Below are 57,306 nucleotides of genomic sequence, written 5' to 3'. Positions count from 1 at the left end.
AACTGACGCTGCGGGTAATGGCCGACCCGGGTAAGGGGTTTTTGGACAGGACGATCGCACTGGTGGAGGGGGCCGAAAGGTCGAAAACGCCCAACGAGATCGCGCTGACAACGCTGCTGGCGCTGCTGACTCTGGTGTTTTTGAGCGTGGTATCGACGATTGGGGCGATCGACAATTACGTGAAAACTCCCGTGGGCGTGGTGACGCTGATTTCGCTGCTGGTGGCGCTGATCCCGACGACGATCGGCATTGCGGGGATGGATCGCGTCGCTCAGTTTAACGTGATAGCTACCTCTGGACGCGCCGTGGAGGCTTGCAGCGACAGCAATACGCTGATTTTGGACAAAACGGGGACGATCGCGCTGGGGAACCGTTTAGCCGAGGAGTTCATTCCGGTAAACGGTCACTCGCTGGAGGAGGTTGCGAGTGTAGCCCTTGCTGCTAGCCTGTTTGACGATACTCCAGAGGGAAAGTCGATCGCAATACGGTTCAGATAAGACCCTCATGGAGACAAAACTCTGTGAAAAACAGATACTGCGATTGCTTCGTTATTCGCTCGCAATGACAAAAAAACATTAACTGAACCGTATTGAAGTCGATCGTCGGTTTGGCTCAGAATTTGGGCGCACAGGTGGATTTCGATCGCCCCAACGCCACGGGGCTTGATTTTTCCGCAAAAACGCGGATGTCTGGCACGGATTTGCCCGATGGGACGGAGGTTCGCAAGGGTGTGGTGGACGCGGTGAAGGGTTTTGTGCGATCGCGCGGCGGCAATGGGCGGCCGGATCTCGATGCAGCTTACGAGCGAGTTTCGCGGGTTGGGCGCACACCTCTAGGCGTTTGTCCAGGCAGCGACACCTACGGCATTATCTATTTGAAAGATGTCATCAAACCGGGAATTCGCGATCGGTTTGACCAACTGCGAAAAATGGGCATCCGCACAATAATGCTGACCGGAGATAACCGAATTACAGCATCAGTAATTGCTGACGAAGCCGACGTTGACGACTTCATTGCCGAAGCAACTCCCGAGGACAAAATAGAATACTCAGCAGTTAGTGCGAGCGCTCAAACACGTAGATTTGCACATCATCGCTACCGAAAAAAGTGGTCTTTCTAATTAGTCATTAGTCCTGAGTCATTAGTCATCAGCCCTTAGTCATTAATTATTAGTTATTAGCCAGATGAATGAAATAAACAATTCCGGGCGATTGTAAGTCACGGAGTTTATGGGGCACCAAGGCAAAGCCCGCCGGAGCAGGCTAGAAGCATAAACAATTTCGTATAATAACTCCAACTTTCGGAGGATACCTGAATCTAGCGGACGACGGATGCGCCAGAAGCTTTTACGTGTCAAAATCGCCCTTGTTAAACCTGATTAAAAGTGCGATCGCTATGGTGGATGATTACATTCTCAACTTGCTAGTTATTGGCATCCTCCTGCTTACCGTTACCTTGGGTTCCGGATGGATTTCGCGATTGCCTGTATCTTATGCCTTAATTTATCTAATTGTCGGTATCGGATTGGGGCCCTACGGCGTGAAGCTGATTGACTTGCGTCCCGAAGCTCAATTTTTAGAAAGGCTTACAGAATTTGTAGTTATTGTTTCTCTGTTCAGTTGCGGCTTAAAAATGAATCGCCCGCTGCAATTTTGGGCTTGGAATTCCACCGTGCGGCTGATCGGTTTTTTAATGCCGATTTCTATTTTTGCAGTGGCCGCTATCGGTCATTGGTTTGTAAAATTAGATTGGGGCCCGGCGATTTTACTGGGAGCAATTCTCGCTCCCACCGATCCAGTTTTAGCCTCAGAAGTTCAGTTAGCTCATCTAGACGATCGCGATGAATTGCGCTTTGGTTTAACATCGGAAGGCGGTTTGAACGATGCTTTAGCTTTTCCCTTTGTTTATTTCGGGATTTATTCGCTAAAAGATAACAACTGGTCGAAGTGGTTTTCGCAGTGGGTAGCAGTTGACTTGATTTGGGCGATCGCCGCAGGTATCGTTATGGGAATTTTAGTAGCTAAAGCCGTCACCTGGATCGATCGCCAACTCCAACACTATCGACCGGCCGATCAATTAATGGAAGATTTCCTTGCTCTCAGCACAATTCTGCTCACCTATTCCCTCACAGAAGTAGTCAACGGCTACGGATTTCTCGCAGTTTTTGTAGCAGGAATTGTGGTGCAGGCGAGTTACCGCAACCCAGAAAAACCGCTTTCCCAACTGCACTTTACCGAGCGCATTGAAAAGTTAATGGAAATAGCAACTATTTTACTATTAGGTTCGCTTTTGCGCCTAGAGCCTATGTTGGCATATGGAGGATACTCCCTCTTAGTAGCTGGATTGTTGCTTTTTTTAATCCGGCCTGTTGGAGCTTGGATTAGTACGATAGGCAGTGCTTTACATCCCGCCAACCGCTTGCTGTGCGGTTGGTTCGGCATTCGTGGTGTCGGTTCTATCTATTACCTTACCTATGCTTTCGGTAAGGGTTTGGAAGGCGAGACAGCCGAAAAAATCGCCTGGATTACCTTTACAACCATCGTAATTTCTGTGATTTTGCACGGCATTACTTCCACCCCGTTAATGAACTGGTACGAGCGGCGAATCAAACCTAAAGTACCGGATTTAATTTAATTCATAGTCCGGGACGCATAAATACCTTTATCAACTGGGTGGGTCACTTTTATTAAAGGTTAACCATGCAGTATCTTCCTAAAAAAAACAGGTTTCTGCGTCCAGGACTAATTGAGTAAGGTGCGTGACTTTGAGTTCTTTAATTCCCAGTGAGATGATTGAGAGTCACGCACCCTACTAAATTTTAATTCTCGATCGCCCCCAAAGCGCACAGGGTTGCTTTCTGTGCCTGAGTTATGCCGTCACTCTTAAGTTGACAACAAAGGCATTGCCACGCATCCTACAGGCGTTAAGGAACCAGAGGAGACTCGAAAGCGCCGATGTCAATAATTCCCCCGCTAACGCGATCAAAAGGAGAGATACCCCGCTGGTCGTAGAAGGGAGGACCGATAAAAGGTCCAGACGTTAAAACAAAAGCTGGGTCGCCACCATTAATAGCGGGACTACCCGGTTGCAGTGCCAGAGTCTGAGTCGAACCGCCGTTATCTGCCAGGGGGTTTAGTAGGGGGTCAATAGGTGCAGCAGCAGTGCCAACTCGATCGCCGAGTGCAGTAAAACCAGTGCTGCCAGTACCGTTGCCAATTAAGTTGTAGCCACCGCTGGCGAAGCTGCCGAAAACGTCAGGGCCAGTGGCGGCACTGTTCTGAGCGATGATAGTATTTTTGACATTCACCGTGCCGCCGTTCCATATACCACCACCACTTCCAGGGGCAGGCAAAATGATGCCAGCAAAGTCGGTGGTGGAGGGGTTTGCTATGTTGCCCGAGAGAGTGCTGTTGGTCAGGGTTACCGTGCCAGCTTTGTTATAGATGCCAGCACCGCTGCCACCTGCGTTGGTTGCTTGATTTCCAGAGAGAGTGCTGTTGGTCACCTCTACTGTGCCGTTATCGTTATAAATGCCACCGCCAAGCAAACCAAACCCAAAAAGACCACCCACTGTGTTACCAGAAAGAGTGCTGTTCGTCACTTTGACTGTGCCACCCTCACGGTTATAAATGCCGCCACCACTGCCACCGCCCGCACTGTTGCCAGAAACAGTGCTGTTTGTCACCTCCACAGTACCGCCTTGGTTAAAGATGGCAGCACCATTTACTGATTGCGGAAACGCTGAGGGAAAACGCACTCCACCGTTGTCAGAGAAAGTGCTGTTTGCTACTTTGACTGTGCCTGGCCCATTGTTAGAGATGCCACCGCCTGAGGTAGCGCGGTTGCCTGAGAAAGTCCCGTTCGTCACATTTACTGTGCCGCTATTGTTGAAGATGCCACCGCCTTTGCCTGGACTGAACAAGGCTTGGTTGTTGGAGAAAGTGCCGTTAGTCACATTTACGGTGCCACCCTCGTTATAGATACCCGCGCCGTCGCCCAATGTAACACCATTTGTGATCGTTAATCCGTTAGTCACATTGACTGTGCCACCGTCGTTATAGATACCGGCGCCGTCCTCAAATTTACGACCATTGGCGATCGTGAATCCGTCAAAAGTCGCACTGACTCCATTGTTTACCTTGAAAATCCGGTAATCTCCGCCCGTATCCCGCCGCACTGTCAGGTTGCTAGAACCAGTGCTATTAGTAATAGTGACATCGCCGCTAATGTCAGGTAATACTCCTGTGAGGTTGATTGTCTGCGGCCCGGCTGGCAGATTGAAAGTAATAGTATCATTCCCAGCAAAAGCGTTAGCATTCAGCAGTGCTTGTCGAAACGAACCTTCTGCCAGACTGTAGTCTGTCAAGCTGTCATTGCTATTGACAACTACAGTATCATTGGCTGCGATCGCGATAGTAGTATTGTTTTGGTTAGCATCAACTTGGTAATTCCCCTCTGCTAGTTTCAGCTTCAGCGTCTCCTGTGCCTCAGCTTGGATATCATCGACAGCGGTGAGGCTGACATCTACAAAATTTTGTCCATCCGGGATGGTGACGCTGACATTTGAACTGTTGACAGAAACGCCGCCACCGCTGAGGGTGTAGTCGCTAGGTTTAGTTGGATTGTTGCTACTACCGTCTATTGCTAGGCTGACTGTTAAGTTGCCGCGACTCTCACCAGTGCGACTGATGCGAAAAGTGGCTGGATTGTTGCCTGTTTCTGCTGCTGCCTCATCTATAGCAGCGATGCTGACCGTTGGCAAAATGTCATCGTTAATAATAGTGAAGCTAGCTGTTTGCTGACTTCCTAAAATTCCCCTGCCTACTGGATTAACTAATTTCAAATTAATCTCTTCGTCTGGTTCAACGACGGTATCCCCCACAAGAGGAATTGATACTGTTTTGGATTCTTCGCCGCTGGCAAAGTTGATAGTAACTGGCAGATTGTTAATGTAGTCTTCGCTAACAGTAGCTGTGGAAGAGGTATCTAGTTCCACTTGGACGCTGACTGCCCCCTCGGTGCTGCCTGTGCGTTGAACTGTGGCGACAACTTGATTGGGACTGCCACTGTTGCCCTCGTTGGCACTGTAGCTAGAGGTGCTGAATGCTAAGAGACTGGGGATTAATAGGTCATCGTTAATAATAGTTAAGCTGGCAGTTTGCTGACTTCCTAAAGTTACCCTACCTACAGGATTAACCAATTTCACTTTAATCTGTTCGTCTGGTTCGACGATGGTATCTCCCACAATGGGAATTGATAGAGTTTTGGAGGATTCGCCGCTGGCAAAGTTGATAGTAACTGGCAGATTGTTAATGTAGTCTTCGCTAACAGTAGCTGTGGAAGACGTATCTAGTTCCACTTGAACGCTGACTGCCCCCTCGGTGCTGCCCGTGCGTTGAACTGTGGCGACTATTTCGGAAGTGCCACTCGGGCCCTCGTCGGCCCTGTAGCTAGAGGTGCTGAATTCTAAGATACTGGGGGTTGATGTTGAGGTAACTGGAGCGAGTGAGGTGGTGAAATTGGCGGCTGTAATACTGCTGCTGTTAATATCTTTTAAAATAGCGAGATATTCGCCTGTCACGTTATCTCGAACGATCGTATCTCTGGCAAAATCGCCTGTTCCTTGAGAGATATTCAAGTCTTGAAATTGCAAGCCTCCATCGAGTCCTATTAAGTCTGTACCCAGGCTAAAGTCGGTAATCAAGTCCGCATTGGCAAGAGTAGAACTGCCGTTATTAACCGAATTATTTTGTACTCGGCTGATGACACAAATGTCGTCACCATCGCCACCGCTTAAAGTATCGGCACCGCTATCTCCAAATAGGACATCATTGCCTTCATTTCCAGATAGCAAATCATTTTCTTTGCCGCCGCGGACAACATCGTTTCCCTGCCCTCCTTCGAGGGTATCATTACCGTTATCCCCAAACACCCAATCCTCGTTTGCGTCGCCTTGAATTAGGTCACTGTCTTTGCCGCCGTAGAGGGTATCATTGGCTTGGTTGCCCAAGATGTAGTCCTTACCTTGGTTGCCAAAGATTCGATCTTCCCCTTCGGCGCCAAACAGGGTATCATCGCCTTGTTTGCCCGAGAGCGAGTTAGTTCCAGGAAAGCCAATTAAAACATCGTTGTTGGGGGTACCTTCGAGTGTAGCCATATTTTTTGATAGATGGTAAGTAATGGTTGTGGCTCTAGCGCGGATCTCGCGGGTTAGGAGCAGCAATCGCGATTTTCATCGCGCGTAGTGCGATATTGCTTCTTAGAATTTATGACGCTGCAAACTTTATTAAGTTTCGCAGTTGGGCTGGCCAAAGAAAGTGCGTAGGCTTTGCAATTAACTACTGTTTTGTTTAGCTATTAAACTGGTTTCACCCCGCCCGTGTAGCTGGTGCGATCGGCTTTACGTCATCCTATCGGTTGGCGATCGATAATAAACAAAATTTATCGTCTCGCGCGGTTGAAAAAAATCCGAGCGAGTTCGTGGCCGCAACGAAATTTCAAGCCTTAGTCCGCCTTCTTCACCACGTTGACAGGGCTGACTGGTTTCACCCCAACTAATAAACCGAGTTCCCGCCACTTCCAATAACAGTCTGCATCGGTAAAACCAATTTCTCTAAACCAGCGCAATTGCGTTTCGACATCCAGCAATTTATTAGACGGATCATCCGGATCGTTGCTAATACCCAGCGCCTCTCGAAATTTCTCGTGTAAAGCGGGAGTTGCGGACGCTACGTGTTCCAAATTGCAAAAAATGCCTCCGGGTTCCAAAAGCTCGAAAATCTCAGCGTAAAGCGAACGTTTGCGATCGTCTGCTACATGATGAATCGCAAAACTAGAAACAACCGCATCAAACTTGCCCAAATCCGGCAGCGATTCGTCAAAATTGTGCTCGATTACCGTGACATTCTGGTCATCAGCAAAGCGAATTCTGGCTTTTTCCAGCATTGTCGGCGAAAAGTCGATCGCCACACATTCCACATTGGGTCGATCGCACTTCAGCAAACCCAGCAACCGCCCGTCTCCCGTGCCCACATCCAGAATTCGCTTAACATTTTTCGGCACTTCCTCCAACAAAACCGCTTCACCTTCAGTGCGGTGAGGAATTCCATCAGCTTTAGCAAGATACCACAAAGCGTGTTCCGCCGAAGTCCAAAGATTCACTTGACTCATAAATTTTCAACTCTCATAAACCTCGCCATTTTTGCGAGTAAAAATCCAACTATTTCCGTTACCTTTCGCCATTAGATCGTCATCGGGATATTCGGCACTATCTCCCAGAGTGCGATCGCCAATTTCCAGATAAACAACATCTCCCTTCGAGCGGTTGACTAAATGATGCCCATCTGCATCCCCCGCCGGAAAACCCGCCGCCATACCCGGTTTCAGCACTTGCTCTCCCGAATTTGTAATCAGAGTAACTTCCCCTTCCAGAACATAGATTAACTCATCTTGCCGGGTGTGCCAATGCCTGAGAGCAGAACAACTTCCCGGCGCAAGTCTCACCAAATTTACCCCAAAATTCTGCAATCCGGCAGCATCGCCCAAGCGTTTTTTAACTCTCCCCGCAACAGCCGATTGGAATTGCTGAGGGTACTTGGAACCCGTAATTTCAGGCACATTTTTAGGATCGATAATCATAAAACATTCCTTTCACCAATTGCCCACTCTTATCCAAAAAAAATCAGCTATTCTAACGGTTTCAAAGTAGTAGGATTTTCCCGAATCGGTTTAATAAAACTGCTATTAGCCCGCACAAAACAATTACCCTTATCCGTTGAAATCGGCAGCCAAGGTTTGCCCTGAGAGTCAGCAATCATAATTTGATTGGCATTATTTCCTGTCACCGCTTGCAAGCGTTCCCCCCGTCTAAACGTAGTCACGACAGGCCACTGCGAAACATTGTGTTTATTTCTTTCAAACAACTCAGCAGGCGCATCCAAACCGTCTACAGAAATTGATCGAAATCTCTGAGCCATCCGGCAATTCAACCCTTTAGAATCCGAGTCCACAACCAACCAATTTACCTGCCTGTTGCCCCGCTGTCGCGCAGGTGGCACCGGATAATCACCTTGCTTGTTAGCAACAGGTATTGCTGAGGCTAAATTAGCCTCCATTCCTAAAATCCAAGCCGCTGCGAGAAAGACAACTCTAATTTCTGCTTTCATTGCTACCAAAAATCCTTTAATTCGAGCTCATCATAATTTTATATTACCTGCCACTTTCCCGTCACTTTCGCATCCCACCTGCGACAGTTCCCGGAACTCATTAAGAATGTGTTATAAATATTGAGATTCATTAAGAAATATTGCTCAAATGCTCGTTTCCCCCTCCGGCGTCAGCAAACTCAAAGAATCTTTAAAAGAAAAAGTATTCTTTGGGAATGAGCCAACTCCCGAACTCATAGCCATCTTAGTGATTTACTTCGTCCAAGGCATTCTCGGACTATCCCGCTTAGCCGTCAGCTTCTTCCTGAAAGACGAACTCGGCATGAGTCCGGCAGAAGTCTCGGCAATGCTGGGCGTCGTCGCCCTGCCTTGGATTATCAAACCCGTGTTCGGCTTCATGTCGGACGGCTTGCCGATATTCGGCTACCGCAGACGCCCTTACATCGTCCTCTCCGGGCTGCTGGGCACCTTAGCATGGGTGAGCCTCGCAACAATTGTACACACACCGCTTGCAGCTACAGGCGCGATCGCCCTGAGTTCTCTCTCCCTCGCCGTCAGCGACGTAATCGCCGACTCCCTGGTAGTCGAAAGGGCCAGAAAAGAATCCGTTACCGACGCCGGTTCCCTGCAATCCTTGTCTTGGGGCGCAGCAGCCCTCGGCGGACTAATTACCGCCTACCTCAGCGGTTCCCTGCTGCAACACTTCAGCACCCACACAATATTTTTAATCACCGCATCTTTCCCGCTAATTGTATCAGCAACAGCTTGGTTAATTGCCGAAGAAAAAACCGACAAAAGAAGCGACTTTGAAACTGTCAAAGACCAAGTAAAACAACTGCGGCAAGCTGTTACCCAAAAAACAATTTGGCTGCCCACCGCCTTTCTCTTCCTCTTGCAAGCCACCCCAAGCTCTGACTCCGCCTTCTTCTTTTTCACCACCAACGAATTAGGCTTTCCACCAGAATTTCTCGGCCGAGTGCGCTTCGTTACCAGCATTGCCGCCCTCGCCGGCGTCTGGGTGTTTCAGCGCTTCCTCAAAACAGTTCCATTTCGAGTAATTTTTGGCTGGTCAACCGTCCTTGCGACTGCTTTGGGCATGACTACTTTATTATTAGTAACTCATGCGAACCGAGCTTTAGGAATTGACGATCAATGGTTCAGCATCGGAGACAGCCTGATCCTGACAGTAATCGGACAAATTGCTTATATGCCGGTGCTGGTACTCTCCGCCCGCTTGTGTCCCCCAGGCGTCGAAGCAACTTTATTTGCGCTGCTGATGTCAATCACGAATTTAGCAGGACTTTTGTCCCACGAAGGCGGTGCACTTTTAACCCACTTGCTAGGAATTACCGATCGCAATTTCGATAACCTCTGGCTGCTAGTGATAATCACAAACCTCTCCACACTTCTGCCCCTACCGTTCTTAAATTGGCTGCCCGCCGAGAGTACAGAAAGCGGCGATCCAAACTATCAAAAGTCTCTTCCCGTATTAGAACCAGAACTGGGCAGTTCCAAACCAGGCGGGCAGCATTTCATGCCCGAATACTTTCCCGACTTAGTACCGACAGTAAGGTCACAAAGCCGCACGGCAGATAGCAAATAAAGGAAGTTCGGCAACGGATTTTGTAACGGATGTAAGGGAGTGAAAGAAGGAAGAAGGAAGACAGCAGAAAGATATTGAACTTGTAGATATTAGAACTACAATTCACTGCGAAAATCTCCCTAGTTTTATTTCCTCTTCTTTCGCCTCCTTTCTTTCTCTCTGCGCCCTCTGCGCCCTCTGCGGTTAAATCAATAAAAGCTTATTCTACACAATGCAAAACATAGAAACTCCTCCAGCCAAAACAGCCGCCCAAAAAGTATCATACGATCGCACAGACTGGCAGCGCGGCTACGAATCCCAACCCAACGAATCCGACTACTGGATTGACGACATAGAAGGCGAAATCCCCCCCGGCTTGCAAGGCACATTCTTTCGCAACGGGCCCGGATTATTGGATGTCAACGGTCAGCGCATCCACCACCCGTTTGACGGTGACGGGATGGTTTGTGCGATCGCAATATCCGAAGGCCGCGCCCATTTCCGCAACCGATTCATACACACAGAAGGCTATCTCGCCGAACAAAAAGCCGGAAAAATCCTCCACCGAGGCGTTTTCGGCACACAGAAGCCAGGGGGCTGGCTAGCCAACATCTTTGATGTCAAAATCAAAAACATTGCCAACACCAACATCATTTATTGGGGCGACAAACTGCTAGCGCTTTGGGAAGCCGCAGCACCCTACAGACTCGACCCCCGCACCTTAGAAACATTCGGCTTAGATACTCTAGACGGCATTTTACAACCCGGTGAAGCCTTCGCCGCCCACCCCAGAATTGAAAAAGGGAAAAATGGCAAAGGAGACAGATTAGTAAACTTTTCTGTCAAGCCGGGTTTGTCGAGTACCATCACGATTTACGAACTCGACGAAAGCGGTAAACTTTTGCAGCGTCACGCCCATGCAATACCGGGTTTTGCCTTCCTGCACGACATGGTAATTACCCCGAATTACTGCATATTCTTCCAAAATCCCGTCAGCTTCAATCCGCTGCTTTTCGTGTTAGGATTTCGGAGTGCATCCCAGTGCATTCAATTTTCGCCAAACAAGCCAACGCAAGCAATTTTAATTCCCCGCAACGGCACTGACGAGGTAAAGATATTAGAAACCGAACCTTGTTTTGTCTTCCACCACTGCAACGCATGGGAAGAAGGAGACGAAGTTTTTGTTGACTCAGTTTGTTACGAATCATTTCCCACTGTAGAGGCGGACGGCGATTTTCGCGAGGTTGATTTTGACAGCGTTCCAGCGGGCGAATTGTGGCGGTTTAAGTTAAATTTGCAAGACAAAACCGTGCAGCATCAAGTTGTTGAAACTCGGTGTTGCGAGTTTCCGACTCTGCATCCCAATAATGTCGGACAACCTTACCGATATCTTTACATCGGTGCTGCTGATGCTCCCACGGGAAATGCTCCTTTGCAAGCTATCCTCAAAATGGATTTCGTGACTGGTGAAAGGCAAATTTGGAGTGCTGCGCCACGCGGTTTTGCGGGGGAACCGGTGTTTGTTCTCCGTCCCGATGCTGTTGCTGAGGATGACGGCTGGCTGCTGCTTTTAATGTATGATGCAGCTCATCATCGATCGACCTTAGTGATTTTAGATGCTCGCGACATCACCAAAGGGCCCCTAGCGCGCTTGCATTTAAAACAGCACATTCCCTACGGTTTGCACGGAAGTTTCACACCAAATGTACTACTTCCTATCGGTTCGTAGTTGCTCGTTGATTCGCCTGGTTCTTGCGCCGATGAGCGCCACAGCCCGCCGGGGGTTTTCAACCCCCGGCGGACTGCCAGGAGTGCTAACAACTATTCAAGATGAAAAATATCATAATAGATGCAAACTATCAACACATTTAATTTCAAAAAAATACTTATTTTAATTGGCACTTTCCTCGCAATTTTCGCAATCATCTTATCTATTTACTCTCACAATGCTAACGCCCAAGAGCCTTACAATCCCTCTCCAGAAAGCGCTGTAGCGTCCAAAGGCTTGGTTGAGGTCAAAATGACAGTAATTGGAGTTGATCCTATTAAGAACGAATTAGAAACCCGCTTGCAGTTTGAACTCAAAGGTATCTATAAAAAAGGGCCAACTTACCCGGCTCAAGACTTGTTAATGACAGTTAACGGCGCAAATGTACAGGATTCGGAAATTACCTTTAAAGAAGGCAAACCGATGATTGTTCCTGCATTGAAGTTTAACTTAGTCAAAGGAAAAATTAACACTTACCCGTTTGATAGGCACATTGCTAAAGTTGCTATTTCGCTCGACCCGCTGCCTTCAATTGGTAAAAAGTTTGCTCCATTTGAACTGAATCCCGTGCCACTTAAATTTAATTTTAATGCCGACGTTCCCGGTTTCGACATTAGTTATAAGCCGATGGAGGAGAATTCCTCTATCTTTATTTATATTGATGTTTCTGCAACTAGATCGCTCCCGGTCAAATTCTTTGCCTTAGTGATTATTGTGATCATGTGGGTGTTGTCAATTATGGCATTTTTATTAGCATTAAAAGTGATGAAATCGGGCAAGTTGCCGGAAGTGGGAATGCTGAGCTGGACTGCTGTGATGCTGTTTGCTTTTCCCGCGATTCGCAACGCTCAACCGGGAGTGCCGCCGGTGGGAACTGCAAGTGATTTTATGTCGTTTTTTTGGACGGAAATTATTGTTGTGGTGGCGTTGGTGATTATCGGTAGTTGTTGGTTGAAGCGGTATCATCCGCCAATTGAATGATTTGAGATTTGAGAGTTGAGATTTGAAGAATTTAGCCCAGAGATAAATCACAGGGCTTTTACCCTGGATACTTTCAATTAACCGGCAACAGTCAACAGCCAACCGTCAACAATTAACTAAATTCAAAGATTCAATTTTTGACTTCCAAATTCTCAATATCCTTTGCAGGTACGCCCAAACCGCGCAAGATAGTAAAAGCAATAATTCGATATCCCGAGGGATTGGGATGAACTCCATCTGCGGCTAACAAATTCAGAGTCTTGCCCGCGTGTTTTTGATACGTGCCGATAACTTCCCGACAAGGCCCATTCAAATCGATAAACAAGCACTGATTCTGCAACGCAATTTCTCGCATCGCGGCAATATACTCTTGCAACCTGCGATTTTCTGGACCGTCGAGAATTTCGCCGATCGGAGTAGGAGAAAGCAGTACAACTCGAATTCCTGCAGCTTTTGCAGCCAGCACCATTTGAGTTATTTTCTCCCGATATTCTGCCAGTGGCACTCCCTTGGGCAACTTGCCTTGCGGATAAAACTGACGGTTTTGGAAGTCGAAGAAAGCGTGCCAAACGTCGTTGACTCCGACATTAATCATCACTAAATCTGGCTTTTGGTCGATCGCATCTTTCTGGAAGCGCGCTTGCATATCAGTCGCCTTGTTACCGGAGATTCCGGCGTTGACGATTTCGATTTTGCGATCGGGATAAAGGGCATTCAGATAGCGTTGCAGCAGCCAAACGTAACCTCCGGGGTATTTCCCTGCCTCGGTGATGCTGTCGCCCACTGTGACAATTTTGCGCTTGCCGGCGAGCACGTTTTGGATTTCTGGTGGTGGCGTTGCTTCGGATACGGATTCTTTAAACACGGGAATTAAGGAGTGAGGAATGTTGAAGGCGATAATAGCAGCAATTACGGCGATGGCAAGTCTAATTAAAGCTTGCCTCAGCCGGGGTCTGGGACGGGGCGATCGCGCATTTGCAGACATTATGCGGTTTTTTACTCAAAGTCTAACTATTTATGGCTTCAATAATATTATCGATTTTTGTTTTTTTTGTCACTTATTTCAATAACTCAGTCCTAAGACTAACAAAAACCTGGTTTGGACGCCAAATCCGCAGTTATAAGCGTTAAGCCATAAACCTAGCTGTTGACCCCGCCTGCGTAAATTGTACACGTGAAATTACTGAGGTTTTTGTCTTCCTCATCTGTCGGTGTAATTGCCATCACAAAAAAGTTCGCCCAATGTCACATGATTTCTGCTACTTACAGCACAACTTTAGCAGGTGATCGCGGTTTATAATATTATTGATTAGTTCAGGAAACAAGTTTTCAGGCGAGGTTAAAGCAATGGTAGCAAATTCAAATTTTTTATATCCTCAAAATCGCTATTACGGTGAAGTAAAGCCAGAGAATTTGGTATTTAATGCGAATTTACAAGAGTTTTCTCAGCGAGTGGGTTACATAAGTTCCTTGACATCTAACGGTAAAATCTCTGTGGAACAGGCATTTACTCAGATCCAAACACTGTGGGAACAGGTAGAAAAGTCGAAAAAGCAGTTGGGAATTGGCGAAAATCCATTTTCAGCTTGAATAATTAGCGGTTGGCTTGGAAGTTGAGTTACGCGCCATTGATGCCGATCGATTAATCCACAGCTTAAGATGAAAAAGTAGCTAGTGGCGATCGACCTTTTTGCCTATGAGTTCCGACCTAGTTCCTCTCCTTCCCAAAGTATCCGTCGGCCGCCGCGCCGCGGCCCTCTGCATCGACGGAATAGCAGTTTGGCTGCCCAGTTTGCTTCTGGGCACTAATGCGATCGTCCAAACCATATTTTTTGTCCTGCTGTGGCTGATCCTGCGCGTACCCATCGTCAGGAAAAACCAAGGTCAAAGTCTCGGGCGCTGGGCCTTGGACATGAAAATTGCCGATACCAGATTCCAACGGATTCCTGGAGTACAAGAACTGTGCAAGCGCGAGGCATTGCTGGGCCTGTGCGTGGCTTTAGCCTTCGCAGGTATAGCTGGGCTCACATCTACCAACGCCGCCGTCTTGCTGCTGATCCTTCCCCTGGCGATCGACTGTAGCGTTGCCCTCACCTCCGCCGAAAGGTTTCCCCAAGCTTTCCACGATCGCATCGGCGGGACGATCGTCGTCGGAGCCCGCCGCGGCTACTCGCTCGACATCAAAGTTAGAAGATTGCTTGACCAAGTGCAGAGCAATGTGAGAAGATAATAAATTGTGTTTAAATTAGTCGAAATTTATTTAGAATTATGGCTAAAGGCGTCCGCATCATAATTACTCTAGAGTGTACTGAGTGCCGTACAAACGTAAGCAAACGCTCGAAAGGCGTGTCTCGGTACACCACGACCAAGAACCGTCGCAACACGACGGCGCGGCTGGAACTCAAAAAGTTCTGCCCCCATTGCAACAGCCACACTGCCCACAAAGAGATCAAGTAGTGATTAGTCATTAGTCCTTAGTCATCAGTCATCAGTTGTTGGCAATTGATATTGACGCGCGAAAAGCAGATAACTAACCAATGCTTTCCTGACGGCTAGCAACTAACGGCTAATAACTAAAAACTAACAGTCAACAGTCCAAGAACAACAGTAAACAAACAACAAACCATGACTTACTTTCGCCGGCGCGTTTCGCCAATCAAACCAGGAGACCCGATCGACTACAAAGATGTTGATTTGCTCAAAAAATACGTCACAGAACGCGGTAAAATTTTGCCCCGCCGGATTACCGGTTTGACGGCAAAACAGCAGCGAGACCTGACCAGAAGCATCAAAAGAGCAAGAATTGTAGCTTTGATGCCCTTCGTAAACCAAGAAGGTTAACAGGATTTGGGATTTTGGGTTTTAGATTTTGGACTGGGAATAAGACTTGCGCGAAAAGAACGTCTTTCTGTCATTAAGAGTGCAGCAAGAATGCAGCGAAATAATCGCGAAATAGGGTTAAGAGTCGTTGCAGCGCAAGTCTTAATCACAAGTCAAAAGTTAAAAAAAAGCAAGAAGAAAAAAAAACTTTTGAGATTTTAACTTTCACAATTGACCAGAAAAATTGCCAATATCCAAAATCTAAAATCGCAAGCTCGAAACTCGATAAGTGGCCACGGTAAAAATCCAAAATCTCAAATATAAAGCTGGCAAGTGGAGAAGGGAACGTTAGTAGAATTTAGAGTGCACGGCGACCGCCGTCTGGCAGTTGCCGATCGCCCCGACGGCAAGAAAAACTGGGTTGTGGTAGACGAAAACGGTCAACCGCACAGCATACCGCCCAAACAAATCACCTACGAAGTAGTCGGAGAAACTTACAAACCCTCCGATATTCCCAAATTTCTCAAAGAAGTAGAAGCATACTCAGATCCGTCGAGTTTGGAAGTCGCTTGGGAACTTTTAGTCGGTGACGGAGAAACAGCAGATCCCGAATCCCTAGCAATGCTGCTATTTTCCGAGCGCAGTCCGGCCCAGTGTTACGCGGCTTACTGTTTGCTATCAACAGACAAACTGTATTTCAAACAAAAGGGCGATCGCTACGAACCGCGACCCGCCGCCCAAGTAGCCGAAATCAAACACCAGCAAGAAGTAGAACAGCAGCGACACCAAGAATCCCAAGGATTTTGGGATAGAGTCAAACAGCGGCTGGCAGGGGAAAATGTAGATTGGGAACACAGCGATCGAACTCGCCTCGACGCCTTAGAACGCTTTGCCACCCTCGGAGAAGAAGCAACGCACCGCACCCCGGCCTTAGAAACTTTAGCCAGCTTAGAAAGGTCCGAAAACCCCGAAGCAGCATTTCAACTCCTAGTCGATCTCGGCCTGTGGAGTAGCCACGAAAACCTGTTTTTGCGGCGCAGCCAAATTCCCCTACAATTCTCCGCAAAGGTATTAGAAGTGGCCCAACGCTGCCTAGAAAATCCCCCAGCCGACTCCGACACAAATCGTCTCGATTTAACTCACCTCAAGGTTTACACGATCGACGACGAAAGCACCACCGAAATCGACGACGGCCTCAGCTTAGAATTCCTCGAAAACGGCCAGCAGCGCCTGTGGATACACATCGCCGATCCTACCCGCTTGCTTTCCCCTGGAGACGAACTCGACCTCGAAGCCAGAAAGCGCACCACTACGGTTTACCTGCCAACGGGAATGATCCCCATGTTTCCCCCAGCTTTGGCAACCGGGCCGATGAGTTTAATTCAAGGCAAAGAGTGCAGCGCGCTCAGCTTCAGTGTCACCTTAGACGAAATCGGCGCGGCTCAAGATTACAGCATCCACATCAGCACCATAAAACCCACCTACCGCTTGACCTACGATGACGTAGACGAAATGCTGGAGTTGGGAATCGAAGCAGAACCGGAAATAGCAGCGATCGCCTCTGCGGCCAAACTGCGCCAAAAATGGCGGGAAGCCCAAGGCGCAATCAGCATTTTCATGCCCGAATCAGTCATCAAAGTCAACGGCGACGACATCAAAATCCACGTCATCGACGACTCCACAGCCCGGATGCTAGTAGCTGAAATGATGATTTTAGCCGGCGAACTAGCCGCCCGCTACGGTCAAGCTCACAGCCTGCCAATACCCTACCGCTATCAGCCGCAGCCCGAACTCCCTCCCGATGAAGAACTGCTGGCCGTACCTGCAGGCCCCGCCCGCGCTTGCGCCGTGCGTCGGTGTATGCCCCGCAGCGAAATGGGCCTCACCCCCGGACGCCACGCCGGCTTGGGTTTGGAATTATACACTCAAGTTACTTCCCCGATCCGCCGCTATACCGACTTGCTGACTCACTTCCAAATCAAAGCCCACCTGCGGGGCGAACCACTGCCTTTTTCCGCTGAAGAAATACAGGACATTGTGATGTGTCTCGGCACCGCAGTTAAAGAAGCATCCACAGTCGAACGCCAAACTAACCGCTATTGGGGATTGGAATATTTGCGGCGCAACCCAGACGAAGTTTGGGAAGCTTTAATGCTGCGCTGGCTGAGAGAAGACAGCAATCTCGGATTGATTTTATTGGAAGAGTTGGGTTTAGAATTGGCAATGCGATTTGGTCGATCGGTCGCAATAGGCGATCGGCTAGAAGTCAAAGTCACCCACTGCGATCCGCGATCTGATGTCATTAACTTCCAGGAAATGATATTTGAAGCCGCACAATAGGATTTTAGATTTTAGACTTTAGATTTTGGATTGCAAAAATTTGTGTTGAAGGCTGAAACTGAGTATAAATCTCGTTTTTAGTCGAGTTTATGACCCCCTCGCATCCCCCTTGTCAAGGGCAGGGGGGTAAAAAAGATGATGGGTTTCTATCTAGTCCTGTAAAATAATCGTAATTCTTGTCAGGGGTAGTTCACCCCCGATCTGTAATATCAGCCAGAAATCCCGTAAACCCGCCCCGACCAAAATATTGGGGTCGATCGACTGGACATCATATCCCATCCAAGACGGGTAATACTTTTGACATTAAATTAGCACGCTTTGCTATCTCCTCTCTTCCTCCGTGTCCTCTGTGTCCTCTGCGGTTAATAAAAAAAACTTCAGCATCATAAAAATTGGAAAATTTTACCGCAGCCTAGTAATCTAAAATCTAAAATTTAAAATTTAAAATCGCAAAATGCCCAATTCAATTAGCCAAGTTCAGCCGCCGCTGGAATTCATACCCCCAGCCTACAACCCTCTAGTGATGCAAGGTTGTAAGCAAATATTCCCCTGGTGGCTGCGATTTCGGACGAGTATCAGCCACGTTCAAGCCGAAAACGTCGAAACCCTCGCCGAACTATTCCACCAATTTCAAAATCAGAAAGTTCGCTTCTTGCTAGCCTTCCGCCACCCCAACTCAGACGATCCCTACTGTTTGGGACAACTAATTTGGAAACTCGTTCCCCAGGCAGCGCGCGCCAAAGGCATTCCCCTGCAATTTCCGGTACATTCCCACTTTATCTACGATCGCGGCATTCCCCTGTGGGCCGGTGCGGGAGTCGGCTGGTTGTATTCCCAACTCGGTGGCACTCCGATTGTTCGCGGTAAAATCGATCGCGCCGGATTGCGATCGGCCCGCGATTTATTTGCCAACAGCCAATTCCCGATCGCCGCCGCCCCAGAAGGCGCTACCAACGGTCACAATGAAATAGTCAGTCCCCTCGAACCGGGAATTGCTCAAATGGGTTTCTGGTGCGTTGAAGATTTGCTGAAAGCCGGACGCACTGAAAAAGTGTTAATTGTGCCGATCGGCATTCAATACCGCTATGTCAACCCACCTTGGCAACCCCTAGAAAAACTTTTAACTCAATTAGAAATTGATTGCGGACTGCCACCCTTAGAACGCACCGAGATCGCTAATTTAGAGACTGCAGATCCCGATTCCGAAAACCACAATCACAAATTCCAATATCTGCGCCTGATTCGACTGGGCAGCCATTTGCTAGCAGTAATGGAAGAGTTTTACAGCCGTTTTTATCATAAAAGTTTACATCCTGAAACATCTATTTTAACATCATTATCGCTACCACAACAAACGGCAAATGATTCGGGCAATGAAGTAATGATGGCTCGGCTGAAAGCCCTGTTAGACGTGGGTTTGCAAGTAGCAGAAGAATATTTTAACTTGAAGCCCAAAGGCAGTTTAATAGACCGCTGCCGCCGTGTGGAACAAGCAGGCTGGGAGTATATTTATCGAGAAGATATCAAAGATATTGCAGCACTTTCTCCCTTAGAAAGAGGATTAGCCGATCGCCTCGCTGAAGAAGCAAGTCTTCGGATGTGGCACATGAGACTTGTAGAAAGTTTCGTGTCCGTCACGGGCAGGTACGTCGCAGAACAACTGACAGCAGAACGTTTGGCAGAAACAACTTTACTGCTGTGGGACGTACTGGCTCGAATCAAAGGGGGAAATCCTTTCGGCAGACCGAAGTTGGGCAAACAGCAGGTACAAATGACCGTGGGCGAACCCATATCAGTGAGCGATCGTTGGGATCGATATCAAAGCAGTCGCAGGTTAGCAGTTGCCGAACTCACTCAAGACTTGCAATCAGCTTTAGAAGCAATGATTAAATCTTAATTACTCAGATAAGGAAGAGCTTCTAGGGAAGAAGGAATATATATTTTTCTTCACTACGTTTTTTTCTGGTGAATTATAAACAGATTGTTATAGACTTTTGGAATAGGTCTAATGAACCGCAAACGCTCGCTCGACAATGAACCAATAAAAATTAGCGATGACTAACAAACCTATCGATTTGTCTACTAACTCAATTAAAATAAAACTGCTAAATAATTTAGCGCAGGAATTGCTCACACCGCTCACTTCTGTCCTCGGCATGGCAAGCGTGTTGAAACAAGAAATTTATGGCCCCTTAACGAGCAAGCAAAAAGAATATATTGACGTGATCCAAGACAGCAGCCGCTCTTTGCGATCGCTAGTTGAAGAAATTTTGGAACTGGCAGAACTAGATGATTCTGCTTTCACCTTGAAGCGAACCGCAGTCGATATAGAAACTTTGTGCCAGCAGGTTGTGACAATCCTGTCGTCGGCGGCAAGTAGACGAGAGCAAGAAATTAATTTGTCGATGGGGCCCGGGTCGCGCATCTGGCTGGTAGATAAAGATAAGGTTCAGCAAATGCTGCACCACTTAATTTTTAGCATTATTCAATCTGCTGGGGCAGGCAGCGTGATTCGAGTCCACGTTTCTCGGAAAGAAGACGGTATCAACATCGGAGTTTGGGTTTTTCATCCTTGGTTAGGGGAAAGTTTGCCCCATGCTAAACTCTACACCGACTACTTGTTGAAGGCCGGATCTGGTAGCGGTTCGCCATCGCACTCCGAAACCGACTCCCTCGGACTCGAAGCGCAACTCCCGACACAGGGTTCGCAGCGATTAACGCTGGCGTTTTCTGAGTTGGCGGCTTTGGTGGCCCAGAATGCCGAGGATACCGCACCGGTGTTAGCTGGTTACGGGGCGCGGGAACGCTTGGGGCTGCTGCTTTGCTGCCAGTTGGTGGAAATTCAAGGCGGTCAACTCTCAATTCAAGGAGCCCCGGAATCTGGATATCGCTACGTGCTCTGGCTGCCCTGCACAAATGCTACGGAATTGTTGGAAGGGTAAAGAAGGAAGAAGGAAGAAGGAAGAAGGAAGAAGGAAGAGGGAAGAAGGAAGAGGGAAGAAGCAGTGTACAGGACGTAACTGCTGAAAGAAGGAAGAAAAATAACTCAACTTTTTTCAATTATCAATTCCCAATTACCAATTCCCGATTAGCGATTAGCGATTCCCAATTCCCAATTACCAATTACCGATTACAAAGTACAAATCTAAAATAGCAATGAATTCAGTTTGGCAACAGTTAACTCTGGCAAATTTGCCGCTATCTCAGTGGCAAAGTAGAAGTTATTTATTCAATTTGGCGATCGGCTCTTTACGCAGTTGGCGACAAAGTAGCTGGCTGATGCAGTGGGCAGAACCCTTGGGTTTTGTTTTGCTGGCCTTGACTTTCGGTTTTGCGCCGTTTGTAAACAATGCCTTGGTGGGGGTGTTGATGGCGGCTAGCGCTGCATTTTGGGTGCTGCTGACTGTTTCGGACGATCGCGAGATTCCCTTCACGCCGATTCATTTGCTGGTACTGCTGTACTGGGGCATTGCCACCGTCGCAACGGCGATGTCGCCGGTCAAAGTCGCCGCTGCTAGTGGTTGGAGCAAGCTAACGCTGTATTTGCTGTTTTTTGCGCTGATGGCTCGGATATTGCGATCGCCCCGTTGGCGATCGTGGTTAATTGCCGTATTTTTGAACGTCTCTTTAATTGTCAGTTTCTACGGCGTTCGGCAGTGGATTGACAAAGTGCCACCATTAGCTACTTGGAACGATCCGACTTCTACTCAAGCCAATGTCACGCGAGTTTACAGTTTTCTGGGAAATCCTAACTTGCTTGGTTCCTATTTACTGCCAGCCATTGCATTGAGCGCCGCCGCACTTTTTGTGTGGAAAGGATGGGGAACAAGAATTTTAGCGCTGACGATGCTGGTGGTGAATTGCGCGTGTTTGCGCTACACGGACAGCCGGGGTGCTTGGATCGGTTTTGTGGCTCTACTGGTGGTATTTTTAGTGCTGCTGTGGTACTGGTACAGCCCTTTGATGCCTCGGTTCTGGCGAACTTGGGCGCTGCCGTTAGGATTAGGAGGTTTGGCGGGAGCCTTAATTTTGGGAGTGGCTTTAGTGGAGCCTCTGCGCGATCGAGTTTCGAGTATGTTTATCGGCAGAGGTGACAGCAGCAACAATTTTCGGATTAATGTTTGGACGGCGGTGGTTGACATGATTCGCGATCGACCAATTCTCGGAATTGGGCCGGGAAACACTGCTTTTAATAAAGTTTATCCGCTTTATATGAAGCCGAAATTCACTGCTTTGAGCGCTTATTCCGTGCTGCTGGAAATTGCGGTGGAAACCGGTTTTATCGGTTTAATGTGTTTCCTTTGGCTCATGACTGTCACCGTCAATCAAGGTTTGTTGCAGATCAAACATCTGCGGGATTCGCAATTTAAGATCTCTAGTTTAGAGGAAGAATCCCAAAATCCCAAATCTCAAATCCAAAATCTCAAATCGAATCAGGGGTTTTGGTTGATTGGGGCGATCGCAACTTTAGCCGGCATGATGGCCCACGGTTTTGTCGATACAGTTTGGTACCGACCGGAAGTTAATATGCTTTGGTGGTTGATGGTGGCGATTATTGCTAGTTTTTACAGCAACTCGCATCAGCAGCAGCAAGATTCAGCTTTGACGGAGGGCGAGTAGATAGAATTGCTGGCGGGGCTTTCTCCCCGCCCGGTGCGGATTCCAGCAATAGCCGATACAGCAATTATTAAGATGTTATATCAGTGCAAAAAAAGAATGCAGCTTTATGCAAGCTGCAAACCATTATAGCCATAAGTTATTTCCAATTCTTCAATTCTTAATCTCAAATCTCAAATGCTATAAGGTGCGGACGGCGCACCCGGCATACTACTACTACATACTACATACCTGTTCCTGTAAAGTGGTGATGGTACACTCTACAAAATTTATTGAAAATAAGCCTTATTCTTCGCTCTCCGGAGGCATGATGAATCTCGGACACGCATATTTTCCACCATTTTTATCTCTGCACTGTCGCATCGACTGACTCGAGTTGAACAGCATCTCGACTGATTCATTAACTGCAGATTTAACAGTCCGAGGAGTTGGCACTGCTTTTGAGGCTTGACTTAGCTCCAGTACCGTTATAATTGCCAGTATGGTTGATGAAAGCAAAACTGTGCGTTTCATTTATTTGTTTTTTCCTCGTTTAATCGTTGACGTGCCATCCCTATCCATATATCCTCATCGAATTCTTGAGAATCCGCATACTTTAGACAAATTTTCCACTGCGGTAGCGCTTCCTTAGTATTTTTCATCTTTTCTAGGACTTGCGCTTTTAAGCAGTAAGTTGCTGGTCCTTCACTATCAAGTTTAATCGCTGCATCCAGATGTTGCAATGCCTCTGAATATCGACCCTGTTCCAGCCGAGCCCATCCCAAGTTTTTGAGTAAAGAATATTTTACTCGATCGTCCTCCGCTAATTTCAAACCTTGCCACAGAAAGTGAACGGCAGCCGGATAGTTTTTTTGATCGACGATATATAATCGAGCCAGATTGCTGTAAGCAGCAGGCAGACCGAGTTTTGCAGCTTGCAGATATTTTCCTCGGGCGCATTGTAAATCTTGCACCTCTTCGCAAAGCCATCCTAAATTGTAAAGAGCTGTTCGGCTTTTTGGATCTACCCAGAGCGCTAACTCATATGCTTGTTGAGTATCCGCCAATCGATTGGCTTTGTAGTTTTCAAACGCAATATTATTAAAAAAAGATGCCAGTTCCGGCAAAGCAATTTTCCAGCCGCCAAAGCCTACTGCTAGCATCAGTAAGAAGGCTCCCCACTTGGAGTTCTGATGCTTTTTTGCTGGCTCTTTCATGGCATTGAAAATGTTAGCTAATGGTGTCATTTTTAGCATTTTTTAACTTGAGAGTTGGGCGATATTTTGTTTGCCAGATTTAATTGCCACCCTAATGGCATCAGAATCTTACGAAATGACTCAGGTTTGAGCTTATTTCTCATAAGAGTTTGTTAGTCCACAGCCAAATGCTTGGGTAATGCCCCACTACCCAGATGTATTCGAGCATAGGTTAATCATTCATGACGCTCCACAAGCTATCCGGATATTTTCAGAAAAAAGGAAGCGGGAAGCAGGAAGAAGGTAGAACTGTTGCCTTGCCTAAGTAATAATACTTAGTCAGCGGTCAGTCGATCGACAGTATGCGACTGTATGAGGAGATACAGCGTATTCCAGGTTTATGAAGTGTAGGGACTTACCCTAGGCCGTTTCCCTACGGGGATGAAACGAGCTGGGGTTTAGTTCATCAACATAGAATCTGCTGTAAGATGGGCTCCGGTGAAATAACTCTAACTAAGTTTGTAGTGACGATAGAAGTCCTCAAAATCCTCCCTGGAGGATTTTGAAAAATATTATGATGAGTAATTAACCGAACTCGATTTAAAATAGCCAATCATTAATGAGTAATCACCAATCATGAATCATTAAGGACTTCTGACTAATAAACATCTCCATAACTTAACTTTCAACCTTCGAGTAGCAAAGGTTGTAGTTTCTTTTTCGGAGATGTTTAAGGCCTCCTGACTAATATTGCTTCATCGCTCTTTCCATATCCCGCTTGTCTTCGCGTTTCTTCAAATCTTCGCGCTTGTCGTACAGTTTTTTCCCTTTACCCAAACCGATATCGAGTTTTACCCAGCCGCCTTTCAAATACATTTTTAACGGCACTAAAGTCAAACCTTTTTCTTCAACTTTACCTATCAATTTACGGATTTCCTGCTTGTGCATCAGCAATTTACGGGTGCGGCGGGGTTCGTGATTAAAATAGTCGCTAGCACTTCTCCAGGGCGAAATGTGAACGTTGATAAGCCACAATTCCCCGTTCCGAACTAAACCATATCCGTCCCGCAAATTGGCTTTTCCTTCCCGAATTGATTTGACTTCGGTTCCCTTCAACTCGATGCCCACTTGGTATGTCTCTATAATTTCATAGAGATGGCGCGCTTGTCGGTTATCGCTAACAATTTTGTATCCTGGGCTTTTTTCGCTCATTTTTACCTCCGCTAAAATTAATTATTATAACGCTAGCTTCTCTGTAGAGAAAATCGAAGCTTGACAAAACTTAAATAATCGGTCTAGACATTACCAATTTGGCTGAGCTAAGATGTCACCAACGTGAATGTCAAGCGGTATCATGCAGCGCACCAATATCACTGATTCTGCAATTCCAGATTCTGTTACTCCTCATCCTGCGGTAAATTGGGTTGGGCTGGCTCCTTTTTTACTGGCGCTTGCTTGGTTTTGGGCTAATATCTCGGCTGTTAAGTGGCTATTATCCTCGTTTGTTGAGATACCCACACTGTACAAGATAGTAATTGGCTTTCTGATTGTAGCATTAGTAGTGCGATCGATTGGGAACTCCGCTCGCCCGCCGGGATTTTCGCCAAATTTCGTTTTGAGGCGATATCCGCTGCTGTTGATGTTGGGTGCGGGCATTTGCTCGATCGCGCTTCAGTACATAATTGATATCAAACAAGTTACTGTCCTGCTATTTATCCTCGGAACTTACGGGCTGTGCGGCTTATTGGTGGAGCAGAACTTTTGGCAAAAAAACTTGCCAGTTGCCGGCTTGCTGGCTTGTATTTTACCATTCAACAGTCAGTTTAATAGCGGCTTAGGTTTGCCGGCGCGAGTGCTGACTGCTCAGGTAGTAGAACAGTTGCTCTCACTGCTGCACGTTGGCGCTATTTCTTCTTACGATATTATCGTTTTGGAAAACGGCATCGCTCACGTTGACGTGCCTTGTAGCGGCATTAAAACCCTCTTAGTCGGAACGCTATTTTTGCTAGCTGCTACCTGGCTAGAAGGGCGTAAATTAAGTTTAAGATGGCTAGCAGTCGGCGCTGCTAATCTCTTAATGTTAGTGTCTGCTAACGTTGCGCGGGTGTCCGTGTTAGTCCTGGTTTCAGAAGTGTTTAACCAGCCAAACATAGCAGAAATTATTCACGTCCCTCTGGGAATTGTCGGTTTAGTATGTGCTTCTTTTGTAACCTGGTTAATGCTGCAAGGAGTACCGAAATTTCAGCCAGAAAAAACCAGCGGTATTTCTGCAAAAGCCAACTCAGAAATACTCCCTAATCACCCTTTAGCCAAACCAGGAATAATTGCAGCAGTCACAGTTCTGGCAGTCATTGCTCAACTTTCTCATGTAGAAACGTCAAAAATGGCGATCGCACCTTTAAGATTGCCTGAATATATTAAATCAGAGTCAATTCCCCTGAATGCTAGCGAACAAAAATTCTTTGGCAACTATCCGGACACGCAAACACAAAAAATCAGATTTGTCGCCGGCAACTTGCGCGGTTCCATGCTCACAGTAGCCAGCACATCCTGGCAAACTTATCACGCCCCCGAGTTGTGTTTTGTAGCGAGCGGAGTTCCCGTCAATCGCATAGAAAAAAAACAACTAACTCCTTCAGTAACAGCGCGCTGGCTGTCTCTCAAAAACAACCAATTCTCAGCAGCATACTGGCTGCAATCTGCACAGCTAACTACAGATAACTTCATGTCCCGTATCGGCAGCGATCTCACTCACAAAAATCACAATTGGGTGCTAGTTTCCATTTTATTTAACAGTTCGTTACCCGCAGAAAATCCTGAAGTAAAAGAGTTTGCTGGTAACGTCTACGCTAGCGTTAAACAAAGCTTACAAGGAGAAATGAATGAAAATAAAACAGGTATTTGATGGAATTTTAAAAAGAATTTTTTGGTTCTGGAATTTGAGTTTTTTATCGCTTGTTTACTTGGGAATTTTGCCGATTATAGGAGTGCCATTAATTATGGCGACAATCGATGGCATCATCCCGCTAGAGTTTACTTTGACGATGGCAGCTACGATCGCTGTACCCACGGTATGTACAGTAATAGGGTATAGGCGTTTTAGCGAGCAACCCCTAGAGCTAATGCGTTGGTTTTACGGCGTAGAAGCACCGCTATTTTTGCTGTGTTTGCTCCGCTTGTTCCTGCTGCGAGAACTCACCCCAGCTAGTTCTCAAATCATCGCTACTATTGCTTTGTGCATTGCAGCATTTTCAGTGGAAATGCTGTACGGATATCTGGGTAAAAGAGAAAATGTTCAAAATATCTCAGATTCTCAAACTTCCCCTAATAAACAGCCTATTTTTTTAAGATTGATCGGAGAAAAACGAAGTGCGTGGCTGCAATTAGGATGTCACAGTTTAATGCTAGTAGTTGGCATTTGGGCGGCAACATTGCTGATGTATTACGCTGTACCTGTGGGATTAGTGACAGTTGCTGGATTCTTCAGTGCAGTGATTGAATTCTTCAAGTTTACATGGGTATTACCCTTTTGGGATATGTTTAGATACGGGGCGTGGGTATGGGGTTTAATTTCGGGTTTAACTTGGATAGCGCTATTCTTGATATTCTTTGGTTTAACCTGTAGCTTATTCGTTGTCATGCCTTCCCTGTACGGCTTTCTCTACATTCATTCCGGGCGGAAAATATGGCAGAGTTTTGCTGCACAATACGGGAAAAATAAAGCGATAATCGGAAGTTTAGGAGTAATAGCAGCTTGGCTGGCTATTTTCTCCGCTTTGCAGCAGCAGCCACAAGTTGCAGCACTGAAAATGTTGGCGACTCCGCCGGCAAATGACACGGTTCGCCAAACTTTATTAGCCAAGTCTGATATGATTCGATCGGGCTTAGTTAACGCTTATTTGTCCCCTTACCGCTACCTCAGCACTGTACGAGAAAACAACCACATTTATGAGCTCTACAAAAATACTTTGAATTTGCCTGACGGAGCAGCTCAAACGGTGCAGAACAGCTATAATTTTTTAATGTCGCCGTTTTTGTATCAAGGCTCTAGTGCTGATGTGGAAAAAGCAGAAAAACTCTACGGCGAATTCTTTGATACGGAACTGCAAAAAGGCGACACAGAAGCAGTAAAACACGCGGTGCAGTCAACATCAAATCGCGAAGAAGCAAAAGCCGGTTTGCTGAATGTCAGTGAGGAAAAAGTATGGTTGCAGTCGCAAGAAGTGACAGTCAAAGAAAACGGCGACTGGGCTGACGTTCAACTCTACGAAGTTTACAAAAATCAAACACCGAACTTGCAAGAAGTATTCTACTACTTTTCCCTGCCGGAAAGCGCCGCAGTTACAGGAGTTTGGCTGGGCGATACTGGCGATTTAAACAAACGTTTTGTATTTACGGTATCGCCTCGCGGTGCCGCACAGCAAGTTTACAACCAACAGGTAGTAGAAAGAGTCGATCCGGCTTTGCTAGAACAAATTGGCCCCAAACAATACCGCTTGCGGGCTTTTCCAATCCCGGCTAAACGAGAATTCACCCCAACTGACGGGCCAACCGAAATGCACCTTTGGCTTACTTACAAAGTCATGCGGCAGCCACAGGGTTGGGCGATGCCTGTTTTGGCTGAAAAACGCAACATTTTTTGGGACCAAAATACTCGCCGCACGATCGCCGGAAAAGAGGTAAAATACAGCGGGAAAGAAGCAAGAGAAACTTGGCTACCACCCTTTTTGCCCGCAGTCGCACAGCAACCTCTAACAGCGCAGCAGGCTATTCTACCGGGAGGAAATATCCTTTCTGCTAAGCCGCTGGCTGATGCAAATTACTCGCTACCGCAAGGCAAGAAATTTGCAGTTATTCTGGATACTTCCCGCAGCATGGCGGCGGAAAGTAAGGAAGTAAAAGAGACTTTGGAATGGTTGAAAGCTAATGCAGCAGGCAAAAATGCTGTTGATTTGTATGTCGCCAGCGCTGCGGGAATGCCACCTAAGTTGGTGGAAGATGTACGCAATTTCGATGCCGCAAAGGTGAGGTTTTACGGTACAATCCAGCTCAAAGATATGCTGCAACAGTTTGCACAGTTGCGGGGCGATAAAAGTTACGATACTGTATTTGTGGTGAGCGATCGCCACAGTTACGAATTATCGGACGATCGCAAACTTAAACTTTCCATCTCTGCACCCCTATGGACAGTGCATTTGGGTGGTTTGCCCCCCGGCTACGACGACGTAACTTTGAAGGTTATTCAAGATAGCGCCGGCGGAGTTGCTACAGATATGAAAGAGGCGATGCAGCGAGTAGCAACCACAGCAGCTTCGGACCAATCTACCGTTAGTGTTGTTGACGGCTATGTTTGGAGTTATGCCAAAACGCCACAGTCGGGAAAAACCGCAAAATCGGCGCCAGTTGCAGAGTCCAAAAATGCCGGAAATGACGGCTTTAAACCGATAGCTGCGCGGCAGTTGATAACTGCACTTAGCAAGCAGAAAAGTTCAAATCAACTGACGCAACTGGATGCAATGCACGCAGTAGCTAAAAATTTCAAAGTGGTGACGCCTTATTCTTCGATGATTGTGTTAGTTAATGACGCGCAAAGGGAGCAGCTAAAAGCAGCGGAAGCTAAGAGCGATCGATTTGACAGAGAGGTAGAATCGGGTAAGGAGGAGTTGACTAAACCGAACAATCCTCTCAACGTTTCTGGGGTTCCTGAACCCGAAGAATGGCTGCTTTTGGGGGTTGGTGCGATCGGGCTTTTGGCGGTTTTCCTCCGCCAGCGCCGCGCGAAAATGGTAGGTTGAAAGTAAATCCGGGTTGGCTACTCCCTCGATGGTTCGGCGGTTGAAACCGATCCTTGTCAAACAAAGTCTGCCTGCGTAGACTAAGAGAGTGAGGGAGTATTTAAGCTGGACTTGATATCAAATATTAATCTACAGTCGTCTTTAGACGACTTTAGCTATGAGACAGGGGTTTAAACCCCTGTCGGACGTAGCTAATAACGAATAACTAATCTATGTCTACAAAAACGCGATCGCCCTCAATCTTTACCGGATAAGATTCCAGGGCATCGCTGGGTGCATTCAAACATTTACCAGTATCTAATTTGTACTGATACTTATGAAACGGACAGGTAATGATACCGCTGCTTACCTTACCCATGTCGATCGGATATTCTAAATGAGTGCAAGCATTTCGGTAACAAGTGACGTTCAGGCCTTGACGATTCAAAATCACTGAAGTACCCTCAACTTTTACCTTCAACACACCCCATTCGGGAACTTGATTGAGCCCTGTTATCTCTACCCACATATAATCTTTCTCGCTTTAAATAAATGATTGCAAACTAATAGGCGATCGCCCTTGAATGCAGGACAATGAGAGGTGCGAGACTCTTCACACCTCAGAAATTAACCGTTTTCCTCGCCATCTCCCAGGTACAACCTGACGAATTCATTAGCAGCCTCTCGATTGAATGTTTGCAACGCTTGCTTAATGGCAAATACCGCCTCAGCCGACGGGTCTCGTTCTTCACTTACCCAACGGCTAACGTTTGAGCGATCGATTTCCATCTTTGCTGCCAATTGATATTGACTGATATCGTATGCCTCTAATATTTTTTTGAGGGCTTTACCTGCTCTTCCCATGCTCCCGATTGTGTCAGAGAGTCACGCTCCTGTAAACGTTGCTGATTGTCATCTAATGCGCTACACTGCCGATTGTTGACAATTAGCACCAATCGGATCGACGAGATCGAGCGCAATGACTCAAACACAGCTTTTTGTTGCCACAGATATCAACCAAATCCAGACATCGCCGACATCGCAGCCAAATCCTGTGCCTGCTGAACCAGACCGGGAACCTGTGCCGATCCTAGTGATTGGCGAGCCGTTGGGAATCGATAAAATTGTTAGCGCACTTTACTTGCGTCGCTTTGCTGCTGTTCTGGGATGGTCGCAGATTTTACCGGCCCCGACTATCGGCAAGCTCGTGCGGAGTTTGATTCGCTATGTTTCTTTAGATGAAATTGGGCAAAAATGCTCTTTTACATCAGCCGCAGTGCTATGCAAAACTCAATGGGACGATCGCATTTTAAATTAAGTGCGCTCGTTTCTTCTTTCTCAAATTAATTGTAAGGCCGGTCAAATACCAGAGTCTGGGTGGTGCGATCGCCTGAATATTTGACGATCGGCCTCAAACATACTATTCAGCTTTTCCCTACGGATGAATCTGACTTAAAATCACCCTCAACCTGTCATAATCATCCTTCAACAAAACACTCAAACTCCTCCCCGCTTCCACCAACCAAGATCGATCGCGCATCCGCAACTGATAAATCTCCCGAATCGCCGCCGCCGTCAGCGCATCCACCGGCGCATTAGCCACCCCCAGCAGCGTCCTCAAAAAATCCAATTGCACGGTAAAATCAATCACCTCATCCGGTTCGCAGCGATAAACCGCCTGGTGAATTTGCGGCGGGCGCGGCGGCAAATACTGATAAATTTTACCCCTCGATGGGCCGTGACCGTTGAACCTTTCCGGCGCAGCCTCAAACCCCACAATCGCCACTCGAAACTCGGTTTTGAGCATCGCAAAAATCTGCGGTTGTTCTTCCCGCAACTCTTCCAGCGACAAACCCAAAGCGCGAGCTCTGTGCACCGAGTCGATCGGGCTAGTCGTAGCGTAATAAACCACGCCGTAGATTTGATTTTTCGACTCTTCATCCTCGGCCTTCACCCAACTCCCAAAAGGTGGCATCACGGGAAAACTTAAGTCTTCTGGTTCCAAACATTGAGCCAAAAACTCCGAAGTTGCCGTCTCGATTACCTCAGCAATGCGATCGGGATGGCGCTCTTTTGTAGCAAATTGGGGTAAAGGTAAACGCATATTAGTCAGTTGGCAGTTGGTTGTTGGTTGTTGGCTGTTGGTTATTGGCTGTTGGTTGTTGGCTGTTGGTTGTTATTTATTATTATTTGTAAGTGGGTACTAATAAACAATAACTGACAACTGACAACTGACAACTGACAACTGACAACTGACAACTGACAACTGACAACTGTCAACTGTCAACTGTCAACTGTCAACTGACTATTTCGCCCGACCAGCCGTAGCATCGACAAGTTCCAATTGCGACAGCCGGAACGTGATCAGCTTGTCCCAATTGCCACCTTCAAACAGTACCGCGACCTTCCCATCGCTAACTCGCTGAACTTGTCCTTGAAAGGCGTAGTAAATCTCACCCTTATCTTTAACTCGAACTGCCGAACCTGGAAAAATCATAATTCTGTGAATGTTAAGTTGGCTCTTTATAGCTTACCTTTTCTCGTTTCTAGTTCCCAAGCAGAGCCTGAGAACTAGGCAAATCTTCGTTTACAGGAAGACGCGAGGCAAAGCCCAGAAACGAGAGTTTGTTAGGCTAAGGCTGCTACGGAAACTTTACCGGCAATGCGGCCCGCGATCGCCCGCAACTCCCTAGCTGAAGCAGAACCCGGTTGCCCCACCACGATCGGCACCCCCGAATCCCCACCTTCCCGCAACGGAATTTCCAGCGGAATGCGGCCTAACAGCGGCACTCCCAACTCAGCAGCAGTCTTTTCCCCGCCACCAGAACCGAAAATATCGTATTGCTTGTCGGGCATATCCGGCGGCACAAAATAGCTCATGTTTTCCACAATTCCCAACACCGACACTCCCAACTGCTGGAACATCTTTAAACCCTTGCGGGAGTCCAACAATGCCACCGTCTGCGGCGTCGTCACGATCACGACACCAGCCATCGGCACCGCTTGCGCCATTGTCAACTGCGCGTCTCCAGTACCCGGAGGCATATCGACAATCAAATAGTCTAAATCGCCCCAATTCACCTGATAGAGGAACTGTCGAATGATCCCGTTCAACATCGGGCCGCGCCAAATGACGGGCTGGTCTTTGTCAATTAAAAATGCCATCGACACTAATTTGACGCCGTAGTTGAAGGCGGGTTCGAGGCTTTCCCCGCTTTTCCCGTCCCTAACCATCACTTTCGCGTCCCCCAGACCCAACATTGTCGGGTCATTGGGCCCATAGATATCCGCATCCAGCAAACCCACCTTAGCGCCGGTTTGCGCCAGCGCTACTGCCACATTTACCGCCACTGTGCTTTTGCCGACGCCGCCTTTGCCGCTGGAAATTGCGATAATATTTTTCACTCCTTCAATGCCTTGGCGATCGACCACTCCCTTTTGTTGGGGCGTCTCGGCTGTCACCTCCACCGCCACTTTTTCGACTCCTGGCAACTGTTTGACCGCTTTTTGGCAATCTTCGACAATAAATTCTCGCAGCGGGCAAGCAGGCGTTGTCAGCACTAAAGTAAAACTGACGACACCGCCGTCAATTTTTATGTTACGAATCATGTTCAATTCCACCAAACTCTTTTGCAGTTCGGGGTCTTGCACGGGTCGCAGGATTTCTAAGACTGAACTAACATCGAGTGTATTGGGCATTGTGTTCTCCACCATAGCTCTGCAATTGGGTTAGCGAATTTTCGATCGCAGGTTTAAGTATATTTTTATTGCTATTTTTTAATGTAACTTCATAGCGATCATTTGCAGACCTACGGTGGCATAATTACATGACGACTGGATTTGGGATTCATCGCCCATCTAAGACTCAAATCTGACAACAGAAAATTTTATGACAGTTTCTACAACACTTAAAACAGCCACTTCCCCGTTTTTGCCACCCGCTGACTCTAGAGCTAGAGTCAGCCAATTTATGAAAAGCCTACAAGACGAAATTTGTCAATCCCTCGAACAGCTCGATGGCGTTGGCAAATTTAAGGAGGACTCTTGGGAACGCTCCGAAGGCGGCGGCGGACGTTCTCGCGTCATGCGCGAAGGCGATGTTTTTGAACAAGGGGGAGTCAATTTTTCCCAAGTGTGGGGCGAAAGTTTGCCGGCTTTGATTCTGGCAAAGCACCCAGAAGCTGCTGGTCACGATTTCTATGCCACGGGCACTTCGATGGTGCTGCACCCCCGCAATCCCTACTTGCCTACGGTTCACCTGAATTACCGCTATTTTGAGGCCGGCCCGATTTGGTGGTTTGGCGGCGGTGTGGATTTGACTCCTTATTACCCGTTGGCTGAGGATGCAGCTCATTTTCACAAAACTCTGAAAGCAGTTTGCGATCGCCACCATCCCGGATATTATCCGACCTTTAAACTCTGGTGCGACGAATATTTCTACCTCCCCCACCGCCAAGAAACTCGGGGCGTGGGCGGCCTGTTTTTTGACTACCAAAGCGCTCAAGGCGCGCTTTACCGCGACCATCATGTCAAAGGTAAAGCCGCTGAGTGCAGCCACAACATCGGCGTGCCGGAACCTAGGACTTGGGAGTCGCTGTTCGCCTTCGTACAGGATTGCGGCCAGGCATTTTTGCCGGCTTACACCCCTATTATTGAAAAGCACCGATCGAAAGAATACGGCGAGCGCGAGCGTAATTTCCAACTTTACCGCCGCGGCCGTTACGTTGAATTTAACTTGGTGTACGATCGAGGCACGACCTTTGGCTTGCAGACCAACGGACGCACCGAATCGATTCTAATGTCCCTGCCACCTTTGGTACGCTGGGAATACTGTTACGAACCAGAACCCAACTCTCCCGAAGCTGAACTCTACTCGAAGTTCTTAAAACCGCAAGATTGGGCGAATTGGATGCCTCAGCAGTCACCGACCTGAGTTAAACTACTGGGACAGTAACCACCGCGATAGATAATAAATTTGAGGGAAGGGTCAGTGATTCATATTGATCAAAAAACCCACACGCTTCAAGACGGTACAACAGTTATCGTCTTAGCACCGACAGGACGGTTGGACATCACTACAGCTTGGCAATTCCGCCTCAAGTTGCAAGAGTGTATTTCCAAACTCAGCCGCCATGTCGTAGTGAATCTTGGTCAGGTTAACTTTATCGATAGTTCTGGCCTGACCTCACTTGTAGCAGGTATGCGGGATGCGGATAAAGTTAAGGGAAGTTTCCGCATTTGCAATGTTCATCCCGAAGCCAAACTGGTGTTTGAAGTCACCATGATGGATTCTGTGTTTGAAATCTTTGAAACGGAAGAAGAAGCTCTAGAGGGGGTGCCACGCGCAAGTTGAGCACTCCTGCTGGCATCGATTGCAGTGTCGCGGGTAATTTAAGCTTGAGGCTCACAAAATGCGCCGGAACCCTGCACAAGAATAGGAAGCAGGTAAACTCTTGCCAGCTTCCTTATGCTTTCTTCCTTTCTTGAGAGGTTGAGAGGTTCACCAAAACACTAAAGTAGAAGAATAGGTCAAGGTAAAGTCTTGCCTTCTATCCTAGATAGCTAAATCTTTCTTCCTTGTTTATTGTTGCTTCTTGCTTCAAACCAATATCTCAGCAGCAAAATCCTGACGCTTGACAAATCTAAAAGGGCCCATTAAAGCTCCCCAGATAGCCTTGCCTGTCGTGGGGCTTATTCCTTTGTCGTAGCTGAGAAATTCCTCGCCTGCGGCTTCAAATCCCAAGTCTACTTGGTAATTTTGCCCCCCGTAGGCAAAGCCGCAGCGAGTGCCCTCCGGCAAAGATGCCCGAAAGCGATAGCTGTTTGAGCCTAAATTTTGCACTGCAACCGACAGGGTGCAGCCGGGGAGGAGTTGGATTTGCTCCTTCGTTAGCTTTCCAAGCAAGTCGGGGTTGCAACCGGCTCCTTTGACGGCTGTAATGTCGTGGAACATATAATACTGAGCTTCGATAAGTCCCGGCGCTATCTGTGAGTGCCTCAGTTGCACGATGCGGGGGCGGTATGGCTTGTCTAATTCCAGAATGTTGGCTTGTTCGGCAAACAGGGCAATGCTGGGTTCGGAAAATAAACGAACCGGCAGGGGTCTTTGCCACAAACGAAGGTGGACGTACCACGTCGGCTCTGCTAGCGCTTGTTCCCGGTTGTCAAATTCGCCCGCCATGTACTGGGCTAAAGCTATTAATTCAGGAGAAATTGTCATGTTTGTTTGATTTTTCACAATTAGTGGTTGACAAGAAAAAGTTATTGTGATATGCAAGACAATATCTAGGCTGGGCAAGTCAGAAGATTAGATTTATGAGCGATCCCAGCTAAGCTATGATTGTAAAGATACTGGGGTTTTTCCCTCCTATTGCGACATATTAATTGTTGCTGCCGATCGCGCGTAAAATTTTTTTGATAAAATTTTGTCTCGCAAGGAGGCGGCAACGCTTAAAAAAACTGGCACTTTTTGTCAGACCGATCGCAGAATTGACTCCCACGACTTTACTCACGCCGCGCTGGCACGCCCGCTACGGCAAAATTATTTATCTATAAGACTCAGGTGAACAATAACCGTACTGTTTCAGATACTAAGCGAAGTTTCTATACGATTCACACTCGACCGATCAATTCAATTTACCGTCGAGTGGTGGAAGAGTTGATGGTAGAAATGCACTTGCTTTCGGCGAATGCCGATTTTCAATACGACCCGATTTATGCTTTGGGTGTAGTGACAGCTTTCGATCGATTCATGCTTGGGTACGCCCCAGAAGCAGACAGAGTTTCGATTTTTAACGCTTTGTGCAAGTCCCTAGAAGACGATCCAGATCGCTACAAGCAAGACGCTCAGCGATTGGAAAGCTTGGCAGATAGACTTTCCGGGCAAGAGTTGCTCTCGTGGCTCGATCGTTCGACCAGCTTTGAAGATACAGCGGAGTTGCAAGCGTCTTTAGGGGCGATCGCCAGCAACCCTCAATTTAAGTACAGCCGCTTGTTCGCGATCGGTTTGTTCTCGCTGTTAGAAAAAGCTGACCCTAACTTAGTAAAAGACCAAGAAACGCGAAACAACGCGATCGCCAAAGTCAGTGCGGCCTTGCACCTGCCAGAAGACAAAGTTAGCAAAGATTTAGATTTGTACCGCAGCAATTTGGAAAAAATGGCTCAAGCGCGGATAGTGCTTCAAGATGTCATCCAAGCGGAACGGAAAAAACGCGAAAAGCGAGAAACAAAAGTTACCGCTGGCCCCTCGGCAGACTCTTCTGACAGCAACAATTAATCGTTTGAGGGAAGAAGGAAGAGGGAAGAAGGAAGAAGGAAGAGGGAATTTTTTATTTGATGCAACAAATAAAGAAAACTCTTAAATTTTAATTTTTTTTCTTGAATTCTGGCTTCGGTCTTGTGCCTTCTGGCTTCGGTATTCAGATGAATCTTGCTGACTCAGAAACTAAAAATCCCGCTTTCTGAATTGAGCGGGATCGACTTAACTGAAATAGAGCTGTTGGGGTGGTACTAAGGCTGCGGCTCAAAATTAGTCGCGTTAGCTTGCAGCCAAGTGCTTAGCTGTGAAAGAACCTCGTTTCCAGAAGACTTGCCCAAAGCTGTCGGGTTTGGGGTGTCGGGCCTGTCCAAGTTGCGGGCGATGGCTGCGTTGACTTCTTTGGAAATCAAATCGTGAAGTTGCTCTTTGGCCCTAGCCCGTTGAAAATGAGCGCCCTCTTCCGTCGTAGCGTAAAGAGGTGGCAGCCTATTTAAAGCATAAGCTGCAATATCTCCGACATCGAGACTAAGGTCGCTCGTCGCCTCAATTTCGGCCACCCTAGCGATCGCATCGCTCAGGACCAACTCTTCCATCACGTTGATGAACTGTTTGCGTGGCAGAACCACAACTTCGCCAGTCAACAAAGATCCCATCAGACGATCGAGAGCCATGTACTCTTCGATCGACAATTCCGAAGCCGTATTGCAGATCCGTCCCACCTCAGCTTCCATAGACGGCGTTAAATAACCATCCTGCAAAGCCTGTTCAACAATTTTTTCAATACTCATATATGCGTCCCCGCTCAACGGCATCATTAATAAAGTTTTGTGAAGACGCGATTGTTAGCGTCTTGAGATTCGAGTTGTGAGGGTTGAGTTGAGAAATTTTATACAAATCCTAACTCAATACAGATAACCCATAACAGTTATCTGCACACCCCAGCCACAAACTTACCCCATAATTGACTGATAAATCCGTCAAAACCTGTAAAAAATCCTACTCAACTCCCTGAAGCCGCCAAGGAACAGGATCGACGGACTGCCCATGCACGTAAAGTCCCCAATGCAGGTGAGGGCCTGTAGAAGCCCCAGTTGACCCCAGAGCACCAATTACTTGACCGGCTTTCACGACATCGCCTTCCTTGACATCAATCCGGCTGAGGTGCATCAAAATACTTGCTACCCCCTGACCGTGGTCGATACCAACCACGTTCCCGTGGATTTTGAAGCCTTGCGATTCGCGTCCCACTAGAGACACCCGACCTGCTGCCGGTGCCACTACAGGGGAACCGTAAGCACCTGCGTAATCAACGCCGCGGTGGTAGTAGTCTTGAGCAAATACCCCATTATAATAACGTCGCACCCCGTAAATAGTAGTAATTTCGCCGGAGTTGGGGCGCAACAATTTGCCGTCCCAAAATTTTTCGGGTGTCACCAGTGCTTTAAATGCGTCTACGCGATCGAATTCAGCATCTGTACCTTCCTCGTCTTTCCCAGGCGGTAGCCAGATGGATTGAGTGGGAAAATCTCGACCGCGCACTTGCACGCTCAACTTCTGCACTTGTCCATCACCTGTGACTTGGATTTGGCGGGCACCGGGTTTCTCTAACGGCGTCGTCGGCAGCAAGGCCCGAAAGCGCCCGTTGCCGATGGGAAAGGCGGGGTAGTTTTTTTGCTGTAGAGAAACTTTTGGAGTTTCCCCGCCATTACCGTCAGCCTGAATAATTACTGACAGCGTATCTCCCAGTTCGGGATTTGTCGGCGTCACAACTACCTGCAAAGCTTGCACCGGCAGGGCCAAACTCAGAAAGCCAGCAACAATTCCCCCGATCGAACTGGCGGTTAGCTTGTTTGCTTTGAACTGCCGCCACGGCCAAATCAAACCCCTAACTATCTCCGCACTTAGCCCGCCGTTGCCTCGACTCACAGTCATTATCATCACTAGGTGTCCTTAATCTTTGTCTCGCTGATATATTTTTAACTATCTAGACTAACTATAGCAATCCGCAATAAGTCGAGAGAAAAAGCCTTAGGTAAAAAGCTTGGTCAAAGATTTGGAGATGAGAGACTAACTTAAATAAATACTTAACTTGAGGTGATAAGAATAATAAAAATTCCCGTAGCGGGGAGGAAAGCCCGCTTGATGCAGACGCTCACACTACCGTTTCCATTACAAATCTAGGAGATCCCAAGTTTCAACAGAAACACTCTTAATCTATAACTGGATGATTATATTTTATCAGTCCTAGGTACTATTACATAACTTTAACAATTGGTATTAGTTATAGTTCACGGCGCTGCAACCGAATTATTTTTAACTCGTCTGCTGTTAAATCAATTCTTTCTTAGCAGTTTATTTTATGATAACCTTCCTCAAACTCTCTAGTTATTTTAGCCTGTTTTTGGCAAAATAGTATTGATTCCCAATTTTAAAATCTCACCTCTAAAATGGTATGAGATAAAAATTGAGACTTGCTATAATCTTATCACCTAGAATTATAGGGATTCAAAGGTAGCAGTGAAACCATCTAATGTCAAGCATTCTTCCATAAATTCCTCTACATCATTGACATTCTCAAGCTGATATTCCATGATGCGTTGACCGTCGCCTTTCATCTTTTTGGAAGAGGAAGGCGTGGCCGGATATTTGGCCGCGATGGCTTTGAAAGCTTTGGAATGGGTCTCCCAGCTTTCAGCAGAACATTTTATGATTAAAAGCCACATGATTAAATTCCTCTTTGGGTTTGGTTTACTAATAGTCTGACACGAGTAAAACTTAGATTGATAGTGCCGACAAATCAAGGGATTCTGTTGTTTGGAAAAAAGCTAAAAGCCGAGCTACTATGTGAGCGACACCACCCTTAACATTAGACTCAACATTCAAAGGCATCACCGGATCGTGGAGTGATAAGCGTAACAGAAACCAGCCTGATTCGCTAGCTGACGTGCAGGAAATTCGCAAACCTTCGTAGTTATTGGGAACTATTTTCCAGTCTGCTTGGGTTGAGACAAATTCTTGCAGTTGTTCAATAACGCGATCGCCGTGAGCCTTGAAATCATCTACACCTAGCTTAATCCTAAATTCTGCACTTTCTTCGGGTTCTTTTAAATTCGCAATTAAATCTGGCAAAGATTGATTTGCTAGCTTTGACTTAGCCAATTCAATTAATAATTTGCTGACTAAATAAGCGCCATCATCCAGAAAGTAATTTTCTTTCAAAGCTCCATGTCCCGATGTTTCAATCGCCAGCCATGATTCCTGTCCGGCTTCATTGAGGCGTATCGACTCGTCAATCACATTTTTGTAGCCACGTTTAAAGCGATGGTGAATCCCTTTTAGATCCTCTTCGATGAATTGTGTCAAGCCATCACAGGTGATAGAATCGGTAACAATGGTAGAGCCTGGGTGTTCTTTTAATACGATCGCAGAAATCAACGCAATTAAGCGATTGCGATTGAGTTCCTTGCCAACTTTATCGACAGCCGCGCTGCGATCGACATCGGTATCAAAAATAATCCCAAAATCCGCTTGATGTTCAATTACCGCTTGACAAATTGACTGCATTGCCTGTTTATCTTCGGGATTTGGCACATGATTGGGGAAAGTACCATCGGGTTCTAAAAACTGACTGCCCGTAGTGTCTGCACCTAAAGGTTTTAAGACTTTATCAACATAAAAACCGCCAGCACCATTGCCCGCATCCACAACTACTTTTAATCCTGTTAGTGGTTCATCAAAATTATCGGGATGATTGACTGATTCCCTAATCTTTGTGACAAATTGGTTAGCATAAACAGAGATAAAATCATGCTTTGTAATCTTACCGGGCGATGAGGCTGGCTCAAAGTAATTGCTTTGGGCTAGTGTTAAGATATCTGTAATATCCTGCTTTTGTAACCCACCTTTGGCAGTGAAAAACTTTAAGCCGTTTCGATTAAATGGCAAATGGCTAGCAGTGAGCATAATCGCGCCGTCGCAATCAAAACCAGGGGTAATGGTACTCATAAACATGGCGGGGGTTGAGGCCATTTCAAAGTCGTACACGGTTGCACCAACTGAGGCGATTCCCTCCATGACTGCTTGCATTAAGGTTGGCCCTGATAGGCGGCTGTCACGCCCGATCGCGATCGTTAATTCGGCCGCTGGTTTATTGACTTTTTGCACCAGCCAACTGACAAAGGATTTACCTAAGATTGTCGCAATTTCTGGCGTTAGGTTGACTGTTTCATTGGGAACGCCTTCGAGGGCTATACCGCGAATGTCTGATCCATTTTGAAGTTTTGTCCAGTTGAAGATTTGCATAATAATTGATGGTAAGTAAAAAGATCGGAGTCGGCGGTTGAAACCGATCGTACAAAGTTTGTTCTATGGCTAGACGGTTCGAGTCAGATTAGCCGAACTTCCTGCGCGGACTAAGAAATAAACAGGGGAGAAATTTTAGATTTGGTATTATTAGTCATTAGGGTGACAGAGTTTTTCAATTCAATCAGCTAATCGGCATTTAAGTTGTATTTAAAGAAACAATCCCAGTCTTGGGGATGGGATTTGAGCAACGCCCAAAATATCCAATTGCAATGTTGAACAGCTTACTGAGAATTTTTGCCCCATCACCGCTAAGATTAAGCTCTAATTCCTTAGTCGCGTTCAACGCTGTAAATGGCCTGCAAGCGGAACTCACCATGAGGGGGAACTTCCACAATATCTGTAGCTGCATTGCTCGTTTCTACGCAGAGTAAACGCTGATAATCTGCATCATCAAGGTCGGCCATATTTGCAGAAATTGTCACCCAGGGATTCCACACTACGACGGATTTACTACCAGATGATTTAATGCGAATCCGACGATTGAGGGCGCTATCGTCAATGACTAATTCATTGGTGACATCGAGATAAATGCGATCGACTTCACCTGTTACTACCACTGCACCCACTTGAGTTTTTTCCACACCACCATCCGCTTTATCAAGATACTGGCTATTTTCTAAACCTAAAACCTGCACGCGGTTGATATCGCCGACTTGGAAATAGGTGTGCAAAGCTTGGGTGAGGGGAAATGCTTTGTCGCCTAAATTGCGGGTGATTAATTCTAGAGTGAGGCTGGTGCCGATCGTAATCACGATCGCCAGTTCAAAGGCTTGGGGCCAAATTGCTCTAGTTTCATCGGTATCCTTGAGCCCAAGAGTGACTTTGGTTGCGCCGTCTGGAGTTGTGGCGGTTTCTAGCACATTCCAGAGGCGATTCCGCACAAACCCATGACTCGGACGCCCCAAGGCTTCGGGATCGGGGCCAAACCAGGGCCAGCAGATGGGTATACCGCCTTTGATGGCTTTCCCTTCGGCATAGTAGGCTTTTTCGCTGACGAACATCAAGTCTGTGGTTTCGGCGGCGGGTTGAAAGGAGAGCACTTGACCGGAATACACAGAAATTAAGGCTTTGGCTTGACCGTTGTCGATGTGAATCATCGGGAAACCACCGTTTCCCGTGGCAAAGGTGAGGTTCCCGGCAATGCCGTAGTCTGTGTTTAACTGGTCAATACTCATGCTGTTGGCTTGGTGAATTGCTTTACAATTATCCGATATTATGGTTGCTAGATTGATTAGATTGTTGGGTTGGACGGGGGAAGGTGCGATCGACACAACCATGCCCTCCGACAAACACATTGGGAGTGCCAACTGGTCGCGAGGGGATGTGCGATCAAACCCACCGACAAACTTTGCTGATTTCTCCGTAAGCAAGCCGATCGCGTTTAGCCGCGAGCTCGTTGAGGATGGGATGCCCCGATCGCCAGCTTCCCGCCCAACTATGAATCAGCAGCAACGGCTTACCTGTGCAACCTCGAATCTCGTGCATTTCACCAGCCATTCGGTCTCCCGTTGAGCCATTGGGTTAAATTCAGTTGAGTCGATCGACTTTCATGCGCCCCACTTCACAACTCCTGACGAGTCGGACGGATGATCATTTCGTTGACATCCACATCACCGGGCTGCTCAATGGCATAGGCAATCGCCCGGGCGATGGCATCGGCATCAATGGCGACTGAATACAACTGATTCACCCCTGATGCCGTATCACCATGAGTGATGGTACTGGTCAACTCAGTCGCAACCGCACCGGGTGAAATGTTGGTAGAACGAATTTCACCGTTTGACTCCAGCCGCAGCCCTTCGGAAATCGCTCGCACTGCATACTTGGTAGCACAGTAAACTGCCCCCGCCGGAAATACTTTGTGTCCTGCAACAGACGACAAGTTGATTACGTGCCCAGACTTCTGTTGGCGCATAGTCGGGAGCACCGCAGCGATGCCGTAAAGCACGCCTTTAATGTTGACATCAATCATTTGATCCCACTCATCGACCTTAATCTGGTCAAGGGGAGACAGTGGCATTAAACCCGCATTGTTGACCAGCACATCAATGCGTCCATAGGTTTCAAGGGTTGCGTCCGCCAATGCTTGCACCTGGGCGCGATCGGCAATATCGGTGACTCGATAGGCAACTGTGCCACCTGTTTTTTCGATTGCAGCCACCAAGTCCTTGAGTCTATCTTCGCGGCGGGCAGCAAGCATGAGTTTGGCTCCGCTGGCGGCTAGACGATGAGCGGTGGCTTCACCTAAACCGCTACTTGCTCCTGTAATGATGACAACCTTGTTTTGAATCTCAGACATATTCACTCCTGTTAGTTGATTAAATCGACTCGCGTCACGGCGATGAGAACGTGCCTTGTACTTGAAGGGATCGCAGAATCAAAAAAGCTTTTATTGAGCGACTGGTTTACAGAAACACTAAAAAAGGGATTCCTAGTGGCTCTGTGTAAAACCGATCGCAAATCCGCTTAATTACCAAGCGCGAGCGTATTGAATTGGAGCAGGCACTGATTGACGTAGTTGCTTCGCAGCCCGCATCGGCCAATAAGGATCGCGCAGCATTTCTCTGGCAAGTAATACCATATCTGCTTGACCTGTACGGATGATGTGGTCGGCCTGCGCGGGTGCAGTAATCATACCAACGGCTCCGGTGGCGATGTTGGCTTCGCGTCGAATGCGATCGGCAAAGGTAGTTTGATAACCTGCACCCGTCGGAATCTTTTCACCCGGTACAATTGCGCCTGAGGAACAATCGATTAAATCAACGCCCAGTGACTTTAATTTATCGCTGAGTGCAATACTTTGTTCAATGTCCCAACCATTTGGAACCCAATCGGTTGCAGAGATGCGAACCCAAAGCGCTGTTCGATCGGGCAAAACATTTCGCACCGCTTGTACGACTTCACATAAAAACCGGATGCGATGCTCAAAACTGCCACCATAGTCATCTGTTCGTTGATTGCTCAAGGGAGACAGAAATTCATGGAGTAGGTAGCCGTGAGCGGCATGAATCTCGATTACGTCAAATCCGGCTTCGAGGGCGCGTTGGGCTGCGTTCACAAAGAGTGTCGTCTGCTTCTGAATGTCTTCAATACTCAGAGCGATCGGGGCGGGGCTATCGGGTTCAAATGGAATGGCGCTAGGGGCGAGCGAAGTCCATCCTCCTTGAGATTCCGAAAGCACATCGCCGCCATCCCACGGAAGTGCTGTACTGGCTTTTCGACCTGCATGAGCAAGTTGAATTCCCGCAACTGCACCGTTGCGGTGAATTAACTCGACGATTCGCGCCCACATTTCAATGTGAGGATCTTGCCACATTCCCAAATCTTGCGGCGTAATTCGTCCTTCAGGCTCGACTGCCGCTGCTTCAGTCATGACAAGCCCTGCGCCTCCTACGGCTCGACTGACGAGATGAACCAGATGCCAATCATTCGCGAATCCATCAACGCTTGAATATTGACACATGGGAGAAACTGCAATGCGGTTGCGGAATGTAACACCGCGTTGATCCAATGGCTCAAATAAATGCGACATGGTTGTAAACCCGTGAGTTATAAAGTGCACAGATGTCAAGCACAGACTTTCTTCACACTGGGAAGTTGACTGACCTCATTCCACCAAGTCCGCAGCTTTGAAGTTCGCGCGATCGTTGCTTCGTCCTCTGGAGCCTGCGATAGGTAGGTGAAGACCGGAATTAGGTAGAAATCGGCAATGCTCAGTTCGTGACCGAGCAAATACGGGTGTCCTGCAGTTAGGGACTCGATCGCCTCTAGCGCAGTTTTTACAGGTGCGACGGCAGCTTTGTCCCACCTACATCCCGAATGGACAAGTCATTTTTAGGTATCAAGAGCAACGACCAAATTACTTGTCTAAAACCTAAATCTTTATTGTTAGCAAAACCGGGGATTACTAGAAAAAGAGACAAAAGTGCCTGAGTAATTATCCAGTATATCGGGTAAATCCGCAAGCAGGGCTTGAATAAATAAAAACGATTTTAACTAATCCTTTTTACCGAGCGCAGATTGGTGAACCTACACCGTGATAAAACCGCTCAATACCAAAAAGTAATCAACACCACTTTATTCGGCCTGAAATGGATTAAAAAAAGTAACTTGATTTAATCTCACCGCGCTCATCTCGTTGAGGTGAAACATTACCCTCAATCAAGGCGCAATGCCTCGCTCTAGTTGCAAGAGGTTAAGCTTTTTTTGAGGAGTGAAACTCTTTGGTCTCAGAAAATACCTGGTTCTATAGTTGCAGTTGCCCTGGCTCCCCAACTACAGTCAACCCCCTAAACATAATCAACACATTAGACACTATAATATAACTTTATACTTTTTTCATAAAGTTGTGCAAGAAGACTTCCGACTGATCGTTGACTTAGTTCTAGTTCTCGCTGCTGCCGCAGCAGGAGGACTCTTTGCATCCCTGTTGCGACAGCCGGTAATTCTCGGCTACCTGCTGGGAGGGATCGTAGTTGGGCCGGCCGGTTTGGGGCTGATTAAAGAATTAATTCAGGTAGACACCCTGGCTGAATTTGGGGTTGCCTTTCTGTTATTTGCCTTGGGAGTGGAATTTTCCTTCGCCGAACTCCAAAAAGTTAAAACCATTAGTTTGGGCGGGGGGGGCTTGCAAATTGTGCTGACGATCGCCATTACTACTGCAATTTCCTTGGCTGTAGGGTGGGTAGAATCGCCCGCTCAAGGCGTGTTTTTAGGAGCGATTCTGTCGCTTTCTTCGACCGCAGTCGTCCTGAAATGCTTGATGGAGCGCAATGAAGGCGGTACTTCCCACGGTCAAGTCATGCTGGGAATATTAGTAGTTCAAGATTTGGCTTTGGGGCTAATGCTAGCGGTTTTGCCGGCACTCAACCAGCCCGCAGAAGCGATCGGCATGACGGTAGCGTGGGCCCTGCTGCGGATCGGGTTATTTGCTGTCGGTGCTGTAGTCGCCGGCATTTGGATGGTACCGCAGTTGCTGCGATACCTCGCGAAAACAGAAAGTCGAGAACTGTTTTTGCTGGGAGTTGTGGTTTTGGCTTTAGGGATTGCGCTGCTTACAGAATATTTGGGTTTCTCGATCGAGATGGGCGCATTTGTGGCGGGTTTAATGATTTCGGAGGTGGAATATGCCGACCAAACTCTAACTTATGTCGAGCCTTTGCGAGATATTTTTGCATCCTTATTTTTTGTCACCATCGGAATGTTAATTGACCCGGTGTTTCTGTGGAACCATCTAGAAGTAATTCTGGGACTGGTATTTATAGTATTTGTCGGCAAATTCTTGATTATAACGCCGATCGTCCGACTATTTGGCTATCCGCTAAAAACAGCATTGATCGCAGGTTTGGGCTTAGCTCAAATAGGAGAATTCTCCTTTGTACTCGCTAGTTCCGGTCAAGCTATGGGGCTGGTTTCGCGAGACGTTTACCTGTTAATTTTAGGAACGACGGCAGTCACCCTCGTGCTGACTCCCTTTGTATTGAGAAGCGTGCCGCAGTTATTGAAATGGGCGGAAAATTTCGGGCCTTTGCAGCGCTATTTTGACGAAACATCTCAACCTGTGGCAATAGCTGAAACTTTGCCGGAACACAATTATGTTGTGGTTTGCGGCTACGGGCGAGTCGGCAGAATTTTAGTCAAAATGCTGCAAAGTCGCAACTGTTCAGTTGTGGTGATCGACGAGTCAGAAAGTAGAATTCAAGAGTGCAGAGTCCAAGGAATTCCTTACATTTACGGGAATGCTGCCAGCTTGCACGTATTGGAAGCCGCCCGGGTGGAACGGGCAAAAGCAATGGCGATCGCCCTTCCCGATCCCATGAGCACTCGCTTGTGTCTGAAGCGGGCTTTAGAATTAGTCCCGGATTTGGATATTGTGGTGCGGGCCAACCAAGATAAAGACATCGAACTGCTTTACCAACTGGGGGCCTGGGAAGTCGTGCAGCCGGAGTTTGAGGCGAGTTTAGAACTGTCTGCCCACTTGTTGGCTAGTATTGGGATCTCGGCAATGGCGATCGGGCGGGAAGTGCAGCAAATTCGCAGCAGCCGCTATCTGGAATTGCGGCCACCGCGCGAACCTTTGGCGATTTCGCGGGATTTGAAAGTGGCGGTTCGAGATATGAACAGCGAGTGGTACAGCTTGCCGTCGGGTTCTCCCATCGCCAGCATGACTCTGGAAGAAACTAACCTGCGCCAGTTGACAGGCGTCAGCGTGATGGCGATCGTCCGCGAGAATGGCGAGGAAATTGATTATCCTAACGGCAAGACAGCTTTGCACTCGGGCGATCGACTTTTTGTAGTAGGAGAACCGGAAGAACTCATCAGTTTTGAGTTGCTGGCGAAGGGCGAAGTTGCGGTGCCGCAGGGCGACAGTTCTTGCCAGTGGCTGAGGTTGCCAGCAAACAGCCCTTGGGCGGGCAAAAAACTGTCAGAGGTAGATTTGCTTAGCCAGTACGGGGTGCAGGTGCGGGCGATCCGCCGGGAAGGGAAATTTACTCGCTGGCCCGACGGAACTACGAATTTGCAAGAAGGCGATCGTTTGCTGCTGTGCGGCGGCTTTTACGAACTCGGCTTGATGCAGCGGACTGCCTCACCACCGGGGCCGCAACCTGCTTTAAAGCTGCCTTTTGTCACGGCCCAAGTCAGCGAAAAGCTGTTTAGCGATTAGGGAAGGAAGAAAGAAGAAGGAAGAAGGAAGAGGGAAGAGGGAAGAAGGAAGAAGGAAGAGGGAAGAGGGAAGAAGGAAGAGGGAAGAAGGAAGAAGGAAGATTTGTTCCACTGTCTCCCTCTCCCAATCTCTCCGTCTCCATTCTCCCACTGTCCCCCTCTCCCACTCTCCCCGTCTCCTCAGCCGTTGGGTTTGAGATAAGCAATTGCTGGCCGCGAGATCAGAATTTGTGTTTCTGAGGCATCGACGAGGCAAATGCAGCTATGATCCTGCCAAAAAATTCTACCCGCTAGTGAGTCGCCGGTCAGGAGTTTGATCTCCACCTGTTCTTTGTCTTTGATGTAGCTTTGTATTAAGCGAACGCTGGGCAATCCGGTTTCAAATTCAGACATAGTTCAGAAAAATATAGTCAAATATTACCTTAAACCATATTCTTCTGTTTATACCGTTTAACCCTTACTGCCGCAATTACAAGTGCCTGTACCCGATGAGAGAGAAACCCATTGGCGGTTACTTTTCGACCGATATTCATTGAGCCATTGACATCAGCATTAATTAGATATCGCTGTGCAGTTATAAAAATTATATTTGTTTATATTTGACTAGAAAGGACTATAAATTGCATAAAGTTTTATAATACTGGGAAATGGGTAATTTGGTCATCAAATTATCTAATCAGTTTTAACCAAAAGAGGTTTGTTTTTATGCCGATCGAGTTTGCGAAGTATCACGGACTGGGAAATGATTTTATTCTGATTGACAACCGCCACTCGTCAGAACCAGTGATCGCACCAGAACAAGCTGTGGATTTGTGCGATCGACATTTCGGGATTGGCGCAGACGGTGTGATATTTGCTCTTCCGGGTCAAAACGACACTGACTATACGATGCGGATTTTTAACTCCGACGGTTCGGAACCGGAAATGTGCGGCAACGGGATTCGCTGTTTGGCTAAGTTTATCGCCGATTTGGAATCGAAAGAAATTCACCCCCCCCAACCCCCCCTTGCTAAGGGGGGGAGTGAATCGGAAGAAAGTGACCCCTCCCTTGCTAAGGGGGGGAGTGAATCTAAGACTGAGTACCGGATTCACACCGGTGCGGGCGTTATTATCACCGAATTGCGATCGGACGGTCAGGTGAAGGTGGATATGGGGGTTCCCCGGCTGCTGGCGGCGGAAATTCCGACAACTTTGGCCGCACCGGATGCCAAAGTTATAGATGTGCCGATCGAAGTTGCCGATAAATCTTGGTCTGTTACCTGTGTCAGCATGGGTAATCCTCACTGCATTACGTTTGTAGAGGATGTTACGGCTGTTGCTTTAGAAACTGTCGGGCCTCAATTCGAGCACTACCAAGCCTTCCCGCAGCGTACCAATACGGAATTTATTCAAGTGGTACGTTCGGACTATGTAAAAATGCGGGTGTGGGAAAGAGGCGCGGGTGTTACTCTAGCTTGTGGGACTGGTGCTTGTGCTGCTGTGGTAGCTGGGGTGTTGGTAGGGAAGTGCGATCGGACAACTGCGGTTGAGCTCCCCGGTGGCGTTTTGGAAATCGAATGGGCAGAAGTTTCTGGGCGGATTTACATGACCGGGCCGGCACAGCGAGTATTTACTGGTTGTATTAGTGATTAGTGATTAGTCATCAGTCATCAGTCATCAGTCAGAAGGTTTTTTTGGTGGAATTCACTAACAATAAAAATTATTGAATTAAAATTTTTTATTGAATTCTGACCAATGCCTTCCGCCTTCACAAATCCTTGGCTGCGGACTGAAGACTGAAGACTAATAACTAAGCCTGAAATCTAAAATCTAAAATCTAAAATCTAAAATCTAAAATTAAGTAGGTGGGCTTGCATGGCTGGAGGTATTTATCTGATTCAGGACGACGATAGGCTGGTAGAAATGATGGAACAGCCCTACGACTCGGAAGACCAGTTACAAGACTTGCTACTAACTTATCCCAATTTGATCGCGGGAGACCAAATCGATCGGGCGACGGCGCGGAGGTGGCTGTTAATTTCGCGGGAAGCAGCAGTGGCCAGCGATGAGGAAACAGCGGTACAGTGGTCGCTGGATCATTTGTTTCTCGACCAAAATGCCGTTCCTACTTTGGTGGATGTGCGGCGAACTCCGAATGCCGAACTGCGGCAAAAAGTTTTGGGTCAGTCGATGGACTATGCTGCTAATGCGTGGGTTTATTGGCCGGTCGATTCAATTATTGCTCTGTTTGAAGCTAATTGTCGCGATCGGGGTCGCGATCCCGAACAGATTTTTGAAGAGTTTCTCGGTGCGGATGCTAATGAAGACCTATTTTGGCAGAAAGTTAAAACTAATTTGCAAGCGGGTAAAGTTCGCTTAGTGTTTGTAGCTGACGAGATTTCCGCTGAAATGCGCCGAGTGGTGGAATTTCTCAACGAACAAATGGACCCGGTTGAAGTTTTGGCCCTGGAAATTAAGCAGTATGTAAGCGAAGACGGTTTAAAAACGCTGGTTCCCAGAGTGATCGGTCAGACAGCCGAAGCACAGCAGAAAAAATCCAGCGCAACGCGCGAAAGAAGGCGTTGGGATGAATCTTCATTTTTTGCGGAAATAAAAGCTAGACGAGGCGCGGACGAGGCGCATATGGCAAAAGCAATTTACCTTTGGGCAAAAAGTCAAGAACCCGAAGTTCAAATCCAGTGGGGAACGGGGGACGCCTACGGCGGTTTCGCCGCTCAATTGCCTCAAAAGGGCAGAAAACCCTATCAGTTATTCACTGTAGATATTGCTGGCAGAATGGAGATTTCTGCTGACAATTACGGTTCCCAGCCGCCGTTTAATGGGGAACACAATTGGCTGGAATTGAGAAGTAAACTGAGTTCGATCGGTCTGTCGCTACCTACAGAACCGGGCGAGAGAAGGTCGCCAAGTCTGGCTTTGTTTACTTTGCAAGACGAATCTGCCCTCAAGCAAGTTATGGAAACTTTTGATTGGGTGATTGAGCAAATTCAAACGTTATAGTTATCAGTCATTTGTAGGGTGATATTTGGCGCAACTTACCCCTATTTTTAGGGTGCGCCGAATATCACTGAAGAACGATCGGGAAGCCCCTGGTTTTAGCACTTTACCCTTATTAGCTGATTTCATTTGTCCTCAATCTTGATTAAATAGTTATTAGTTGTTAGCTGTTAACTACTAACTAATCACCAATGACTAATGACTAATAATCATGACTATTGATAGCGAATGTTTGCTTGTTTCAAACGCCGCAATGCTTCTCCCAGCCGATCGCAATCTGCAATTAAACTAATTCTCACATATCCTTCGCCGCCGGGCCCAAAAGCATTACCAGGAGTCACCACAACACCGGTTTGCTGCAAAACATTCAGGGCAAAATCAGTCGAACTCATGCCCGGAGTGCAGGGAACCCAAAGATACATTGCAGCCAGAGGTTTGGGAATATTCCACCCTAATTCTGCCAATCCTTCCACCATGAAATCCCGGCGAGTCCTGTAACGATTCTGCACTTCGTCCAAGTAACTATCGGGCAATTGCAGTGCTGTTTCTGCTGCTGTTTGCAAAGCGGAAAATATACCGTAATCTAGGTTAGTTTTTAATGTCCGCAAACCTTGGATAATTTTGCTATTTCCTACTACAAAACCGACGCGCCAGCCGGCCATATTGTAGGTTTTGGACATGGTGTGAAATTCGACGCCGATTTCTTTACCGCCGGGAATTTCTAATAAACTTGTCGGTTGATAGCCGTCAAAGGCTAATTCGGCATAACACAAGTCGTGAACCAGCAAGATTTGATGTTTGTGTGCGAAAGCCACAATATCTTTGTAAAATTCGCGGGGTGCAGTTGCTCCAGTCGGATTACTGGGATAATTGAAATAAAGTATTTTGGCTTGTTCGGCTACGCTGTCGGGAATGTCGGCTAAGTCAATTACCCAGTCATTTTCGGGTTTGAGGATGATGTTGTGAACTTTTGCACCGGCGATTATTGGGCCGCGAAATAATACGGGATAAGCGGGACTTGGTACTAATATTACGTCCCCTGGATTGATATAGGCGATCGCAAAATGTGCTAAACCTTCTTTAGAACCCAATAAAGGCAATGCTTCGCTTTCTGGATCGAGTTCAACGTTGTAGCGGCGGCTGTACCATTTAGTAATAGTACGGCGAAAACTGGCAGTTCCTTCAAAGGGTGGATAGCCGTGATTTGCAGAATTTTGGATGGCTGCGACGGCGGCTTCTACTACGGGTTGAGGAGTGGCACCGTCGGGGTTTCCCATTCCTAAGTCTATTAAATCGAGTCCTTGTTCGCGGGCGCGGGCTTTGAGTTCGTCGAGACGGGCAAATACGTAGGGCGGTAGTTTTTGCAACCTGTCAGCAGGGCTAATCCAATCCAAGGTCATTTATTTTGTGTCAGTTGTCAGTTTTCCTGGTTTGTAGTAAGGACTTTCGTCCTTGCTAGCACAGCCTTTTCAGGACTTTAGTCCTTACTACAAACTGTTTTAATTCTTAATCTTTAATTCTCCCACAGGTGCGGTGGTAGAAACCATCGCTGCCATTAATTGTTGGGGAACAACTTTAAAAGGCAGTCGGTGAATGTCGGAATTGGGATTGCAGGCTATGTCGGCGGCGCGCTGCAATTCTGCTATGGTAATGTCTCCGAGTCCGAGGTTGTCTAAAGTTTGGGGTAATCCAATCTCGGCGTAAAATTTTAGCAGTTGCTGTCTGGCGCTAGCGGCGAGTTGATTGTTTTGCAGCATTTCTTCTAGTCGCAGTTGTACTAAAATGCCGTAGGCAACTTTTTCGCCGTGCAATGTGCCGTGACTTGCTAATAGATGAGTTAGGCCGTTGTGGACGGCGTGGGCGGCGACGGTGCGGCATTGGGCGCCGCCAATTCCGCCGATTACTCCTGCTAGCAATACGGCTGCATCTGTGACTTCTTGCCAGGTTTCGCTACCGGGTTCTTTGAGGGCGGCGGCTGATTTTTGGAATAAAATATCGCGCAGTATTCTAGCTTGTTGGACGGCGGAAATAATCAGGGTTTGTTCGGAGTGTCCGCTGCTGACTGATGCTTCGTACCATTTGGCGATCGCATCTCCAATTCCTGCTACTAATGTCCGCTGGGGTGCGGTTTGAATTAAGCCGTAGTCGAGTATTAATAAGTCGGGACATCTGGCTAATGTGACATCGTATTGGAATGCACCTTGTTCTGAATAAATGTTAGAAAGGGCTGTCCAAGCGGCACAGGTGGCGGCTGATGTCGGTATTGTGACGATCGGGATTTTGCACTGATGGGCGACGAGTTTGGCTGCGTCTAAGGCTTTGCCGCCGCCGACACCGATGATGAAGTCGGCTTGATGGGTTTGGGCTGCTGCGCGGAGGGTTTCGAGGCTGGTTTCGCTGCAATCCTTGCCGTAGGCTGTTTCAGCGGATTGTAACTGCTGCTGTTCGAGGATTGGTTGCAGGTAGGGTTGGGCGGCGGCGAGAGAGTTGCTGCCGCCGACGATTAGCGGCCGCTTTCCGAAACGGGCGATCGCATCTCCGGCTTGTGCGATCGCCGATCGACCCCGCAATACACAGGCGGGAGCAATTGTCAAGGAATAAATTGCTGTTGGGGTGGCGGTTTTAGTGCTTTGGGTTTGAGTCATCGAACCACTGGATAAGTGACGAGAAGGTTGACGCTTTGCAGGATTGCTGGATTTTCTAGGATAACTCTAATCTATGCGAACATGGTAAGTTTTATAAACTTTTTATTAAGTATTGTTGGGCTGTTGGGGGATGGGAGGGCCCAGTTGAGGGGCGGGCGCAAGTATTCACCCAATTTTAGACTTCCAATTCGATCGTTTTAATAATGTATGTTGCAGAGTGCTGAAAGGACAGATGCTTTGTTTCAGCATAACAATTGTCGATCGAAGGGCTTTACACTGTTGGATACGTTATTGGTCGATCGCTGTTGTCAAGGAAGGAGCTAGTCACGATATGCTCTGCTTTTATACCGGCAACAGGAGATTCCGACGGGAGTAAGAAGAAATTGACATACATGAGCAATTTGCAGTATTTTATAGCTATATAGCGAAAAGAGCTAAGCGTGCACAGTAGCTGCTGCGGTTGAGCTAGACTGTTATGCAACTCAAAGGAGTTTGTGATGTCAATGAAAGTGTTTTTTCACACTAGAAGCCCGCAGGAACGGGGTTGGTCTAACAACGAAAAACGAGAGTTGGCCCGCATTCCCATTTTGGGGGAGTACGTCGCAACTGCGATCTACAGTCCTTGGTTTTGTGTTCAGCTAGTGGTTCACACGCATTTTGATTGTGAATTTGACGCGGAGGTGTACGCAGTTACTGCGGATCACAACGAAGTTCTAGAGATTGCTCAGGCAAATTAAGCAATGACTAAGAAAGTCTCAATTGATTACAATGATATAGCTGCAATTGCCTTTAAATCTGTTTTTCCTCATGGTTGGAGAAGCCTTATCCCTGGTTATGAAATATGGAAACTATTGATTGAACCACTAGCTCAGAAGGTTATTGATGCTGCTACTTTAAGTCAGGGGAATGATCTTGAAAATATCAAGGAAATAATTAGATCTGGCAAAGAAAACGGGGTCGATGAGTTAGAGATAAAAATTGCCAAAGAAGCAGGTATAAATATTGGTACTAACCTAAATGAAATAGGTATTCCTTGTAAGGTGAATTTTAGAGTTGGGTCACAAGGGGAGACTGTTATTAACATAAAGTACAAGTAGAGAGATACAAGTACGAGCATTGCTGAAACTGTAAGTTGTTTGATTTTATCTTAGTAATTAATATATGAGAGGAAAAAGAGAAGTTGTAGAAGCACTATTAGAAAGTCTTTCTATCCTGGAAAGATCGCGCACAGTTAAACTAAATCGTTAGACCGCGAAACTGATAACTAATCAATAATAGAGATTATTTTTTTATATGACACCACAATCACTTGAACAACTTGTGCAGAAAATTCACGAACTTCAAACACTTATGGTGACAGTTGCAACAGGTGAAGCACGTATTCAGGAAAAAGATGATGAGTATAAGCAGCTATATATGGAAGTGAGTTTGAAGCTGGAATTTCTACAAAATGAAGGCTTCAACGTTGACAATCCAAATTCTTTTAGATCCCTGTGGGATTGGTATAATTACTGGTCAGCTCATTTGGCTACTTATGCTTTACGTCGTCAGTATGTTGGGGAACTTTACGAACAGGTTCTAACACCATTTGAAAATACTCTCTACAAGCATCGCGCAAATTCGATGTCGAGTGAAGAACTAATTGACGACTTGCAGCGCAGGTTAGATCAGATGATACCTGAACCCCAGACTAGGTTCAAATTCACAATCAATTCTCTGCACCCAAAAATTATTCAGCGATGCCAGCAACAGTTTGAATTGAGACAGTATGATGATGCAATATTCAATGCGATGAAAACTGTCGAAGAAGAAATTCGAGCTCGTGCATCAGCAGCACCAACTGATGTAGGAGTTGCTCTGGTTTCAAAGGTTATGAATCCTAATCAACAACCAAAGCTCATTTTTAGTTCAGTAAATGCAGAACAGGAGGCAGCACACTCTATGTACCGAGGCGCAATCGGTAGTTTTAAAAATCCACTCAGCCATCGTTTCTTGGATACCTCTGATCCAATAAAAACTTTTGAGATTCTAGGTTTTGCAAGTTTATTAATGCGTATGCTACATGATGCAACTGTAACACCATCTAGCTCAAATGGTGTCTAACAACGCCTATGCACACCGGCCGCAGAGAGTTGATCGGTTATGATGCAGAGGTTACTAGCGTCGAGTGAGTGCGAACGTTACATTTTTTACCGACAGGTGAAACCCGATCGCTCGCCCGTTTCCCATATCCTAGAAAAACACAGGCACGGCCAAGGCTCAAATCAGCTCGGGTTCGATCGCCTTCTCTGTGCGATCGCGCAGGAAACCATCCCTAGTTGATGATGGCTGTAACAGAATTTGTGGGATTATGATTTCTGTGCAATTAGCCTTCTTGCCTTCATGCCAACGAATGATTCTGACCTACAAATCCAAGCGCGAAGAATTCTAGACACGATTGCTTTCATTCCTTTTGAGCAATGTCAACCCTTGACCCGTGGGTTTGAGAGCATTCCTGCGCGTCCTGGCATTTATGCAATCAGGCACAGAAGTGAGGGATTGCTCTACATCGGTAAAACCAAGAGCTTACGAGGCCACTTCAGTGGTGGGCACAAAGCTTTTTTGTGGGCATGGCTCGATAAATATAGCGATGAAGACATACGGATTGCAGTACAGACAATTTCTCACGCTTGAGAACCCTGCGTTACTATTGGAGGTAGAAGCCATCATTCTAAGAGCTACTGAACCCCCTTACAACGTCCAAATTCCAACTGAGATGTAAAGCCATGCAAGCCAAACTTCAAGAGCAACTTTCCCTCGCTGATGCCGAAGTTATTTTAGGACGTTTTCCTGAACGAATTCGTGCTGCCCTAATTGCTCGTGCTGCTGAAATTGAATACCCAATCGAAGCAGTCATTGAGATGGCGATCGCTAGTTTCCTTGACACAGAGGCATTAGGTTTTGCAGATTGCAAACCAGGACGCGGACAATAACAGCGTCAACTGGCGATCGCCGCGATCTAACAACCCGGTTGGAGCGGACTACCGAAAGATATTGGTGGTGATGCAAAAGTTATTTCTAGCTACTCAACCGGAACGTTGCTTTTGGCTGAAACAATGCTTCTAAATTATCTGCCAGTATTGTAACATTAAGCTATTCACCTCTAATTGCTGTAGTTCAGTCTATGAGAAAGCCACAAACTGTTAAAGCTTTGGAAGAGCTAGGACGGGTTCAACTCTCTAAGAGTTTTTTCATGCGTGAGTTTCTTTATTCAGAAATCTCTCAAATTGAAGGTATCCCTAACATTCCTAGCGATCCTGATTTGGCGATCGCAGCAGGAAAGAATTTGTGTGAGAGGGTGCTTGAACCAATTCAAGATGCGCTTGGTCGGATTAGTATCCGCTCAGCCTATCGTTCTTGTGCGGTGAACGCCAAAGGAGCAGAGAATAAAAATCAGTACAACTGTGCCAGTAATGAGTCCAACTATGCAGAACATATCTGGGACGTAAAAGATTCAGAGGGGTATATGGGAGCAACAGTATGTATTGTTGTTACATCATTCATCCCTTACTATGAACGCACTCAAGATTGGACAGCATTGGCATGGTGGATACATGACCACATTGATGCTTATGCAGAAATGACCTTTTTCCCAAACTATGCGGCGTTCAACATTAGGTGGAGCGAGAATCCTAAGGTTTCAAAAGTAATTTATAGCTACGTAAGAAACCCGCACACTGGTAAGAATAGCGGGTATCTGACAAAGGAGGGGATGGATAATTTCTTAGGTTTGCATGAGCAGTTTTACCAAGAATTTATCGATCGCTGACTAAATATCTTTTTGAACTTCTATGCGATAGTTGTAGCCCTGTTCGGTGAGGAAGAGTTGGCGGTGGCGGGCAAAATCTTCCTCGCAAGTTTGTAGCGATACTAATGTATAAAAACTCGCAGTATGTCCGTCAGATTTCGGGCGTAGAATTCGTCCGAGGCGCTGCGCTTCTTCTTGGCGAGAACCATACTTTCCTGATACCTGAAGCAACACATCGGCATCGGGTAAATCGACGGCAAAATTGCCCGCGCGAGACAGAACGTAGAATGCGTCGCTGTGCGATTCGTTTAACCGAAAATAAGCTGAAAAGCTTATGGGATGGTTAGTCTAGCTGATCAAGCAGTTAGT

At 47.1% G+C, this 57,306-nt stretch carries 57 protein-coding genes and 1 pseudogene; 31 read left to right on the top strand and 27 right to left on the bottom strand.

The features are described 5' to 3' along the window. The first annotated feature begins 17 nt into the window (after positions 1 to 17). The 3 genes from QUA47_RS16180 to QUA47_RS16170 all read left to right on the top strand — a co-directional run bounded on the left by QUA47_RS16180 (position 18) and on the right by QUA47_RS16170 (position 2,634). The gene (locus QUA47_RS16180; RefSeq protein ID WP_445302516.1) at positions 18 to 497 is read left to right on the top strand and encodes a hypothetical protein; all 480 of its coding nucleotides are present in this window, start codon (positions 18 to 20) and stop codon (positions 495 to 497) included. A gap of 92 nt (positions 498 to 589) precedes the next feature. Further along, positions 590 to 1,120, top strand: a complete 531-nt coding sequence (locus QUA47_RS16175; protein ID WP_333431494.1) for an HAD family hydrolase — start codon at positions 590 to 592, stop codon at positions 1,118 to 1,120. A 245-nt stretch (positions 1,121 to 1,365) separates the two neighbouring features. Further along, positions 1,366 to 2,634, top strand: a complete 1,269-nt coding sequence (locus QUA47_RS16170; RefSeq protein ID WP_333431493.1) for a sodium:proton antiporter — start codon at positions 1,366 to 1,368, stop codon at positions 2,632 to 2,634. Positions 2,635 to 2,923: 289 nt separating this feature from the next. Here QUA47_RS16170 and QUA47_RS16165 read toward each other — a convergent pair whose 3' ends face one another. The 4 genes from QUA47_RS16165 to QUA47_RS16150 all read right to left on the bottom strand — a co-directional run bounded on the left by QUA47_RS16165 (position 2,924) and on the right by QUA47_RS16150 (position 8,165). Then, positions 2,924 to 6,157 (bottom strand): Calx-beta domain-containing protein, encoded by a 3,234-nt coding sequence (locus QUA47_RS16165; RefSeq protein ID WP_333431492.1) that lies wholly within the window; start codon positions 6,155 to 6,157, stop codon positions 2,924 to 2,926. 347 nt (positions 6,158 to 6,504) lie between these two features. Next, the gene (locus tag QUA47_RS16160) at positions 6,505 to 7,170 is read right to left on the bottom strand and encodes a class I SAM-dependent methyltransferase (protein ID WP_333431491.1); all 666 of its coding nucleotides are present in this window, start codon (positions 7,168 to 7,170) and stop codon (positions 6,505 to 6,507) included. Between the two features lie 6 nt (positions 7,171 to 7,176). Then, on the bottom strand, positions 7,177 to 7,638 hold the full coding sequence (locus tag QUA47_RS16155; RefSeq protein WP_333288486.1) for a cupin domain-containing protein: 462 nt from the start codon (positions 7,636 to 7,638) through the stop codon (positions 7,177 to 7,179). A 47-nt stretch (positions 7,639 to 7,685) separates the two neighbouring features. Beyond that, positions 7,686 to 8,165 carry a hypothetical protein gene (locus tag QUA47_RS16150; protein ID WP_190658604.1) on the bottom strand — a complete coding sequence of 160 codons (480 nt, stop codon included), beginning with the start codon at positions 8,163 to 8,165 and terminating at the stop codon, positions 7,686 to 7,688. 148 nt (positions 8,166 to 8,313) lie between these two features. Between QUA47_RS16150 and QUA47_RS16145 the strand changes: the two genes are divergently transcribed. From QUA47_RS16145 to QUA47_RS16135, 3 genes are all read left to right on the top strand, one after another. Continuing rightward, positions 8,314 to 9,768, top strand: a complete 1,455-nt coding sequence (locus QUA47_RS16145) for a folate/biopterin family MFS transporter (protein WP_190658605.1) — start codon at positions 8,314 to 8,316, stop codon at positions 9,766 to 9,768. Between the two features lie 211 nt (positions 9,769 to 9,979). Beyond that, on the top strand, positions 9,980 to 11,476 hold the full coding sequence (locus QUA47_RS16140) for a carotenoid oxygenase family protein (protein WP_333431490.1): 1,497 nt from the start codon (positions 9,980 to 9,982) through the stop codon (positions 11,474 to 11,476). A 120-nt stretch (positions 11,477 to 11,596) separates the two neighbouring features. Next, a complete protein-coding gene (locus QUA47_RS16135; protein ID WP_333431489.1) occupies positions 11,597 to 12,496 on the top strand; it encodes a DUF4436 family protein in 900 nt (299 codons plus the stop codon). Between the two features lie 130 nt (positions 12,497 to 12,626). Here the strand turns inward: QUA47_RS16135 and QUA47_RS16130 are convergent, their stop codons facing one another. Further along, a complete protein-coding gene (locus tag QUA47_RS16130; RefSeq protein ID WP_333431488.1) occupies positions 12,627 to 13,481 on the bottom strand; it encodes an SGNH/GDSL hydrolase family protein in 855 nt (284 codons plus the stop codon). A 362-nt stretch (positions 13,482 to 13,843) separates the two neighbouring features. Between QUA47_RS16130 and QUA47_RS16125 the strand changes: the two genes are divergently transcribed. The 8 genes from QUA47_RS16125 (at position 13,844) to QUA47_RS16090 (ending at position 22,276) form a co-directional block, all read left to right on the top strand. Then, complete coding sequence (locus QUA47_RS16125; RefSeq protein ID WP_190658612.1) at positions 13,844 to 14,086, top strand: DUF7219 family protein; 243 nt, start codon at positions 13,844 to 13,846, stop codon at positions 14,084 to 14,086. A 106-nt stretch (positions 14,087 to 14,192) separates the two neighbouring features. Beyond that, positions 14,193 to 14,726 (top strand): RDD family protein, encoded by a 534-nt coding sequence (locus tag QUA47_RS16120; RefSeq protein ID WP_333431487.1) that lies wholly within the window; start codon positions 14,193 to 14,195, stop codon positions 14,724 to 14,726. 38 nt (positions 14,727 to 14,764) lie between these two features. Continuing rightward, complete coding sequence (gene rpmG, locus QUA47_RS16115; protein ID WP_006631376.1) at positions 14,765 to 14,953, top strand: 50S ribosomal protein L33; 189 nt, start codon at positions 14,765 to 14,767, stop codon at positions 14,951 to 14,953. Positions 14,954 to 15,121: 168 nt separating this feature from the next. Continuing rightward, positions 15,122 to 15,337, top strand: a complete 216-nt coding sequence (rpsR, locus tag QUA47_RS16110; protein WP_006631377.1) for a 30S ribosomal protein S18 — start codon at positions 15,122 to 15,124, stop codon at positions 15,335 to 15,337. 312 nt (positions 15,338 to 15,649) lie between these two features. Continuing rightward, positions 15,650 to 17,656 (top strand): ribonuclease R family protein, encoded by a 2,007-nt coding sequence (locus QUA47_RS16105; RefSeq protein WP_333431486.1) that lies wholly within the window; start codon positions 15,650 to 15,652, stop codon positions 17,654 to 17,656. 454 nt (positions 17,657 to 18,110) lie between these two features. After that, complete coding sequence (locus tag QUA47_RS16100; protein ID WP_333431485.1) at positions 18,111 to 19,553, top strand: 1-acyl-sn-glycerol-3-phosphate acyltransferase; 1,443 nt, start codon at positions 18,111 to 18,113, stop codon at positions 19,551 to 19,553. Positions 19,554 to 19,710: 157 nt separating this feature from the next. Next, entirely contained in the window at positions 19,711 to 20,598 is an 888-nt protein-coding gene (locus tag QUA47_RS16095) for a histidine kinase dimerization/phospho-acceptor domain-containing protein (protein ID WP_333406259.1), read from the top strand. A 214-nt stretch (positions 20,599 to 20,812) separates the two neighbouring features. Continuing rightward, a complete protein-coding gene (locus QUA47_RS16090) occupies positions 20,813 to 22,276 on the top strand; it encodes an IctB family putative bicarbonate transporter (RefSeq protein ID WP_333431484.1) in 1,464 nt (487 codons plus the stop codon). A gap of 282 nt (positions 22,277 to 22,558) precedes the next feature. Here QUA47_RS16090 and QUA47_RS16085 read toward each other — a convergent pair whose 3' ends face one another. The 3 genes from QUA47_RS16085 to smpB form a co-directional block, all read right to left on the bottom strand. Beyond that, positions 22,559 to 22,786, bottom strand: a complete 228-nt coding sequence (locus QUA47_RS16085; protein ID WP_333406257.1) for an Osc7112_2153 family protein — start codon at positions 22,784 to 22,786, stop codon at positions 22,559 to 22,561. Next, on the bottom strand, positions 22,783 to 23,499 hold the full coding sequence (locus tag QUA47_RS16080) for a tetratricopeptide repeat protein (protein WP_242728558.1): 717 nt from the start codon (positions 23,497 to 23,499) through the stop codon (positions 22,783 to 22,785). Before QUA47_RS16080 ends, QUA47_RS16085 begins: the two co-directional genes overlap by 4 nt. 693 nt (positions 23,500 to 24,192) lie before the next feature. After that, the gene (gene smpB, locus QUA47_RS16075; RefSeq protein WP_190658630.1) at positions 24,193 to 24,660 is read right to left on the bottom strand and encodes an SsrA-binding protein SmpB; all 468 of its coding nucleotides are present in this window, start codon (positions 24,658 to 24,660) and stop codon (positions 24,193 to 24,195) included. A 127-nt stretch (positions 24,661 to 24,787) separates the two neighbouring features. On the opposite strand from smpB, the gene xrtO reads away from it, so the two are divergent. Next, positions 24,788 to 26,353, top strand: coding sequence for an exosortase O (xrtO, locus tag QUA47_RS16070; RefSeq protein ID WP_333431483.1), 1,566 nt, complete (start codon positions 24,788 to 24,790; stop codon positions 26,351 to 26,353). Continuing rightward, positions 26,331 to 29,243 carry a TIGR02921 family PEP-CTERM protein gene (locus QUA47_RS16065; protein ID WP_333431482.1) on the top strand — a complete coding sequence of 971 codons (2,913 nt, stop codon included), beginning with the start codon at positions 26,331 to 26,333 and terminating at the stop codon, positions 29,241 to 29,243. The genes xrtO and QUA47_RS16065 overlap by 23 nt, the downstream gene beginning before the upstream one ends. Before the next feature lie 205 nt (positions 29,244 to 29,448). Here the strand turns inward: QUA47_RS16065 and QUA47_RS16060 are convergent, their stop codons facing one another. Further along, complete coding sequence (locus tag QUA47_RS16060) at positions 29,449 to 29,751, bottom strand: Rieske (2Fe-2S) protein (RefSeq protein WP_333431481.1); 303 nt, start codon at positions 29,749 to 29,751, stop codon at positions 29,449 to 29,451. A 98-nt stretch (positions 29,752 to 29,849) separates the two neighbouring features. Beyond that, positions 29,850 to 30,086: a helix-turn-helix transcriptional regulator gene (locus QUA47_RS16055; RefSeq protein WP_333431480.1), complete on the bottom strand. Its 237-nt coding sequence runs from the start codon at positions 30,084 to 30,086 to the stop codon at positions 29,850 to 29,852. A 115-nt stretch (positions 30,087 to 30,201) separates the two neighbouring features. Here QUA47_RS16055 and QUA47_RS16050 point away from each other — a divergent pair, with 115 nt between their 5' ends. Beyond that, entirely contained in the window at positions 30,202 to 30,540 is a 339-nt protein-coding gene (locus QUA47_RS16050; protein ID WP_333431479.1) for a hypothetical protein, read from the top strand. Positions 30,541 to 30,657: 117 nt separating this feature from the next. On the opposite strand, the gene QUA47_RS16045 is transcribed toward QUA47_RS16050, so the two are convergent. From QUA47_RS16045 to QUA47_RS16035, 3 genes are all read right to left on the bottom strand, one after another. Further along, positions 30,658 to 31,326, bottom strand: coding sequence for an HAS-barrel domain-containing protein (locus QUA47_RS16045; RefSeq protein WP_333100500.1), 669 nt, complete (start codon positions 31,324 to 31,326; stop codon positions 30,658 to 30,660). Positions 31,327 to 31,527: 201 nt separating this feature from the next. Further along, positions 31,528 to 31,719 carry an NAD(P)H dehydrogenase subunit NdhS gene (locus QUA47_RS16040; RefSeq protein ID WP_015175937.1) on the bottom strand — a complete coding sequence of 64 codons (192 nt, stop codon included), beginning with the start codon at positions 31,717 to 31,719 and terminating at the stop codon, positions 31,528 to 31,530. A gap of 131 nt (positions 31,720 to 31,850) precedes the next feature. Then, a complete protein-coding gene (locus QUA47_RS16035; protein WP_006631390.1) occupies positions 31,851 to 32,921 on the bottom strand; it encodes an Mrp/NBP35 family ATP-binding protein in 1,071 nt (356 codons plus the stop codon). Positions 32,922 to 33,111: 190 nt separating this feature from the next. Here QUA47_RS16035 and hemF point away from each other — a divergent pair, with 190 nt between their 5' ends. Then, positions 33,112 to 34,155 (top strand): oxygen-dependent coproporphyrinogen oxidase, encoded by a 1,044-nt coding sequence (hemF, locus tag QUA47_RS16030; protein ID WP_333431478.1) that lies wholly within the window; start codon positions 33,112 to 33,114, stop codon positions 34,153 to 34,155. 57 nt (positions 34,156 to 34,212) lie between these two features. Further along, on the top strand, positions 34,213 to 34,575 hold the full coding sequence (locus QUA47_RS16025) for an STAS domain-containing protein (RefSeq protein ID WP_006631392.1): 363 nt from the start codon (positions 34,213 to 34,215) through the stop codon (positions 34,573 to 34,575). A 246-nt stretch (positions 34,576 to 34,821) separates the two neighbouring features. Here the strand turns inward: QUA47_RS16025 and QUA47_RS16020 are convergent, their stop codons facing one another. Next, positions 34,822 to 35,442: a chromophore lyase CpcT/CpeT gene (locus QUA47_RS16020; RefSeq protein ID WP_190658644.1), complete on the bottom strand. Its 621-nt coding sequence runs from the start codon at positions 35,440 to 35,442 to the stop codon at positions 34,822 to 34,824. 342 nt (positions 35,443 to 35,784) lie between these two features. On the opposite strand from QUA47_RS16020, the gene psb29 reads away from it, so the two are divergent. After that, entirely contained in the window at positions 35,785 to 36,498 is a 714-nt protein-coding gene (gene psb29, locus QUA47_RS16015; RefSeq protein WP_333431477.1) for a photosystem II biogenesis protein Psp29, read from the top strand. Between the two features lie 233 nt (positions 36,499 to 36,731). Here psb29 and QUA47_RS16010 read toward each other — a convergent pair whose 3' ends face one another. From QUA47_RS16010 to QUA47_RS15970, 9 genes and pseudogenes are all read right to left on the bottom strand, one after another. Continuing rightward, the gene (locus tag QUA47_RS16010; RefSeq protein ID WP_006631395.1) at positions 36,732 to 37,268 is read right to left on the bottom strand and encodes a late competence development ComFB family protein; all 537 of its coding nucleotides are present in this window, start codon (positions 37,266 to 37,268) and stop codon (positions 36,732 to 36,734) included. 208 nt (positions 37,269 to 37,476) lie between these two features. Beyond that, entirely contained in the window at positions 37,477 to 38,418 is a 942-nt protein-coding gene (locus QUA47_RS16005; protein WP_333431506.1) for a M23 family metallopeptidase, read from the bottom strand. A gap of 557 nt (positions 38,419 to 38,975) precedes the next feature. Further along, on the bottom strand, positions 38,976 to 39,203 hold the full coding sequence (locus QUA47_RS16000) for a hypothetical protein (RefSeq protein WP_190658651.1): 228 nt from the start codon (positions 39,201 to 39,203) through the stop codon (positions 38,976 to 38,978). Between the two features lie 52 nt (positions 39,204 to 39,255). After that, positions 39,256 to 40,782, bottom strand: a complete 1,527-nt coding sequence (locus tag QUA47_RS15995; protein ID WP_333431476.1) for a phosphomannomutase/phosphoglucomutase — start codon at positions 40,780 to 40,782, stop codon at positions 39,256 to 39,258. Positions 40,783 to 41,114: 332 nt separating this feature from the next. After that, a complete protein-coding gene (locus QUA47_RS15990; protein WP_333431475.1) occupies positions 41,115 to 42,152 on the bottom strand; it encodes a D-hexose-6-phosphate mutarotase in 1,038 nt (345 codons plus the stop codon). A gap of 22 nt (positions 42,153 to 42,174) precedes the next feature. Next, on the bottom strand, positions 42,175 to 42,342 hold the full coding sequence (locus QUA47_RS15985) for a hypothetical protein (RefSeq protein WP_333431474.1): 168 nt from the start codon (positions 42,340 to 42,342) through the stop codon (positions 42,175 to 42,177). Positions 42,343 to 42,406: 64 nt separating this feature from the next. Then, complete coding sequence (locus tag QUA47_RS15980) at positions 42,407 to 43,144, bottom strand: SDR family oxidoreductase (RefSeq protein WP_333288442.1); 738 nt, start codon at positions 43,142 to 43,144, stop codon at positions 42,407 to 42,409. 171 nt (positions 43,145 to 43,315) lie between these two features. Continuing rightward, on the bottom strand, positions 43,316 to 44,377 hold the full coding sequence (locus tag QUA47_RS15975; RefSeq protein ID WP_333431473.1) for an NADH:flavin oxidoreductase/NADH oxidase: 1,062 nt from the start codon (positions 44,375 to 44,377) through the stop codon (positions 43,316 to 43,318). Positions 44,378 to 44,412: 35 nt separating this feature from the next. Further along, positions 44,413 to 44,628 (bottom strand): annotated as a pseudogene (locus tag QUA47_RS15970) (glutathione S-transferase family protein); the annotation flags it as partial. 565 nt (positions 44,629 to 45,193) lie between these two features. On the opposite strand from QUA47_RS15970, the gene QUA47_RS15965 reads away from it, so the two are divergent. Further along, positions 45,194 to 47,509: a cation:proton antiporter domain-containing protein gene (locus QUA47_RS15965; RefSeq protein ID WP_333431472.1), complete on the top strand. Its 2,316-nt coding sequence runs from the start codon at positions 45,194 to 45,196 to the stop codon at positions 47,507 to 47,509. Further along, entirely contained in the window at positions 47,469 to 47,705 is a 237-nt protein-coding gene (locus tag QUA47_RS15960; RefSeq protein WP_333431471.1) for a hypothetical protein, read from the top strand. The genes QUA47_RS15965 and QUA47_RS15960 overlap by 41 nt, the downstream gene beginning before the upstream one ends. Here QUA47_RS15960 and QUA47_RS15955 read toward each other — a convergent pair. After that, positions 47,689 to 47,901: an Hfq-related RNA-binding protein gene (locus tag QUA47_RS15955; protein WP_333431470.1), complete on the bottom strand. Its 213-nt coding sequence runs from the start codon at positions 47,899 to 47,901 to the stop codon at positions 47,689 to 47,691. The two genes, QUA47_RS15960 and QUA47_RS15955, sit on opposite strands and share 17 nt — an antisense overlap. 312 nt (positions 47,902 to 48,213) lie before the next feature. Here QUA47_RS15955 and dapF point away from each other — a divergent pair, with 312 nt between their 5' ends. Continuing rightward, the gene (gene dapF / locus QUA47_RS15950) at positions 48,214 to 49,140 is read left to right on the top strand and encodes a diaminopimelate epimerase (protein WP_333431469.1); all 927 of its coding nucleotides are present in this window, start codon (positions 48,214 to 48,216) and stop codon (positions 49,138 to 49,140) included. Between the two features lie 222 nt (positions 49,141 to 49,362). Further along, the gene (locus tag QUA47_RS15945) at positions 49,363 to 50,508 is read left to right on the top strand and encodes a hypothetical protein (RefSeq protein ID WP_333431468.1); all 1,146 of its coding nucleotides are present in this window, start codon (positions 49,363 to 49,365) and stop codon (positions 50,506 to 50,508) included. 212 nt (positions 50,509 to 50,720) lie between these two features. Here the strand turns inward: QUA47_RS15945 and QUA47_RS15940 are convergent, their stop codons facing one another. Both QUA47_RS15940 and QUA47_RS15935 read right to left on the bottom strand, forming a co-directional pair. After that, complete coding sequence (locus QUA47_RS15940; protein ID WP_015175955.1) at positions 50,721 to 51,905, bottom strand: aspartate aminotransferase; 1,185 nt, start codon at positions 51,903 to 51,905, stop codon at positions 50,721 to 50,723. Positions 51,906 to 52,004: 99 nt separating this feature from the next. Further along, the gene (locus QUA47_RS15935) at positions 52,005 to 53,150 is read right to left on the bottom strand and encodes an iron-containing alcohol dehydrogenase family protein (protein ID WP_333431467.1); all 1,146 of its coding nucleotides are present in this window, start codon (positions 53,148 to 53,150) and stop codon (positions 52,005 to 52,007) included. A 503-nt stretch (positions 53,151 to 53,653) separates the two neighbouring features. On the opposite strand from QUA47_RS15935, the gene QUA47_RS15930 reads away from it, so the two are divergent. The 7 genes from QUA47_RS15930 (at position 53,654) to QUA47_RS15900 (ending at position 56,958) form a co-directional block, all read left to right on the top strand. Then, on the top strand, positions 53,654 to 53,887 hold the full coding sequence (locus tag QUA47_RS15930) for a hypothetical protein (protein WP_333431466.1): 234 nt from the start codon (positions 53,654 to 53,656) through the stop codon (positions 53,885 to 53,887). A 3-nt stretch (positions 53,888 to 53,890) separates the two neighbouring features. Next, a complete protein-coding gene (locus tag QUA47_RS15925; RefSeq protein WP_333431465.1) occupies positions 53,891 to 54,247 on the top strand; it encodes a hypothetical protein in 357 nt (118 codons plus the stop codon). Positions 54,248 to 54,443: 196 nt separating this feature from the next. After that, entirely contained in the window at positions 54,444 to 55,253 is an 810-nt protein-coding gene (locus QUA47_RS15920; RefSeq protein WP_333431464.1) for a TIGR02391 family protein, read from the top strand. 39 nt (positions 55,254 to 55,292) lie between these two features. Next, positions 55,293 to 55,472, top strand: coding sequence for a hypothetical protein (locus QUA47_RS15915; protein ID WP_333431462.1), 180 nt, complete (start codon positions 55,293 to 55,295; stop codon positions 55,470 to 55,472). Positions 55,473 to 55,532: 60 nt separating this feature from the next. Next, positions 55,533 to 55,823 carry a GIY-YIG nuclease family protein gene (locus tag QUA47_RS15910; RefSeq protein WP_333431505.1) on the top strand — a complete coding sequence of 97 codons (291 nt, stop codon included), beginning with the start codon at positions 55,533 to 55,535 and terminating at the stop codon, positions 55,821 to 55,823. Positions 55,824 to 55,915: 92 nt separating this feature from the next. Further along, positions 55,916 to 56,122, top strand: coding sequence for a hypothetical protein (locus tag QUA47_RS15905; RefSeq protein WP_006631417.1), 207 nt, complete (start codon positions 55,916 to 55,918; stop codon positions 56,120 to 56,122). A 191-nt stretch (positions 56,123 to 56,313) separates the two neighbouring features. Next, positions 56,314 to 56,958: a peptidase M15 gene (locus QUA47_RS15900; RefSeq protein ID WP_333431461.1), complete on the top strand. Its 645-nt coding sequence runs from the start codon at positions 56,314 to 56,316 to the stop codon at positions 56,956 to 56,958. On the opposite strand, the gene QUA47_RS15895 is transcribed toward QUA47_RS15900, so the two are convergent. After that, positions 56,959 to 57,216 (bottom strand): hypothetical protein, encoded by a 258-nt coding sequence (locus QUA47_RS15895; RefSeq protein ID WP_333431504.1) that lies wholly within the window; start codon positions 57,214 to 57,216, stop codon positions 56,959 to 56,961. It lies immediately after the preceding gene. Between the last annotated feature and the right edge of the window lie 90 nt (positions 57,217 to 57,306).

It is taken from the genome of Microcoleus sp. MON2_D5, from assembly GCF_036701905.1.
In the GTDB taxonomy this organism is placed as follows: Bacteria; Cyanobacteriota; Cyanobacteriia; order Cyanobacteriales; family Microcoleaceae; genus Microcoleus.
This window is presented reverse-complemented; position numbering and strand designations above follow the sequence as displayed.

Bases quoted from the DNA above. Each gene is read 5' to 3' on its own strand.
- QUA47_RS16180 (WP_445302516.1), top strand. From the start codon at position 18: ATGGCCGACCCGGGTAAGGGGTTTTTGGACAGGACGATCGCACTGGTG.
- QUA47_RS16165 (WP_333431492.1), bottom strand. From the start codon at position 6,157: ATGGCTACACTCGAAGGTACCCCCAACAACGATGTTTTAATTGGCTTT.
- QUA47_RS16160 (WP_333431491.1), bottom strand. From the start codon at position 7,170: ATGAGTCAAGTGAATCTTTGGACTTCGGCGGAACACGCTTTGTGGTAT.
- QUA47_RS16155 (WP_333288486.1), bottom strand. From the start codon at position 7,638: ATGATTATCGATCCTAAAAATGTGCCTGAAATTACGGGTTCCAAGTAC.
- QUA47_RS16150 (WP_190658604.1), bottom strand. From the start codon at position 8,165: ATGAAAGCAGAAATTAGAGTTGTCTTTCTCGCAGCGGCTTGGATTTTA.
- QUA47_RS16145 (WP_190658605.1), top strand. From the start codon at position 8,314: ATGCTCGTTTCCCCCTCCGGCGTCAGCAAACTCAAAGAATCTTTAAAA.
- QUA47_RS16140 (WP_333431490.1), top strand. From the start codon at position 9,980: ATGCAAAACATAGAAACTCCTCCAGCCAAAACAGCCGCCCAAAAAGTA.
- QUA47_RS16135 (WP_333431489.1), top strand. From the start codon at position 11,597: ATGCAAACTATCAACACATTTAATTTCAAAAAAATACTTATTTTAATT.
- QUA47_RS16130 (WP_333431488.1), bottom strand. From the start codon at position 13,481: ATGTCTGCAAATGCGCGATCGCCCCGTCCCAGACCCCGGCTGAGGCAA.
- QUA47_RS16125 (WP_190658612.1), top strand. From the start codon at position 13,844: ATGGTAGCAAATTCAAATTTTTTATATCCTCAAAATCGCTATTACGGT.
- QUA47_RS16120 (WP_333431487.1), top strand. From the start codon at position 14,193: ATGAGTTCCGACCTAGTTCCTCTCCTTCCCAAAGTATCCGTCGGCCGC.
- rpmG (WP_006631376.1), top strand. From the start codon at position 14,765: ATGGCTAAAGGCGTCCGCATCATAATTACTCTAGAGTGTACTGAGTGC.
- rpsR (WP_006631377.1), top strand. From the start codon at position 15,122: ATGACTTACTTTCGCCGGCGCGTTTCGCCAATCAAACCAGGAGACCCG.
- QUA47_RS16100 (WP_333431485.1), top strand. From the start codon at position 18,111: ATGCCCAATTCAATTAGCCAAGTTCAGCCGCCGCTGGAATTCATACCC.
- QUA47_RS16095 (WP_333406259.1), top strand. From the start codon at position 19,711: ATGACTAACAAACCTATCGATTTGTCTACTAACTCAATTAAAATAAAA.
- QUA47_RS16090 (WP_333431484.1), top strand. From the start codon at position 20,813: ATGAATTCAGTTTGGCAACAGTTAACTCTGGCAAATTTGCCGCTATCT.
- QUA47_RS16085 (WP_333406257.1), bottom strand. From the start codon at position 22,786: ATGAAACGCACAGTTTTGCTTTCATCAACCATACTGGCAATTATAACG.
- QUA47_RS16080 (WP_242728558.1), bottom strand. From the start codon at position 23,499: ATGACACCATTAGCTAACATTTTCAATGCCATGAAAGAGCCAGCAAAA.
- smpB (WP_190658630.1), bottom strand. From the start codon at position 24,660: ATGAGCGAAAAAAGCCCAGGATACAAAATTGTTAGCGATAACCGACAA.
- xrtO (WP_333431483.1), top strand. From the start codon at position 24,788: ATGTCAAGCGGTATCATGCAGCGCACCAATATCACTGATTCTGCAATT.
- QUA47_RS16065 (WP_333431482.1), top strand. From the start codon at position 26,331: ATGAAAATAAAACAGGTATTTGATGGAATTTTAAAAAGAATTTTTTGG.
- QUA47_RS16060 (WP_333431481.1), bottom strand. From the start codon at position 29,751: ATGTGGGTAGAGATAACAGGGCTCAATCAAGTTCCCGAATGGGGTGTG.
- QUA47_RS16055 (WP_333431480.1), bottom strand. From the start codon at position 30,086: ATGGGAAGAGCAGGTAAAGCCCTCAAAAAAATATTAGAGGCATACGAT.
- QUA47_RS16050 (WP_333431479.1), top strand. From the start codon at position 30,202: ATGACTCAAACACAGCTTTTTGTTGCCACAGATATCAACCAAATCCAG.
- QUA47_RS16045 (WP_333100500.1), bottom strand. From the start codon at position 31,326: ATGCGTTTACCTTTACCCCAATTTGCTACAAAAGAGCGCCATCCCGAT.
- QUA47_RS16040 (WP_015175937.1), bottom strand. From the start codon at position 31,719: ATGATTTTTCCAGGTTCGGCAGTTCGAGTTAAAGATAAGGGTGAGATT.
- QUA47_RS16035 (WP_006631390.1), bottom strand. From the start codon at position 32,921: ATGCCCAATACACTCGATGTTAGTTCAGTCTTAGAAATCCTGCGACCC.
- hemF (WP_333431478.1), top strand. From the start codon at position 33,112: ATGACAGTTTCTACAACACTTAAAACAGCCACTTCCCCGTTTTTGCCA.
- QUA47_RS16020 (WP_190658644.1), bottom strand. From the start codon at position 35,442: ATGACAATTTCTCCTGAATTAATAGCTTTAGCCCAGTACATGGCGGGC.
- QUA47_RS16010 (WP_006631395.1), bottom strand. From the start codon at position 37,268: ATGAGTATTGAAAAAATTGTTGAACAGGCTTTGCAGGATGGTTATTTA.
- QUA47_RS16005 (WP_333431506.1), bottom strand. From the start codon at position 38,418: ATGATAATGACTGTGAGTCGAGGCAACGGCGGGCTAAGTGCGGAGATA.
- QUA47_RS16000 (WP_190658651.1), bottom strand. From the start codon at position 39,203: ATGTGGCTTTTAATCATAAAATGTTCTGCTGAAAGCTGGGAGACCCAT.
- QUA47_RS15995 (WP_333431476.1), bottom strand. From the start codon at position 40,782: ATGCAAATCTTCAACTGGACAAAACTTCAAAATGGATCAGACATTCGC.
- QUA47_RS15985 (WP_333431474.1), bottom strand. From the start codon at position 42,342: ATGGCTGGTGAAATGCACGAGATTCGAGGTTGCACAGGTAAGCCGTTG.
- QUA47_RS15980 (WP_333288442.1), bottom strand. From the start codon at position 43,144: ATGTCTGAGATTCAAAACAAGGTTGTCATCATTACAGGAGCAAGTAGC.
- QUA47_RS15975 (WP_333431473.1), bottom strand. From the start codon at position 44,377: ATGTCGCATTTATTTGAGCCATTGGATCAACGCGGTGTTACATTCCGC.
- QUA47_RS15955 (WP_333431470.1), bottom strand. From the start codon at position 47,901: ATGTCTGAATTTGAAACCGGATTGCCCAGCGTTCGCTTAATACAAAGC.
- dapF (WP_333431469.1), top strand. From the start codon at position 48,214: ATGCCGATCGAGTTTGCGAAGTATCACGGACTGGGAAATGATTTTATT.
- QUA47_RS15945 (WP_333431468.1), top strand. From the start codon at position 49,363: ATGGCTGGAGGTATTTATCTGATTCAGGACGACGATAGGCTGGTAGAA.
- QUA47_RS15940 (WP_015175955.1), bottom strand. From the start codon at position 51,905: ATGACCTTGGATTGGATTAGCCCTGCTGACAGGTTGCAAAAACTACCG.
- QUA47_RS15935 (WP_333431467.1), bottom strand. From the start codon at position 53,150: ATGACTCAAACCCAAAGCACTAAAACCGCCACCCCAACAGCAATTTAT.
- QUA47_RS15930 (WP_333431466.1), top strand. From the start codon at position 53,654: ATGAAAGTGTTTTTTCACACTAGAAGCCCGCAGGAACGGGGTTGGTCT.
- QUA47_RS15925 (WP_333431465.1), top strand. From the start codon at position 53,891: ATGACTAAGAAAGTCTCAATTGATTACAATGATATAGCTGCAATTGCC.
- QUA47_RS15920 (WP_333431464.1), top strand. From the start codon at position 54,444: ATGACACCACAATCACTTGAACAACTTGTGCAGAAAATTCACGAACTT.
- QUA47_RS15915 (WP_333431462.1), top strand. From the start codon at position 55,293: ATGATGCAGAGGTTACTAGCGTCGAGTGAGTGCGAACGTTACATTTTT.
- QUA47_RS15910 (WP_333431505.1), top strand. From the start codon at position 55,533: ATGCCAACGAATGATTCTGACCTACAAATCCAAGCGCGAAGAATTCTA.
- QUA47_RS15905 (WP_006631417.1), top strand. From the start codon at position 55,916: ATGCAAGCCAAACTTCAAGAGCAACTTTCCCTCGCTGATGCCGAAGTT.
- QUA47_RS15900 (WP_333431461.1), top strand. From the start codon at position 56,314: ATGAGAAAGCCACAAACTGTTAAAGCTTTGGAAGAGCTAGGACGGGTT.